Here is a 55,994-nt window from a genome sequence, read left to right as displayed (position 1 = left end):
CGCTGGCTCGAGCACAAGAACTACTACCAGCTGGAGCAGGGCGGTTACACCGACAACCCGGACCAGCGGATCTCCGAAGACCTCAACAGCTTCACCAGCAATACCCTGAGCCTGGGCCTGGGGCTGATTCGCACGGTGGTCAGCCTGGTGTCGTTCTCGATCATCCTGTGGGGTGTGTCCGGCAGTATCGAAGTATTTGGCTACACCATTCCCGGCTATATGTTCTGGTGCGCCCTGGTCTACGCGTTGATAGGCAGTTGGATCACGCACCTGATCGGTCGTCGCCTGATCGGGCTGAACAACCAGCAACAACGCTTTGAAGCCGACCTGCGGTTCTCCATGGTGCGGGTCCGGGAGAATGCCGAGAGCATTGCCCTGTACAACGGTGAGGCGAATGAAAACCAGCGCTTGAGTACGCGGTTCGGCATGGTCTGGCACAACTTCTGGGACATCATGAAAGTGTCCAAGCGCCTGACGTTCTTTACCGCGGGTTATGGTCAGATCGCGATCATCTTCCCGTTCATCGTCGCGGCACCGCGGTATTTTTCCGGCAAGATCGAACTGGGGGAGCTGATGCAGATCAACTCGGCTTTCGGCAACGTCCAGGAGAACTTCAGCTGGTTCATCAGCGCCTACGCCGACCTGGCCGCCTGGCGTGCCACCTGTGACCGGTTGCTGAGTTTCCGCCAGGCCATGAGCGAAAACGAAGAGCGTGCGCCGGCCATCGAGGTACGCCAGGAGGGCGCTGAGCTGCAGGTGCAGCAGGTGGGCCTGGACCTGGCGGATGGTCGTCATCTGCTGACCAGCGCCAATATGACGGTGGAGCAGGGCGACAGGCTGATGCTCAGCGGTCGCTCCGGTAGTGGCAAGAGTACCCTGCTGCGAGCCATGGGCGGGTTATGGCCGGCCGGGCATGGGGCGATTCGCCTGCCAAGTGCGCGCTACCTGTTCCTGCCGCAGAAACCTTATCTGCCCATTGGCACGCTGCGTGAAGCCTTGAGTTATCCACAGTCCGGCGATACCTACCCGCACGAGCGTTACGTGCAGGTGCTGGAGACTTGTCGTTTGCCCCATCTGGTGCCGCGCCTGGACGAAGCCAACCACTGGCAGCGCATGCTGTCGCCGGGTGAGCAGCAGCGCCTGGCATTCGCCCGCGCACTGCTTTATGCACCGCAATGGTTGTACATGGACGAAGCCACTTCCGCGATGGACGAAGAAGACGAGGCCTCGCTGTACCAGGCACTGATCGATCAACTGCCAGGCTTGAGCATTGTCAGCGTTGGGCACCGCAGCAGCCTGAAACGGTTCCATCCGCGCCATGTGCGAATTGACAATGGCCACCTGAAAGAGCAGACCGTGACGGCCTGATCCCATTGGAAATGTAGGTCAACAGTGATCGTACAACCGCCCTGCGCTATGATGTGCGTATCACTGCTTGCCTGAGATTGATCTTGACCATGGAAAACCCGATCGACGTCCCTCGTCTGCCCCGCAAGCGCCGTAGCCTCGCGCAGGAACTGGTGACGGTGCTGTCCGAGCAGATTCGCGACGGCTTGCTCAAGCGTGGCGACAAGTTACCCACCGAGTCGGCGATCATGGAGGCCCATGGCGTCAGCCGGACGGTGGTCCGTGAAGCGATCTCGCGCTTGCAGGCTGCGGGGCAGGTGGAAACCCGCCACGGGATCGGCACCTTTGTGCTCGACACGCCAAGCCCCAGCGGATTTCGCATCGACCCGGCCACCGTGGTCACCCTGCGTGACGTACTGGCGGTACTGGAGTTGCGCATCAGCCTGGAAGTGGAATCTGCCGGGCTGGCCGCGCAACGCCGCAGCCCCGAGCAACTGGCCTTGATGCGAGAGGCGCTGGATGCCCTGAATGAAAGCGCCGCCCATGCCGGTGACGCCGTGGCCTCGGACTTCCAGTTTCACCTGCAGATTGCCCTGGCCACCGGCAACCGCTATTTCACCGACATCATGACCCACCTGGGTACTAGCATCATCCCGCGTACCCGTCTCAACTCGGCGCGCCTGGCCCATGATGATCACCAGCACTACATGAGCCGGCTGGCCCGTGAGCACGATGAAATCTACGACGCCATCGCGCGCCAGGATTCGGATGCCGCCCGCGCCGCCATGCGCCTGCACCTGACCAACAGCCGTGAGCGGCTGCGCCATGCCCACGAAGAGGCCCAGGCCCAGCGCGGCTAGACCGCACCGCGCTACCCGCAGTGGGCGCAAGGCCCACTGTGTGAGGCCAGCATCGGAATTGCCGGTGTTAGCCGTAAGACATCCCATAACAGAAAAAGCCGTCGCGCTGATCAGCGGTGTCCGGGATGTTTTTTGTTTTCGTTTTTATCAGTGTTAAATCAATCATTTAACTATCAATCGAGGTCGTCCTGGGGGCTGGCTGGGTGCGTGGATGATGAAATGCAGTTGACGGTTGTATTTTAAGTTGTACGATGACATACAACATCAGCATGACGCTGAGCGGCTTTCATCACAACGTGCTACTTAGGGTGTTCGAATAATGAATCCACAAGAACTGAAGTCCATCCTCTCTTCCGGCCTGCTGTCTTTCCCGGTGACTGACTTTAATGCCCAGGGCGACTTCAACCGCGCTGGCTACATCAAGCGCCTGGAATGGCTGGCCCCGTATGGCGCCTCGGCCCTGTTCGCCGCCGGTGGCACCGGCGAGTTTTTCTCCCTGGCCGCCAGTGAATACTCGGAAATCATCAAGACCGCCGTCGACACCTGTGAAACCAGCGTGCCGATCCTGGCGGGTGTTGGTGGTTCCACCCGCCAGGCCATCGAATATGCACAAGAAGCCGAGCGCCTGGGCGCCAAGGGCCTGTTGCTGCTGCCGCACTACCTGACGGAAGCCAGCCAGGACGGCGTTGCCGCCCACGTTGAAGCCGTGTGCAAATCGGTGAAGATCGGTGTGGTGGTCTACAACCGTAACGTTTGCCGCCTGACCGCGCCGCTGCTCGAGCGCCTGGCCGAACGTTGCCCGAACCTGATCGGCTACAAGGACGGTCTGGGCGATATCGAGTTGATGGTGTCGATCCGTCGCCGCCTCGGTGATCGTTTCAGCTACCTCGGCGGCCTGCCGACCGCAGAAGTCTACGCCGCCGCCTACAAGGCCCTGGGTGTTCCGGTTTACTCGTCGGCGGTGTTCAACTTCATCCCGAAAACCGCGATGGATTTCTACCGCGCCATTGCCCGTGAAGATCACGCCACCGTCGGCAAGATCATCGATGACTTCTTCCTGCCGTACCTGGATATCCGCAACCGCAAGGCCGGTTACGCCGTGAGCATCGTCAAGGCCGGCGCGAAGATCTCCGGTTACGACGCAGGCCCGGTACGTGCCCCGCTGACCGATCTGCTGCCTGAAGAATACGAAGCACTGGCCGCCTTGATCGACAAGCAAGGTGCGCAGTAACAACCCGATTAAACAAGGCCGCTGAGTAATCAGCGGCCTTTTGCGTAAGGAGATTGCCGTGGCAGACGTAAAACGATTCGACAACTACATCGCTGGCCAATGGGTTGCCGGTGCTGAGTATTCGGCCAACATCAACCCCTCGGACCTGTCCGATGTGGTGGGCGAGTACGCCAAGGCCGACCTGGCCCAGGTAAACGCCGCCATCGATGCTGCACGCGCTGCATTCCCGGCCTGGTCGACCTCCGGTATCCAGGCGCGCAGCGATGCGCTGGACAAAGTCGGTAGCGAAATCCTCGCGCGTCGCGAAGAACTGGGCACCCAGCTGGCGCGTGAAGAGGGCAAGACCCTGCCCGAGGCCATTGGCGAAGTGTCCCGAGCAGGCAACATCTTCAAGTTTTTCGCCGGTGAATGCCTGCGCCTGTCCGGCGACTATCTGCCGTCCGTACGCCCGGGAGTCAACGTTGAAGTCACCCGCGAAGCCCTCGGCGTGGTCGGCCTGATCACCCCATGGAACTTCCCGATTGCCATTCCCGCGTGGAAAATCGCCCCGGCCCTGGCGTATGGCAACTGTGTGGTGCTCAAGCCGGCCGACCTGGTGCCGGGGTGTGCCTGGGCGCTGGCGGAAATCATCTCCCGTGCCGGTTTCCCGGCCGGCGTATTCAACCTGGTGATGGGCAGCGGTCGTGTGGTGGGCGAGGCGCTGGTCAACAGCCCGAAAGTCGACGGCATCAGCTTTACCGGCTCGGTGGGTGTAGGCCGGCAGATCGCGGTCAACTGTGTTTCGCGCCAGGCCAAGGTGCAGTTGGAAATGGGCGGCAAGAACCCGCAGATCATTCTCGACGACGCCGACCTGGAGCAGGCGGTCGAGCTGTCGGTGCAGAGTGCGTTCTACTCCACCGGCCAGCGTTGCACGGCCTCGAGCCGATTGATTGTCACCGCCGGGATTCACGACCGGTTCGTCGCGGCCATGGCCCAACGGATGAAGTCGATCAAGGTTGGCCATGCGTTGCAGGCCGGGACCGACATTGGCCCGGTGGTGTCCCAGGCCCAGCTTGAACAGGACCTCAAGTACATCGACATCGGCCAGTCCGAAGGTGCGCGCCTGGTCAGCGGAGGATCGCTGGTGACCTGCGACACCGAAGGCTACTTCCTTGCCCCGACGTTGTTTGCCGACAGCGAAGCGGGCATGCGCATCAGCCGTGAAGAAATCTTCGGCCCGGTGGCCAATATCGTCCGGGTCGCCGACTACGAGGCGGCGCTGGCCATGGCCAATGACACCGAGTTCGGCTTGTCGGCGGGTATCTGCACCACCTCGCTGAAATACGCCAACCACTTCAAGCGCCACTCCCAGGCGGGAATGGTGATGGTCAACCTGCCGACCGCTGGCGTGGATTACCACGTTCCGTTTGGTGGGCGAAAAGGTTCATCCTATGGATCTCGTGAGCAAGGTCGCTATGCACAAGAGTTTTACACGGTCGTAAAAACTTCTTACATCGGATCGTAACCCGCTGCACCGCGGTATCCGGGTCCACCGGATACCGCACTGACAGATTCACCCGCGCATAAAAATAATCAGTGGGAGTACACGTACATGCAAGCGACCAAGCCGACTCACGTCCGCTATTTGATCCTGCTCATGCTGTTTCTGGTGACCACGATCAACTATGCCGACCGTGCCACTATCGCCATCGCAGGCTCCAGCCTGCAGAAAGACCTCGGTATCGACGCGGTCACCCTCGGTTACATCTTTTCCGCATTCGGTTGGGCCTACGTGGCCGGGCAAATTCCCGGTGGCTGGCTGCTGGACCGATTCGGTTCGAAAAAAATCTACGCCCTGAGCATCTTCACCTGGTCGCTGTTCACCGTGCTGCAAGGCTATGTCGGTGAATTTGGCATGTCGACCGCGGTTGTCGCGCTGTTCATGCTGCGTTTTCTGGTGGGCCTGGCCGAAGCGCCCTCCTTCCCGGGTAACGCCCGCATCGTCGCCGCCTGGTTCCCGACGGCGGAACGTGGCACGGCCTCGGCGATCTTCAACTCCGCGCAATATTTCGCCACGGTGCTGTTTGCACCGCTGATGGGCTGGATCGTCTACAGCTTCGGCTGGCAGCACGTGTTCATCGTCATGGGCGTCATCGGCATCATCTTCTCCGGTATCTGGCTGAAGGTGATCTACAGCCCGCGCCAGCATCCGATGATCAATGAGGCCGAGTTCAAGCACATCGCCGACAACGGCGGCATGGTCGACATGGACCACGACAAGGGCCAGGGCAAGAAAGCCGACGGACCGAAGTGGGACTACATTCGCCAGTTGCTGACCAACCGCATGATGCTTGGCGTGTACCTGGGCCAGTACTGCATCAACGGTATCACTTACTTCTTCCTGACCTGGTTCCCGGTGTACCTGGTGCAGGAGCGTGGCATGACCATCCTCAAGGCCGGTTTCATTGCCTCGTTGCCGGCGATTTGCGGCTTCATCGGTGGCGTGCTTGGCGGGGTGATTTCCGACTACCTGCTGCGCAAGGGCCATTCCCTGACCTTCGCCCGCAAGGCCCCGATCATTGCCGGCCTGCTGGTCTCCAGCAGTATCGTGGCGTGCAACTACGTGGACGTTGAATGGATGGTGGTGGGCTTCATGGCCCTGGCCTTCTTCGGCAAAGGCGTGGGCGCCCTCGGTTGGGCGGTGGTATCCGACACGTCGCCGAAACAGATTGCCGGTCTCAGTGGCGGTCTGTTCAACACCTTCGGCAACATTGCCTCGATCACCACGCCGATTGTCATCGGCTACATCATCAGTTCCACGGGTTCGTTCAAGTGGGCCCTGGTCTTTGTCGGCTGCAACGCGTTGGTCGCCGTATTCAGCTACCTGGTGATCGTAGGTCCGATCAAGCGAGTGGTGCTCAAGGAGCCGCCGGTCAACGGGCCTCAAGCCTCCAGCAAATTATCCCAAGCGCATTCCTGAGGAGCGGCGTCATGCAGTTGATTGAACATTCCGACTCGCCGCGCTACATCCGCTTGCACGAGCGCGACAACGTGGTAGTCGTGGTCAATGACCAGGGCGTACCGGCGGGCACCGAATTCCCCGATGGGTTGCTGACCCTGGATTTCGTGCCGCAAAGCCACAAGGTGACCCTGCAGGACATTCCCGAAGGCGGCCAGGTGATTCGTTACGGCCAGACCATTGGCTATGCGTTGCAGCCGATCCCCCGTGGCAGTTGGGTCAAGGAAGATCAACTGCGCATGCCGACCGCGCCGCCGCTGGACAGCCTACCGCTGTCCACCGAGGTGCCGGCAGCCCAGGCACCGCTGGAAGGCTACACCTTCGAGGGGTTTCGCAACGCCGACGGTACCGTCGGCACCCGCAACATTCTCGGGATCACCACCACAGTGCAGTGCGTCACCGGGGTGCTCGATCACGCGGTCAAGCGGATCAAGGACGAGTTGCTGCCCAAGTACCCGCATGTCGATGACGTGGTGGCGTTGACCCACAGCTACGGCTGCGGCGTGGCGATCACGGCCACTGACGCCTACATCCCGATTCGTACCGTGCGCAACCTGGCGCGCAATCCCAACCTGGGCGGCGAAGCACTGGTGATCAGCCTGGGCTGCGAGAAGCTGCAGGCCGGCCAGGTGATGCACGAGAACGACAGCTCGGTGGACTTGAGCGAGCCATGGCTCTACCGCCTGCAGGACTCCAGTCACGGCTTCACCGAGATGATCGAACAGATCATGGCGCTGGCCGAAACCCGCCTGAAGAAGCTCGATCAACGGCGTCGGGAAACCGTGCCGGCGTCGGAGTTGATCCTCGGCATGCAGTGTGGCGGCAGCGATGCATTTTCCGGGATCACCGCCAACCCGGCCCTGGGTTTCGCCTCGGACTTGTTGTTGCGGGCCGGGGCCACGGTGATGTTTTCCGAAGTGACGGAGGTGCGCGATGCCATCTACCTGCTGACCTCGCGGGCGGAAACCGAAGCGGTGGCACAGGAATTGGTGCGCGAGATGGACTGGTACGACCGGTACCTGGCCAAGGGCGAGGCCGATCGCAGTGCCAACACCACACCGGGCAACAAGAAGGGCGGTCTGTCGAATATTGTCGAGAAATCCCTGGGCTCGATCGTCAAGTCCGGCAACAGCGCAATCAACGGCGTGCTGGGCCCGGGCGAGCGGTTCAAGCGCAAAGGGCTGATTTTCTGCGCCACGCCGGCCAGCGATTTTGTCTGCGGCACCTTGCAGTTGGCGGCTGGGATGAATCTGCACGTGTTCACCACCGGGCGCGGCACCCCCTACGGCCTGGCCATGGCGCCGGTGGTCAAGGTCTCGACCCGCACCGAGCTGGCACAACGCTGGCCGGACCTGATCGACATCGATGCCGGGCGCATCGCCACCGGACGGGCGTCCATTGAGGAGCTGGGCTGGGAGCTGTTCCACTTCTACCTGGACGTGGCCAGCGGCAAACAGCAGACGTGGGCTGAAAAGCACAAGCTGCATAACGACATCACCTTGTTCAACCCGGCGCCGATTACCTGATATCGCGTTATCGTTCGTCGCCAGCAGGCTGGCTCCCACGTGGATCTGCGCCCTACACAAGTTTTCTGTTCGCGCGGATCCATGTGGGAGCGAGCCTGCTCGCGAAGGCGGCCGACCAGACGGCGAAGTCTTCTGTGGCTTATCATTAGCCCCCTAACGACGCCCACCCCAAGGTCTTCCCGGCATGCTGGCAATTTTCCTCGAAACCCTGAACATCACTGCGCCGGTGTTTGCCATGCTGTTTCTGGGGGTGCTGCTCAAGCGTATCCGCTGGATCGACGACAACTTTATCCACGTCGCCTCGTCGCTGGTGTTCAACGTCACCATGCCGGCGCTGTTGTTCCTCGGGATTCTGCATGCCGACCTGCACGCGGCATTAAAGCCGGCGCTGCTGATTTACTTCTCCCTCGCCACGCTGGCCAGCTTTGCCCTTGCCTGGGGCTGGGCGATTTTCAAGTGCCCGCGTGAAGACCGGGGGATCTACACCCAGGGGGCGTTTCGCGGCAACAACGGGGTCATCGGCCTGGCGTTGGCGGCCAGTATGTATGGCGACTACGGCATCTCCCTGGGAGCGATCCTCGCGGCGTTGGTGATTCTGCTCTACAACACCCTGTCGACCATCGTGCTGGCGGTGTACAGCCCGGTGATCAAGTCCGATCCGTGGAGCATCTGCAAAAGCGTGCTCAGCAACCCGCTGATCCTCAGCGTGATCAGCGCGGCCCCGTTTGCCTATTTTCAGATTGGCTTGCCCGGTTGGCTGGAGACGTCCGGCAGTTACCTGGCGCAGATGACCCTGCCGCTGGCCTTGATCTGCATTGGCGGCACGCTCTCGATGGCAGCGCTGCGCAAAAGCGGCAACATGGCCTTGAGCTCAAGCCTGGTGAAGATGATCGGCCTGCCGCTCCTGGCCACGCTGGGTGCCTGGCTGTGGGGCTTTCGCGGCGCGGAGCTGGGGATTCTGTTCCTGTACTTCGGCAGCCCGACCGCCGCCGCCAGCTTTGTCATGGCCCGGGCGGCCAATGGCAATCATGAACTGGCGGCGGCGATCATAGTCATCACCACCTTGATGGCGGCGGTGACGACTAACGTGGGGATCTTCCTGCTGCAGTGGGGCGGCTGGATCTGAAGGGCCGGTTCATTTCAATGCAACTGGGTCACTCGGGCTTCTGGTAGCTGTCGATCACTTCCTGCGCGGCGCGAAAGGCTTCCATCGCCGCTGGCACGCCGGCGTAGACCGCGCAATGCATCAGGGTTTCGCGAATCTCGTCCACCGTGCAGCCGTTGTTCAGTGCCCCGCGCACGTGTCCCTTGAGTTCCTGGGGGCACTTGAGCGAGGTCAGGGCGGCGAGGGTGATCAGGCTGCGGGTCTTCAGTTCCAGGCCGCCACGGTTCCACACCGCGCCCCAGGCGTGTTCATTGACGAACTCCTGGAACGGTCGGGTCAGGTCGGTGGCATTGCCCATGGAGCGGTCGACGAACGCATCGCCCATGACCTGGCGGCGGACTTCGATACCGGTGGGTTTGCTGGAGCTTGCGGAGTCGGTCATGGCGATTCTCTTTTGTTGTGTTGGCGGCGCCAGGCGCGCACTGATGTAAACAGTAAAAATGCCAGCAGGGCCGGCAGGACACAAAGCAGCATCAGCTGTTCCAGCTTGCCGGCCAGGGGCATGCCGGTGGTGAACGACACCACATGCAGCCCGTATGCCAGGTAGAGGGCGAGGAGCAGCACGCCTTCGGCGCGGGTGATGCGGTAGCCGGAATAGAACACGGGCAAGCACAGCAGGGTGACACCGAGCATCACCGGCAGATCGAAGTCCAGGGCATTGGGGGAGACCGACAGTGGCACCGGCGCCAGCAGGGCGGTGATTCCCAGGACCCCCAGCAGGTTGAACAGGTTGCCACCGATCACGTTGCCCACGGCGATGTCACGCTGGCCGCGCAGGGCGGCAATCAGCGAGGTGGCGAGCTGCGGCAGGGACGTGCTGACGGCGACGACCGTCAGGCCGATGATGCGCTCGGAAAGGCCCAGCTCGCTGGCCAGTGCCACCGTCGCGCCAAGCAGCAAGTGGCCGGCGAACACCAGCAGGCCCAGCCCGGCGATCATCAGCAGGACACTGCTCAACCAAGGCGTGCGCGCCGCGTCGGAGGTCGGCCGAGAGGGGCGCGCCGTGGGTCGTGACTGGCGCCACAGCAGGCCCAGGTACAGCGCCAGTGCCGCCAGTAGTACACAACCGTCGAGGGCGGTCAGTTGTTCGTTCCAGGCCAGGACGAGCACCAGAAGGCTGGCGCCGATCAGCAACGGGATATCGAGGCGTACCAGTTGCCGGGCAACCCGCAAGGGGATGATCAGCGCCGACAGGCCGAGGGTCACCAGGAGGTTGAAGATGTTGCTGCCGATCACGCTGCCGACGGCGATGTCGGTGCTTTGCCCGAGGGCGGCTTGCAGGCTCACGGCCATCTGCGGCGCGCTGCTGCCGAAGGCAACCATGCTCAGGCCGATGATCAGCGGTCGAACCCTGAGGTGAGCGGCCAGGCGCACGGCCGCTCGCACCAGCAGTTCGGCACCGGCCACCAGCAGGAGCAGGGCGCAGAGCAGTAGCAGCACGTTGGGCAGGGATAATTGGGCTAGTCCGGAAATGGTCGCGGCTCCCGGTCAGTTGTTCAAGGCTTGCACGCGAACCCGTGCGGTGCCGCTGCGCAGCATGCCCAGCTTGTCGGCGGCCCCGCGTGACAAGTCGATCAGGCGGCCACGGGTATGGGGGCCGCGGTCGTTGATGCGGACCACCACACTCTTGTCGTTTTTCAGGTTGGTGACCTTCACCCGTGTGCCGAAGGGCAACTGGCGGTGGGCGGCGGTCATGGCGTACTGGTCAAACGGTTCGCCGCTGGCGGTGCGTTTGCCATGGTGTTTGGCGCCGTAATAGGAGGCGGTTCCGGTTTCGTCGTAGCCCCGGGGATCGACGTCGTGGCTGGCACAGCCGGCCAGCAGGGAGAGCAGGGCGCAGGCGCTAAGCAGACGTTTCATCAAAAGGAACCCTGCAACAAGTGTGGGAGCGAGCACGCTCGCCCCCACAGGGAGTGGAGCCAGTGTTGACGGCTGGCTCCATGGTCATCAGCCTTCGAGCTTGCTTTTCAGCAGTTCGTTGACCTGTTGCGGGTTGGCCTTGCCTTTGGAGGCTTTCATGGCCTGGCCGACGAAGAAGCCGAACATTTTGCCGCGTTTGGCTTCGTCTGCCGCGCGGTACTGTTCAACCTGCTCGGCATTGGCCGCGAGCATTTCATCGAGCACGGCCGAGATCGCGCCGCTGTCGGTGACTTGCTTGAGACCACGCTTGTCGATGATCTCGTCGCTGCTGCCTTCGCCGTTGGCCATGGCTTCGAACACGGTCTTGGCGATCTTGCCGGAGATGGTGTTGTCCTTGATCCGCAACAGCATGCCGCCCAGTTGCTCAGCCGACACCGGCGCTGCGTCGATTTCCAGGCCTTGCTTGTTCAGCAGGCTGCCCAGTTCAACCATGACCCAGTTGGCCGCCAGTTTGGCGTCGCCGGCAATGCTCACCACTTTTTCGAAGTAGTCGGCTTGTTCGCGGCTCGAAGCCAGGACGCTGGCATCGTAGACCGACAGGCCGAACTGCTCCTGGAAGCGCTCGCGTTTTTGCGGCGGCAGTTCCGGCAGGGTGGCGCGGATATCGTTGAGGAACGAGTCCTCAAGCACCACCGGCAACAGGTCCGGATCGGGGAAGTAACGGTAGTCGTTGGCTTCCTCTTTGCTGCGCATGGCGCGGGTTTCGTCTTTGTTCGGGTCGTACAGGCGCGTCTGCTGGATCACCTTGCCGCCGTCTTCGATCAGTTCGATCTGGCGACGCACTTCGGTGTTGATCGCCTTCTCGATGAAACGGAACGAGTTGACGTTCTTGATCTCGCAGCGGGTGCCGTACTCGACCTGGCCTTTGGGCCGCACCGACACGTTGCAGTCGCAACGCAGCGAGCCTTCGGCCATGTTGCCGTCGCAGATGCCCAGGTAACGTACCAGCGCATGGATCGTCTTGACGTAGGCCACGGCTTCCTTGGCGCTGCGCATGTCCGGCTCGGAAACGATCTCCAGCAGTGGGGTGCCGGCACGGTTCAGGTCGATGCCGGTGGCACCGTTGAATTCTTCGTGCAGGCTCTTGCCAGCATCTTCTTCAAGGTGCGCGCGGGTCACGCCGACACGTTTGATGGTGCCGTCTTCCAGGGGGATATCCAGGTAGCCCTTACCGACGATCGGTAATTCCATCTGGCTGATCTGGTAGCCCTTGGGCAGGTCCGGGTAGAAGTAGTTTTTGCGGGCGAACACGCTGTGCTGGCCGATTTCGGCGTCAATCGCCAGGCCGAACATTACCGCCATGCGCACCGCTTCCTGGTTCAGCACCGGCAGTACGCCGGGCATGCCCAGGTCTACCAGGCTGGCCTGGGTGTTCGGTTCGGAACCGAAGGTGGTGGCGCTGCCGGAGAAAATCTTCGATTGGGTGGCGAGCTGGGTATGAATCTCCAGCCCGATCACAACTTCCCATTGCATGTGTTTCTCCTCAGAAGCCTGTCGGGGTGCGGGTGTGCCAGTCAGTGTTCAACTGATACTGGTGCGCAACGTTGAGCAAGCGGCCTTCCTGGAAATACGGGGCGAGCAGTTGCACGCCGACCGGCAAGCCATCGACAAAACCGGCTGGCATCGACAGGCCAGGCAGGCCCGCGAGGTTGGCGGTGATGGTGTAGACGTCTTCCAGGTACGCAGCGACCGGGTCGCTGTTCTTGGCGCCGAGTTTCCAGGCCGGGTTGGGCGTGGTTGGGCCGAGGATGATGTCGACCTCATTGAAGGCGGCCATGAAGTCGTTCTTGACCAGGCGACGGATCTTTTGCGCCTTCAGGTAGTAGGCGTCGTAGTAACCGGCGGACAGGGCGTAGGCACCGACCATGATCCGGCGCTGGACTTCGGCACCAAAACCTTCGCCGCGCGAGCGCTTGTACAGGTCGGTCAGGTCCTTGGGGTCTTCGCAGCGGTAGCCGAACCGCACGCCGTCGAAACGCGACAGGTTGGACGAGGCTTCGGCCGGGGCGATCACGTAGTACGCTGGAATGGCGTGCTGCATGTTCGGCAGGCTGATTTCCTTGACCACCGCGCCGAGCTTCTGCAGCTCCTTGACGCTGTTGTGGATCAGTTCGGCGATGCGCGGGTCGAGACCTTCGCTGAAGTACTCTTTCGGCACGCCGATGCGCAGGCCCTGCAGCGAGCCGTTGAGGCTGGCGCTGTAGTCCGGCACGGGTTCGTCGATGCTGGTGGAGTCGTTCGCATCGAAGCCAGCCATGCCTTGCAACAAAATTGCGCAGTCTTCAGCGGTGCGGGCCAACGGGCCACCCTGATCGAGGCTGGAGGCGTAGGCGATCATGCCCCAGCGCGAAACACGACCGTACGTCGGTTTCAGCCCGGTGAGGTTGGTGAAGGCTGCCGGCTGTCGGATAGATCCACCGGTGTCGGTGGCAGTCGCCGCTGGCAGCAGGCGCGCGGCAACCGCGGCGGCCGAACCACCGGACGAGCCACCTGGCACGTGCTCCAGGTTCCACGGGTTCTTCACGGCGCCGTAGTAGCTCGACTCGTTGGCCGAGCCCATGGCGAATTCGTCCATGTTGGTCTTGCCCAGGGTCACGGCGCCGGCGGCGGCCAGCTTGGCGACCACCGTGGCGTCGTACGGGGCCTTGAAGTTGTCGAGCATCTTCGAGCCGCAGCTGGTGCGGATACCCTGGGTGCAGAACAGGTCCTTGTGGGCGATCGGCGCGCCCAGCAAGGCCCCGGTCTCACCCTTGGCGCGGCGTGCGTCGGCGGCTTGCGCCTGCTGCAGCGCCAGCTCTTCGGTGAGGCTGATGAAGCTGTTGAGCTGCGGGTCGAGCTGGGTGATACGCGCCAGCAGGACACGGGTCAGCTCTTCGGAGGAAAACTTCTTGTCGGCGAGTCCGCGGGCGATCTCGGCCAGAGTCAATTGATGCATTGCAGGCTCTTTCCCTTTAGTCGATGACTTTCGGAACCAGGTACAGGCCGTTTTCGACCGCTGGTGCGATGGACTGATAGGCCTCGCGGTGATTGGACTCGGTCACAACGTCTGCACGCAGGCGCTGGCTGGCTTCCAGGGGGTGGGCCAGCGGTTCGATACCGTCGGTATCGACCGCCTGCATTTCGTCGACCAGCCCGAGAATGCTGTTCAGGGCCGAAGTGATATGTGGAAGATCGGCTTCATTGAGGCCAAGACAGGCCAAATGAGCGATTTTTTCCACGTCGGAGCGTTCAAGCGCCATGGGATTCTCCAGTGGAAAACAAAACGGAGGTCGTCCGTGTGTTAGATTGTCGGAACACTACCGCATTTCTACGGTCATAAGGCCGCGATTGTGGGGGTTGGTGCACGGAAAAGCTGCCAATTTAACATATTGGCGCCTTGCCCAAAATCCCTGTCGTTGTTAGAGTTTGCCGCACTTTTTTACCCACGCGTTGCCTAGGGTCCCTTTCCCATGTTCAAGAAACTGCGTGGCATGTTTTCCAGCGATCTTTCCATTGACCTGGGCACTGCCAACACCCTTATTTACGTGCGCGAGCGCGGTATCGTCCTGAATGAGCCATCGGTTGTGGCCATTCGGACGCACGGTAACCAGAAAAGTGTTGTTGCTGTCGGCACCGAGGCCAAGCGCATGCTCGGTCGTACGCCGGGCAACATTGCTGCCATTCGTCCGATGAAAGACGGCGTGATCGCCGACTTCAGCGTCTGCGAAAAGATGCTGCAGTACTTTATCAACAAGGTTCACGAAAACAGCTTTTTGCAGCCAAGTCCTCGTGTGTTGATCTGCGTTCCTTGCAAGTCCACCCAGGTTGAGCGTCGTGCTATCCGTGAGTCGGCCCTGGGGGCTGGTGCTCGTGAAGTGTTCCTGATCGAAGAGCCAATGGCCGCGGCCATCGGTGCCGGCCTGCCGGTTGAAGAAGCACGCGGTTCGATGGTGGTCGATATCGGTGGCGGTACCACTGAAATCGCGCTGATCTCCCTCAATGGTGTGGTCTACGCCGAATCCGTACGGGTTGGCGGCGACCGCTTCGACGAAGCGATCATCACCTACGTGCGCCGCAACTACGGCAGCCTGATCGGTGAATCCACCGCCGAGCGCATCAAGCAGGAAATCGGTACTGCCTACCCGGGCGGTGAAGTACGCGAAGTCGATGTTCGTGGCCGTAACCTGGCTGAAGGCGTTCCACGTGCCTTTACCCTGAACTCCAATGAAGTGCTCGAAGCCCTGCAAGAGTCGCTGGCGACTATCGTGCAGGCGGTCAAGAGCGCGCTGGAGCAATCGCCGCCAGAGCTGGCGTCCGATATCGCCGAGCGTGGCCTGGTGCTGACCGGTGGTGGTGCCTTGCTGCGTGACCTCGACAAGCTGCTGGCCCAGGAAACCGGGCTGCCGGTGATCGTTGCCGAAGATCCGCTGACCTGCGTTGCTCGCGGCGGTGGCCGTGCATTGGAAATGATGGATAAGCACACCATGGATCTGCTCTCCAGCGAGTAAGTTCGCCGGACGCCTCTATGCTGTTCACGCACAGGCAGCACTTTGCAGTGCTGCCTGTTGGCGTTTATCTTCTGTCAGTCTGCATCCAGGCCGGTTTGATGCCGTATGAATAAACAGAACATTTGCCTGGGAGGAGCGGCTTATTAAACCGCTTTTTGCCAAAGGCCCCTCATTGGGCGTGCGCTTTCTGGTGCTGGCCGTGCTATCGGTCGCCTTGATGGTGGTGGATGCCCGTTTTGACGTTCTCAAGCCTGCGCGCAGTCAGATGTCGCTGGTCTTGATGGATGCCTATTGGGTCACCGACCTGCCTGAGCGTTTGTGGCAAGGCGTGAGCAGCCAGTTTGGCAGCCGCACCGAGCTGGTCGCCGAAAACGAGAAACTCAAGACCGAAAACCTGCTGTTGCAGGGGCGCATGCAGAAGCTGGCGGCCCTGACCGAGCAGAACGTTCGGCTGCGCGAGTTGCTCAACTCCTCCGCACTGGTCAATGAAAAGGTCGAAGTGGCCGAGTTGATCGGCGTCGATCCCAACCCGTTCACCCATCGCATCATCATCAACAAGGGTGAGCGAGACGGCGTGGTGCTGGGGCAGCCGGTGCTCGATGCCCGGGGCCTGATGGGCCAGGTGGTCGAGCTGATGCCCTACACCTCGCGGGTGCTGCTGCTGACCGACACCACCCACAGCATTCCGGTGCAGGTCAACCGTAACGGCTTGCGCGCCATCGCCAGCGGCACCGGCAACCCGGAGCGCCTGGAGTTGCGCCACGTGGCGGACACCGCCGACATCAAGGAAGGCGACCTGTTGGTCAGCTCCGGCCTGGGCCAGCGATTCCCGGCAGGGTATCCGGTGGCCACGGTCAAGGAAGTGATTCACGACTCGGGCCAGCCGTTCGCTATTGTGCGGGCGGTGCCGACGGCGGCGCTCAATCGCAGCCGCTACATGTTGTTGGTGTTCAGCGACAGCCGCACCCCGGAAGAACGCGCCAACGAAGCCGCACAAGCGCAGGATGTGCAGGATCAGCATGTCGGCAACGCCGTCGTCGTGCCGGCGCCAGCACCTGGCGCTGCTCCATCGGCGGCGGCCCCCGCAGCGCCGGTGGCAGCGCCCGCAACGGCTCCCAAGCCAGTGACGCCGGCCAAGCCCGCAACACCGCCGGCCCAGGCAGCGCCGGTCAAGCCGTCCGCGACGACACCCGCAGCCACGACCCGGGGTAGAGAATAATGGCCAGTACCCGTTCCCGTAATGGCTGGATGATCTGGCTGACATTCGCCATCGGCTTGCTGCTCAGCGTTGTGCCTTTTCCCCATGTCGAGATCTTGCGTCCGATGTTCCTCGCTTTGCCACTGGCCTACTGGGCACTGGAAATGCCGCAGAAAGTCGGGATGCTCACGGCCTTCTGCCTGGGTATTGCCCAGGACGTGCTGTTTGGCACGTTGCTGGGACACAACGCACTGATCCTGACCCTGATCACCTTTCTGATCCTGACCCTGCAACAGCGGGTGCGGATGTTCCCGATGTGGCAGCAAAGCCTGGTGATCATGGTGATCCTGGGGCTCGCGCAGTTGCTGCAGTTGTGGCTCAGCGCCCTGACCGGCAACCGGCAGACGCTGGCTGTGCTTTTGCCTGCGCTGATCAGCGCGCTGCTCTGGCCCTGGGTCAGCTTCGGATTGCGTGGGTTGAGCCGCCGCTACAAAATCAATTAATTCGGTCAGGCATTTGCCCGCACCTCGACAGGGAGATGTCTTGATGATTGCGCTCTACCTCGCCTCAGGTTCGCCACGCCGGCGTGAGCTGCTGACGCAGATCGGCGTGCCATTCACCGCCCTCAGCGCGGACATCGATGAAACCCCTCTGACAGACGAATCCCCTGCGGCCTATGTCGAGCGCCTGGCGCGCGGCAAAGCCCAGGCGGGTTACGCCGCGCTGAGCGCCGAACAATCCGCCGGCCCGGCTTGTGTGCTGGGCGCCGACACGGCCGTGGTGCTCGACGGACGGATTCTCGGTAAACCGCAGGATCAAGCCGAGGCGCAGGCGATGTTGCTGGGCCTGGCCGGGCGCGAACATGAAGTGTTGACCGCCATTGCCCTGCTTGATGGCCAGCGTTGCGAGTCGCGCGTGGTGCGCAGCCTGGTGCGTTTTCGCCCCATCGACCAGGCCGAGGCCAGCGCCTACTGGGCCAGCGGCGAGCCCAATGACAAGGCTGGCGGTTACGGTATTCAAGGGCTCGGTGCGGTGTTCGTCAGCGGGCTCAATGGCAGCTACTCGGCCGTGGTGGGCCTGCCCCTGTGCGAAACCTGCGAGCTGCTCGGCCATTTCGGCATACCCTGTTGGCAAACCCTTATCGCGCGCTCTGCGCCGTACTGACTTGATGCGGCCATAATCGTGAACATGCCTGAACGAGATCCTGCCATGAGTGAAGAGATTCTAATCAACATCACGCCAATGGAATCACGCGTGGCGGTGGTTGAAAACGGTGTCCTGCAAGAGGTGCATGTCGAGCGTACCCAGAAGCGCGGCATCGTCGGCAACATCTATAAAGGCAAGGTAGTCAGAGTGTTGCCGGGCATGCAGGCAGCGTTCGTCGACATCGGCCTGGATCGTGCGGCGTTCATCCACGCCTCGGAAATTTCCCTGCGCGAGGGGCCGGCGGTCGAGAGCATCAGCGCCCTGGTGCACGAAGGCCAGAGCCTGGTGGTGCAGGTCACCAAGGACCCGATCGGCTCCAAAGGCGCACGCCTGACCACCCAGCTGTCGATTCCTTCGCGCTACCTGGTGTACATGCCGCGCACCGCCCATGTCGGAATTTCGCTGAAGATCGAGGACGAAGCCGAGCGCGAGCGCCTCAAGCAGGTGGTCACCGATTGTGTGGCCAAGGAAGGTATCAAGGAAGCGGGCGGCTTCATCCTGCGCACCGCCGCCGAAGGCGCGGGGGGCGATGAGATCCTGATGGACATCCGCTACCTGCGGCGCCTGTGGGACCAGATCGGCGCGCAGATCAAGACCGTTGGTGCGCCCAACGTGATCTACGAAGACCTCGGCCTGGCCCTGCGGACACTGCGCGACCTGGTCAGCCCGAAGATCGAGAAGATCCGCATCGACTCGCGGGAAACCTTCCAGAAAACCACGCAGTTCGTCGCCGAATTGATGCCGGAAATTGCCGATCGCCTGGAGCACTACCCCGGCGAGCGGCCGATCTTCGACCTGTATGGCGTCGAGGACGAAATCCAGAAAGCCCTGGAGCGCAAGGTGCCGCTCAAGTCCGGCGGCTACCTGGTGGTCGACCCGGCTGAGGCGATGAGCACCATCGACGTCAACACCGGTGCATTCGTCGGGCACCGCAACCTCGAAGAGACTATCTTCAAGACTAACCTGGAAGCGGCGACCGCGATTGCCCGGCAACTGCGCCTGCGCAACCTGGGCGGGATCATCATCATCGATTTCATCGACATGGAAGATGAGGAGCACCAGCGCCAGGTGCTGCGCACGCTGGAGAAACAACTGGAGCGTGATCACGCCAAGACCAACATCATCGGGATCACCGAGTTGGGCCTGGTGCAGATGACGCGCAAGCGCACCCGTGAAAGCCTCGAGCAGGTCCTGTGCGAGCCCTGCAGCAGTTGCCAGGGCCGGGGCAAGCTCAAGACGCCGGAAACCGTGTGCTATGAGATCTTCCGCGAGATCCTGCGCGAAGCTCGGGCCTATCAGGCCGAAGGTTATCGGGTGCTGGCCAACCAGAAAGTGGTCGACCGGCTGCTCGACGAAGAGTCGGGCAACGTCGCCGAGCTGGAAGGTTTTATCGGCCGCACCATCCGGTTCCAGGTGGAGACCATGTACTCCCAGGAACAATACGACGTGGTGTTGCTCTGAATCGCTGCGTTGTGCGACTGATGACAGGTCAGCACTCGCGAAACCTGTTTTCCATGGGGACCCACTGACATGGAACGTCTGATCCGCATTCTGGGCGCGCTGACCCGCTGGGGGCTGGGGCTTTGCGCGTTGTTGCTGGTGCTGGTCGCGCTTTACGTCAACCTGGGGCGGGAGTTGTTTCCGCTGGTGGCCGAGTATCGGGCCGAGGTCCAGACCAAGGCCCGTGAAGCGCTTGGCATGCCCCTGCAGATCGGCACCCTGGAAGGACGCTGGAGCGGCATGTCGCCGGTCCTGTTGGCGCACGACGTCACGGTCGGGGAGGGCGCCAACGCCTTGCACCTGGATAAGGTGCGGGTGGTGCCCGACGTCTGGGGCAGTCTGTTGTCACGCGCGGTGCGCGTCCAGCACCTGGAGCTCGATGGCCTGAAGATCAGCCTCAAGGAGGGGGTCGACGGTCAATGGTCGCTCGAAGGCCTGCCGGTGCAGCAGGACAAACCCCTCGACCCCGAGCAACTGCTGAACCAGATGCAGATGCTCGCCCAGCTGTCGGTGCTCGACAGCCAGATCACCCTGCAACCGCTGGACCAGCCGCCGCTGACCCTGACTTACGTGGGCCTGAGTCTCAAGACTGGCAGCAGCCAGCAACGCCTCGACGTGCGGTTGACCCTGCCCGACGGCCAACCGCTGGCCATGAACCTGCGTAGCCGGATTCGCCCCAGCCAATGGAGAGACGCCGAGGCCGACGCCTACCTGAGCCTGCCGCAAAGTGACTGGGCGCGCTGGCTCCCGGCAAGAATCACCCAGCAATGGCAGTTTTCCCAGATCAAGGCCGGAGGGGAGTTGTGGGCAACCTGGGGCAAGGGCACCTTGCAAAGCGCCGCGATCCGCCTCAATGCCCCGCAATTCAAGGGCGCCTACGGCGAGCGCAAGCCGGTGCAGATCAACAATCTGGCGCTCAACGGTTTTTTCCAGCGCAGCGCCGAAGGCTTCAAGCTGAGCCTGGATTCGCTGGCCTTGAACCTGGGTGAGACTCGCTGGGAAACCCGCCTGCAATTGCAGCAGACCTCCAGCACGGAAAAAACCCAGGAGCTCTGGCACCTGCAGGCCGACCGCCTCGACCTGACCCCCATCACCCCGATCCTCAATGCCCTGGGGCCACTGCCTGAAGGGGTGGCCACGACAGTGGAGCGACTCAAGGTCACCGGTACCTTGCGCAATGTACTGCTCGACATCCGCCCCGAAGCCACCGACGACAGCAAATTCAGCTTCGCCGCCAATCTGCAGCAGGTCGGCTTTGATGCCTATCACGGCGCGCCCGCGGCCCGTAACGTGTCCGGGAGCATCAGCGGTGATCTCGGACAGGGCGAACTGCGCATGGACAGCAAGGACTTCTCCCTGCACCTGGACCCGATCTTCGCCAAGCCATGGCAGTACATCCAGGCCAACGCACGGCTGACCTGGAAGCTCGACAAGCAAGGCTTCACCCTGATTGCGCCGTACCTGAAAGTGCTGGGAGAAGAAGGCAAGATTGCCGGTGACTTCCTGATTCGCCTGCACTTCGACCCGACCCAGGAAGACTACATGGACCTGCGGGTCGGCCTGCTGGAGGGGGACGGGCGCTACACCGCCAAGTACCTGCCCACGGTCCTCAGTCCCGCGCTGGACGAATGGTTGCGTACCGCCATTCTCAAGGGGGCGGTCGATGAGGGTTTCTTCCAGTACCAGGGCTCGCTGAATCACGATGCGGTCGAGGCGGCACGCAGCATCAGCCTGTTCTTCAAGGTGCATGACGCGGAGTTGGCATTCCAGCCCGGCTGGCCGCACCTGAGCAAGATCAGCGGCGATGTGTTCGTCGAGGACAGTGGCGTGCGCATCCTGGCCAGCAAAGGGCAATTGCTCGACACCCAGGTGCGCGATGTCTTCGTCAACATTCCCCACGTACCTGCGGGCAAGAACAGTCACATGTACATCGATGGCGCCTTTGCCGGTGGCCTGGGCGATGGCGTGAAGATTCTGCAGGATGCGCCGATCGGCACCGGTCCGACCTTTGCCGGTTGGCAGGGCGAGGGTGACCTGCAAGGCACGCTGAAGCTCGACATCCCGCTGGAGCAGGGTGAGGAGCCGAAGATCCTGGTGGATTTCAAGACTGCCAAGGCGCGCCTCAAACTCAGCGAGCCGGAGCTGGAACTGACCCAGCTCAAGGGCGACTTCCGCTTTGACAGCACCAAGGGCCTCAGTGGCCAGGGCATTACCGCGCGGGCCTTCGACCGGCCGGTGAGCGCGCGGATCTTCGCCGATGGCAAGGGTGGCAAGATCAATACCCGGGTCACCGCGTCCGGCCAGGTCACGGTGAAGAAACTCACCGAGTGGCTGAAGGTCACCCAGCCGCTGCCGGTTTCCGGCGACATCCCCTATCAGTTGCAGCTCAATCTTGATGGCGCCGACAGCCAATTGATGGTCAGCTCCAGCCTCAAGGGCGTCGCCGTTGATTTGCCGGCACCCTTTGGCATGTCGGCGGCACAGGGCCGCGACACGGTGTTTCGCATGACCCTGCAGGGCGCCGAGCGGCGCTACTGGCTCGACTACGGCGACCTGGCAGACTTCACTTTCGCCGCGCCAGCGAGCAATTTCGCCGACGGTCGTGGTGAGTTGTTCCTTGGCAGCGGCAACGCGGTATTGCCGGGCGCCAAGGGCCTGCGCATCCGTGGTGTGCTTTCGGAGCTGGATGTGGAGCCCTGGAATGCCCTGGTCGATCGTTATTCCGGACAGGATCCGGGGGGCAGTGCCAAACAGCTGCTCAGCGGTGCCGACTTCCGGGTCGGCAAGCTCACGGGGTTCGGCACCACCTTGGATCAGGCGCGGCTGCAACTGGATCGCAAGCCGACCGCCTGGGCGCTGCAACTCGATAGCCAGCAGGTCAAGGGCGCGGTCGGGCTGCCTGATGCCAAGGGCGCTCCGATTACTGTGAACCTGCAGTATGTGCGCCTGCCGGCGCCGGACCCAGCGGTGCAGGCCGACGAAAATGCCCCGGATCCACTGGCCTCGGTCGACCCGACCAAAGTGCCGGCCCTGGATATCAATATCGCTCAGCTGTTTCAGGGCAAGGACCTGGTAGGTGCCTGGTCCCTGAAAGTGCGGCCCATTGCCAAGGGGCTGGCGTTCAACAGCATGAACCTGGGGCTCAAGGGTATGCAGCTGCAGGGGGCGGGCGGCTGGGAAGGTGTGCCGGGCGCCACCAGCAGTTGGTACAAGGGCCGACTCGAGGGCAAGAACCTCGCGGATGTGCTCAAGGGCTGGGGGTTCGCACCGACGGTAACCAGTGAGAACTTTCACCTGGATATCGACGGGCGGTGGCCCGGTTCACCGGCCTGGGTCGGCCTGAAACGCTACTCCGGCAGCCTGGATGCCACGCTGAACAAGGGGCAGATGGTTGAAGTCGAAGGGGGCGCGCAGGCGCTGCGGGTATTCGGCCTGCTCAACTTCAACTCGATTGGCCGACGCCTGCGCCTGGACTTCTCCGACCTGTTCGACAAGGGCTTGAGCTACGACCGGGTCAAGGGCTTGCTGGTCGCCAGCAGCGGGGTGTATGTCACCCGCGAGCCGATTACCTTGACCGGCCCCTCGAGTAACCTGGAGCTCAACGGCACCCTGGACATGGTCGCTGACCGGATCGATGCCAAGGTGCTGGTCACCCTGCCGTTGACCAATAACCTGCCGATTGCCGCGCTGATCGTCGGCGCGCCGGCGGTGGGTGGTGCGTTGTTCCTGATCGACAAACTGATCGGTGATCGGGTGGCGCGATTTGCCAGCGTCAAGTACACCGTCAAGGGCCCGGTAAAAGAGCCGAAGATCACCTTTGAAAAACCTTTTTGAGGCGCTTTTTCCGAACGCACGCCAAGGGCCTATGGAGTAGCATGGCCGCTTACCTGAAACGGAGTGCGCCATGTCTCTTGCGGTGATTCAAATGGTCAGCCAGAGCGATGTGCTGGCCAATCTTGCCCAGGCCCGCAAGTTGCTCGAGCAGGCCGCCGAGGCGGGCGCACGCTTGGCCGTGCTGCCGGAAAACTTCGCTGCCATGGGGCGGCGCGACGTCGCTGAACTTGGCCGCGCCGAGGCGCTGGGCGACGGCCCGATCCTGCCATGGTTGAAACAGACCGCCCGTGACCTCAAGTTATGGATAGTGGCCGGCACCCTGCCATTGCCGCCGCGCGATCAACCCCAGGCGAAGGCCAATGCCTGTTCGTTGCTGGTCGACGAGCATGGCGAAACCGTGGCGCGGTACGACAAGCTGCACCTGTTTGATGTCGATGTGGCGGACAATCGGGGGCGCTACCGTGAATCCGATGACTATGCTCATGGCAGTACGGTGGTGGTGGCCCAGACGCCGGTAGGCCGGGTTGGCCTGACGGTGTGTTACGACTTGCGCTTCCCCGAACTGTACAGCGAACTGCGCGCCGCCGGGGCTGAGCTGATTACCGCCCCTGCGGCGTTTACCGCGGTGACCGGTGCGGCCCATTGGGAGGTGCTGATCCGGGCGCGGGCCATCGAGACCCAGTGTTATGTGCTGGCGGCCGCGCAGGGAGGCACACACCCGGGGCCGCGCGAGACCTTTGGTCACGCCGCGATTGTCGACCCCTGGGGGCGCGTGCTGGCCCAGCAGGACCAAGGCGAGGCCGTGCTGCTGGCCGAACGTGATAGCAGCGAACAGGCGTCCATCAGGGCGCGGATGCCGGTGTCCAGTCACCGGCGCTTTTTCTCGCAGGGCGCACAGCGACCTGCCTCAGAACGTTGAATTAAGGCGTAAACCTATGAGCGAGTTGTTGTCCTCAGTCAGTGAACATCTGCTAGCGCCAGGCGGCGTGACCATCGAGAACCTGCAAAGCGTGCTGGGTGACCTGGCGGGGCCGGGCATCGATGCCGCCGACCTGTATTTCCAGGGACAGATCTCCGAGTCCTGGGCGCTGGAAGACGGCATCGTCAAGGAAGGCAGCTTCAATCTGGACCAGGGCGTGGGTGTGCGGGCGCAATCGGGTGAGAAGACCGGTTTTGCCTACAGCAATGCCATCACCCTGGAAGCCCTGGGCCTGGCGGCCCGTGCGGCCCGTTCGATCTCCCGCGCCGGGCAGAACGGCACGGTGCAGGCTTTTACCACCCAGGACGTCGCCCAGCTGTACGCGCCGGATAACCCGCTGGAAGTGTTGAGCCGTGCGGAAAAGGTCGAGCTGCTCAAGCGCATCGACGTCGCCACGCGTGCGCTCGATCCGCGCATCCAGCAAGTCACCGTGAGCATGGCCGGGGTCTGGGAACGGATCCTGGTGGCCTCCACCGACGGTGGCCTGGCGGCGGATGTGCGACCCCTGGTGCGCTTCAACGTCAGTGTGATCGTCGAGCAGAACGGCCGTCGTGAGCGCGGTGGTCACGGCGGTGGCGGGCGGACCGACTACCGCTATTTCCTGGCTGAAGACCGTGCCATGGGTTACGCCCGCGAGGCCCTGCGCCAGGCGCTGGTGAACCTGGAAGCGATCCCGGCGCCGGCCGGCACCTTGCCCGTCGTGCTGGGCTCGGGCTGGTCCGGGGTGTTGCTGCACGAAGCGGTGGGCCACGGCCTGGAAGGCGACTTCAACCGCAAGGGCAGTTCGGCCTATAGCGGCCGCATGGGCGAGATGGTCGCTTCCAAGCTGTGCACCATTGTCGACGACGGCACCCTGGCCGGTCGCCGTGGCTCGTTGAGCGTCGATGACGAAGGCACGCCGACCGAGTGCACCACGCTGATCGAAAACGGCGTGCTCAAGGGCTATATGCAGGACAAGCTCAACGCGCGGCTGATGGGCGTGGCACGTACCGGCAACGGTCGACGCGAATCCTATGCGCACCTGCCGATGCCCCGCATGACCAACACCTACATGCTCGGTGGCGAAAGCGATCCGGCAGAAATCATCGCCTCGGTGAAGAAGGGCATCTATTGCGCAAACCTCGGCGGTGGCCAGGTTGATATCACCAGCGGCAAGTTCGTGTTTTCCACCAGCGAAGCGTACCTGATCGAGGACGGCAAGATTACCGCACCGGTCAAAGGCGCAACCCTGATCGGCAACGGGCCGGAAGCCATGAGTCGGGTGTCGATGGTCGGTAACGACCTGTCGCTGGACAGCGGTGTGGGGACGTGTGGCAAGGATGGGCAGTCTGTGCCGGTGGGTGTCGGCCAGCCAACCTTGAAAATCGACGCGATCACCGTGGGTGGCACGGGCGCGTAAGGGGTGGAGCTGCGGATGGGTTGCCAGGCAACCCATCCGCGACGAGGTTCAACGCAGGCCGCGTTGTGTCTCGTCCAGCTCGCGGATGTATTTGAAGATTTTACGGCTGGAAGCAGGAGGTTTGTTTTGCGCAACCTCGTGCTGAGCCTGACGGATCAAGGAGCGCAATTGCTGGCGGTCCGCGTCCGGGTACTCGATGACGAATTTTTCCAGGACAGCGTCGTCGCCGGCGATCAAGCGATCACGCCAGCGTTCCAGACCGTGGAAACGTTCGTTGTATTGGCGAGTGGAGGCGTCGAGTTGGTCCAGCAGTACCAGAATGGCACTGGTGTCCTGATCGCGCATCAGCTTGCCAATGAACTGCAGGTGCCGTTTACGCGCGATATTCGCGGTGTGCTTGGGCGCATCGGCCAAGGCCCGGCGCAAGGCGTCGGTCAAAGGCAGTTTTGCCAGCAAGTCAGGCTTGAGTGTTGTAAGGCGCTCGCCAAGGTCAACCAGAGCATGTAGCTCACGTTTGACCTGGGATTTGCTTTTTTCTCCCGTATCGAGGGAGTCGTCGTAAGAATCAACCATGGTGGCCGTCCGCAAAGAAACGCCGCCATGATAACCAGTCGGGGGCCGCTTGTCCGGCCCGGTCGCTCGATGGCCTTAACCGAAAGCAGAATTTGAGTGGAGAACAGCATGAGTGCAGTTGAAAGCGTCGGCCCACAAGCGTTGCCGGCACTGCAAGAGCAAGTCGAGCAGATCATTGCCGAAGCCAAGCGCCAGGGTGCCAGTGCCTGCGAAGTGGCTGTGTCTCTTGAGCAGGGCCTGTCGACTTCGGTACGCCAACGAGAAGTCGAAACGGTTGAGTTCAATCGCGACCAGGGCTTTGGCATCACCTTGTATGTTGGCCAGCGCAAAGGCTCGGCCAGCACCTCGGCCAGTGGCGCCGAGGCGATTCGCGAAACCGTTGCCGCGGCACTGGCGATCGCCAAGCACACCTCCGAAGACGAACACTCGGGCCTGGCCGATGCCGCGCTGATGGCCAAGGACCTGGCGGACTTCGATCTGTTCCACGCCTGGGACATCACGCCTGAGCAGGCGATCGAGAAGGCTCTGGCTTGCGAAGCCGCCGCCTTTGCCGCCGACAGCCGGATCAAGAATGCCGATGGCACGACCCTCAGCACCCATCAGGGCTGCCGGGTGTATGGCAACAGTCATGGCTTCATTGGTGGTTATGCGTCGACCCGCCACAGCCTCAGTTGCGTGATGATCGCCGAGGCCGACGGCCAGATGCAGCGCGACTACTGGTATGACGTCAATCGCCAGGGCAACCTGCTGGCCGATCCGTCGAGCATTGGCCAACGCGCAGCGCAGCGCGCCGCCAGCCGCCTGGGCGCGCGGCCGGTGCCAACCTGTGAAGTGCCGGTGCTGTTTTCCGCCGAGCTGGCGGGCGGCCTGTTTGGCAGTTTCCTGGGGGCGATCTCCGGCGGCAATCTGTACCGCAAGTCATCCTTCCTCGAAGGCGCGCTGGGGCAGAAACTGTTTCCTGAGTGGCTGACCATCGATGAGCGCCCGCACTTGATGCGCGCCATGGGCAGTTCGGCGTTCGACGGTGATGGCCTGGCCACCTACGCCAAGCCATTCGTCGAAAACGGCGAGTTGGTCTCGTACGTGCTGGGTACCTATTCCGGCCGCAAGCTCGGCATGCCGAGCACCGCCAACTCGGGCGGCGTGCACAACCTGTTCGTCACCCATGGTGATGAAGACCAGGCAGCGCTGTTGCGGCGCATGGGTCGTGGCCTGCTCGTGACCGAGCTGATGGGCCATGGGCTGAACATGGTGACCGGCGATTACTCCCGGGGCGCGGCAGGGTTCTGGGTCGAGAACGGGGAAATCCAGTTTGCCGTCCAGGAAGTGACGATTGCCGGCAACATGCGCGACATGTTCAAGCAGATCGTGGCCGTCGGTAATGACTTGGAACTGCGCAGCAATATTCGCACCGGCTCGGTGCTGATCGAGCGGATGACGGTGGCGGGCAGCTAAACCTTAACGCTGCAAAAAAGGCGCGCCATCCCATCGGATGGCGCGCCTTTTTTTATGTGCCTTACCCGGCCCCCAGTGGGAGCGAGCCGGGCGGCGCTCCGCTTGCTCGCGATGGCGGTCGAACACTCCCCAGGAACCCAACGGACACTCCCGCAATGAGTCCTCCGTTCGCAGCGGACTTGTTTTGGTTCTCATTATCATCTAATAATAAATCTCATTACCGAATGAGTCTGGGTCATGAGTTCTGCCTTGCACGAGCAGCCTTACCTCGAAAGCTGGCGCTGGATGAGTCGTCAGATCCGCTGTGCGCTGGAGCCTGACGAACCGCGCCTGATCGCACATTACCTGGCCGAAGGCCGGTATCTGTCCTGTTGTACGGCCACTTCGGCCTGGACCGTTGCTGAAACCTCATTTCGTTTGCTGCTCGACACCGCTGCCGATGTCGCCTTGCCCTGGCATTGGCGCAGCCTCTGCCTGGACCAGGCCTGGCGACCACTGCGCGACCTGGAGCGCTTGTCGTTGTGCAAGTGCCGGCTCAAGCGCTGGCAAAGCTACACCTGGCAACTGGCGACCTGCGAGTTGTTGCCCTCCATTCCCCTCATTGAACTGGTGCAAGGATTTCCCGATGAGTAATACCCGTATCGAACGTGACAGCATGGGTGAGTTGCAAGTCCCGTTAAACGCCTTGTACGGCGCACAGACCCAGCGCGCCGTGGACAACTTCCCCATCAGCGGCCAGCGCATGCCGGCGCAGTTCATTCGTGCGCTGATCCTCGCCAAGGCGGCCGCTGCCAAGGCCAACGTGGAGCTCCAGCAGTTGAGCGAAGCCCAGGGCAAGGCCATTGTCGATGCGGCCCAGGGGCTGCTCGAAGGGGATTTCATGCCGCACTTTCCGGTGGATATTTTCCAGACCGGCTCCGGCACCAGTTCCAACATGAACGCCAACGAAGTATTGGCCACCCTGGCCAGTCGCCTGCTGGGCGAGCCGATCAATCCAAACGACCACGTCAATTGTGGCCAGAGCAGCAATGACATCATTCCGACCACCATCCACGTCAGCGCCGCACTGGCGCTGCATGAACAACTGCTGCCGGCGCTTGAGCACCTGGTGCAGGTGATCGAGCGCAAGGCCGAGCAGGTTCACCCGTTCATCAAGACCGGGCGTACCCACCTGATGGACGCCATGCCAGTGCGTATGAGTCAGGTGCTCAACGGTTGGGCGCAGCAGCTCAGGGCCAACATCGGTCATGTGCACAATCTGTTGCCGGCCCTGCAATCCCTGGCCCAGGGAGGCACGGCGGTGGGCACCGGTATCAATGCGCACCCGCAGTTCGCGGCACGTTTCTGCCAGCAACTGAGCGCCCTGACCAAGGTGCCGTTCACTCCAGGCAAGGACCTGTTTGCCCTGATCGGTTCCCAGGATACCGCCGTGGCGGTGTCCGGACAGCTCAAGGCGACTGCCGTATCGCTGATGAAAATCGCCAACGACCTGCGCTGGATGAACTCAGGCCCCTTGGCCGGCCTGGGTGAAATCGAGCTCGAAGGGTTGCAGCCGGGTTCATCGATCATGCCCGGCAAAGTCAATCCGGTAATTCCAGAAGCGACCGCGATGGTGGCCGCGCAGGTGATCGGCAATGACAGCGTGATCACCGTCGCTGGGCAGTCGGGCAACTTCGAGCTGAACGTGATGCTGCCGATCATTGCCCAGAATCTGCTGAGCAGCATCGAGTTGCTGGCCAATTCCAGTCGCCTGCTGGCGGACAAAGCCATCGCTACCTTCAAGGTCAACGAGGCCAAGCTCAAGGAAGCTCTGTCGCGCAACCCGATCCTGGTCACTGCGCTCAACCCGATCATTGGCTATCAGAAGGCCGCCGAAATCGCCAAGACCGCTTACCAGCAAGGTCGCCCGGTGATCGATGTGGCCCTGGAGCACACCGACCTGTCGCGAAGCCAACTGCAAGAGCTGCTCAATCCGGAAAAGCTCACCGCAGGCGGCGTGTAATCACTGTCACCGCTTAGGAGGCTCACCATGGAGCACTGGAAACGCACGATCGAAAGGGCCAACCGCTGCTTCATGCTGGGCGAATTGATCGATGCTCGCGAGGCCTACCTGCAGGCCCTGGCACTGGCCCAGGTGTTGTTCGCCCGCTGGGCGGACGCGGACGAGGCGGTAGCCGCCTGCGTGATCTCCCATCACAACCTCGCCGACCTGCATCTGCGCCTGAACCAGCCGGAGGAGAGCGCTGAATACCTGTGCGCCATCCATCAAATGCTGTTGCAGACCCTGCAGGACCCGCGTCAGGCACCGGCCTTACGTGAGGCGGCACTGCGTCAAAGCAGCAAGACCTATGTCGAGCTGCTCACGTTCATCAGCGAGTACGGCGAGTACCCGCGTACCCAGCGTTTGCTGCACATCGATACCGCTGCGCAGCCCAATGCCGCGCACGCTTTTTATGGAGCTCATTAAAATGGCTTTTACCTTGCCGGCCCTGCCTTACGCCTACGATGCCCTGGAACCGCATATCGATGCGCAGACCATGGAGATCCACTACACCAAGCACCACCAGACGTACATCAACAACCTCAATGCTGCGGTGGAGGGCACCGAGTTTGCCGAGTGGCCGGTGGAGCGCCTGGTGGCCAGTGTCCAGCAATTGCCACAAAAGCTGCGCGCAGCGGTGATCAACCAGGGTGGCGGGCATGCCAACCATTCGTTGTTCTGGGCGGTCATGGTGCCCAACGGTGGTGGTCTGCCAGCAGGCGACTTGGCCAAGGCGATCGATGCTCAACTGGGTGGTTTCGACAGCTTCAAGGAGGCCTTCACCAAGGCCGCGCTGAGCCGTTTTGGCAGTGGCTGGGCGTGGCTGAGTGTGACCCCAGAAAAGACCCTGGTGGTGGAAAGCAGTGGCAACCAGGATAGCCCGTTGATGAATGGCAATACGCCAATCCTTGGTCTGGATGTCTGGGAGCACGCCTATTACCTGCGCTATCAGAACCGTCGCCCGGAATACATCAATGCGTTTTACAACGTTATCCATTGGCCGGAAGTTGCGCAGCGTTATCAGGCTGCGCTGGCTTGAGCCTTCACTGTAAGAAGATCTAAGGCCACTTATGGGCACTGAAACACTGACGATCAGCAGTGGGCGAATGTTTCGTTATGCGCTGGGTTCGCTCCTGCTGCTGGCAGGTACTGCCTTGCTGGTGGCCCATGGCCTGGCGTGGCTCAACCTTGAGCCAAAGTTGATGCGGGCCCTGCAGGGCGGGGCGATCTGCGCGCTGGGCACGGCCCTGGGCGCGGTGCCGGTGCTGGTGATCCGGCGGATGCCGGTGGCGCTCAGCGACACCTTGCTGGGTTTTGGCGCCGGGGTGATGCTGGCAGCAACGGCCTTTTCGCTGATTGTGCCGGGAATCGCCGCCGCTGAAAGTCTGGGGCTGTCCTCCTGGGCTGCCAGCGGCCTGATCTGCTGCGGCATCCTGCTGGGGGCGTTCGGGCTGTTTGTGGTGGATCGTCAGATGTCCGGTGCGACCCCCGAGATGCTGGTGGGCACCCAAGAGCGCCCAGTCATCCCGCCACGCATCTGGCTGTTCGTATTCGCCATCATTGCCCACAACATTCCAGAAGGCATGGCCGTGGGAGTCTCGGCCGGTGGTGGCATGGCGGACGCAGACAGCCTGGCCATGGGCATTGCCTTGCAGGATGTGCCGGAAGGGCTGGTCATCGCGCTGGTGCTGGCCGGGGCCGGGATGTCGCGGGTCAAGGCCTTCCTGATCGGCGCCGCATCAGGGCTGGTCGAGCCGGTGTTTGCACTGCTGTGTGCCTGGCTGGTGAGCCTGGCCGAGGTGATCCTGCCGTTGGGCCTGGCCCTGGCTGCAGGGGCGATGCTGCTGGTGGTGACGCATGAGGTGATCCCCGAGTCGCGCCGCAATGGCCACGAGAAGCTTGCCAGCCTGGGTTTGCTGATCGGGTTTTGCCTGATGATGGTGATGGATACAGCGCTGGGGTAGGGCTGCCTACTCGCCTTCGTCGAAGTAGTTGTTGATCAGTGCTACCAGGGCATCCAGCGCTTCCTGTTCCTGCTCGCCTTCGGTGCTCAGGTGGATGCGAGTGCCTTTGCCTGCGGCCAGCATCATCATGGCCATGATGCTCTTGCCGTCGACCATCGACTGTGGGGTGCGTCCTGCACGAATCTGGCATGGGTACTGGCCTGCAACGCCGACGAACTTGGCTGAAGCGCGGGCGTGCAGGCCCAGTTTGTTGATGATTTCAATTTCCAGAGCAGGCATCGCGGTGTGAATCCTTTAGCTAAGGTCGCGGTGGCGAACCTGGACATTCTTCAGGGATTTTTGCAGGACCTGGCCCAGGCGTTCGGTCAGGTAGACGGAGCGGTGATGCCCGCCCGTGCAGCCAATGGCTATGGTCACGTAGGCCCGATTGCTGGCGGCAAAGCGCGGCAGCCATTTGAGCAGGTAGCTGGAGATGTCTTCAAACATTTCTTCGACATCCGGCTGAGCTGCCAGGTATTCGGCAACCGGCTGGTCTAGCCCGGACTGAGCGCGTAGTTCCGGTTTCCAGTAGGGGTTGGGCAGGCAGCGGACGTCGAACACCAAATCGGCATCCACTGGCATGCCACGCTTGAACCCGAACGACTCGACCAGGAATGCCGTGCCCGGCTCGGGTTGATTGAGCAGGCGCAACTTGATGGTGTCACGCAGTTGGTAGAGGTTCAGGTCGGTGGTGTTGAGCTTGAGGTCGGCCAGGTCGGCGATCGGCTCCAGCAGGCGGGTCTCGTCCTGGATGGCTTCGGCCAGCGAACGCTGCGAGCTGCTCAGCGGGTGGCGGCGACGGGTTTCCGAGAAGCGCTTGAGCAGGGTTTCTTCATCGGCATCGAGGAACAGCACATCACATTGGATGTGCCGGTTGCGCACTTCTTCGAGCAATTCAGGGAAACGCGACAAATGGCTCGGCAGGTTGCGCGCATCGATCGATACGGCCACCAGCGGCTGGGCCAACTCGTCGTGAAGCAACGCGCGTTCGGCCAACTCTGGCAGCAACCCGGCGGGCAGGTTGTCGATGCAGTAGTAGCCGTTGTCCTCCAGAACATTGAGGGCTGTGCTTTTACCGGAGCCGGAGCGGCCGCTGACGATGATCAGGCGCATGATTAGTGACCGTTTTGTTCGTCCAGGACGACCTGGTACAGGGCTTCGCTGGTGCTGGCACTGCGCAGGCGGTCGCGCACTTCCTTGCGGTCCAGCATGCTGGCGATCTGGCGCAGAAGTTCCAGGTGGGCATCGGTGGCGGCTTGCGGGACCAGCAGCACGAACAGCAGGTCGACCGGAGCGCCGTCGATGGCGTCGAAATCAATAGGCGCATCCAGGTGCATCAAGGCGCTGATGGGCGCCTCGCAGCCTTTGAGGCGGCAGTGAGGAATGGCGATGCCGTTGCCAAAACCGGTCGAACCGAGTTTTTCACGGGCAATCAGGCTCTCGAAGACATCTTGCATCTCCAGATCCGGGACTTCCCGGGCGATCAGGTTGGCAATTTGTTCGAGGGCGCGTTTTTTACTGCCGCCCGGCACGTTCACCAAAGAACGGCCGGGGGTCAGGATGCTTTCAAGTCGGATCATGGGATGGGGGTGTTAACGACCGGTTGCGCCCTGGAGGAGGCTCTGGGTCTTTTCCTTATGCTTTTTAAGTTGACGGTCCAGCTTGTCGGTCAGCAGGTCAATGGCGGCATACATGTCCGTATGCTCGGCATTGGCGACCACTTCTCCGCCGGGGATATGCAGCGTGGCTTCGATTTTCTGCAACAGCTTCTCGACATTCATCGTGACTTGCACGTTGGTGATCTTGTCGAAATGCCTCTCCAGTCGGTCGAGTTTTTCGCCGATGTAGGTGCGCAGAGGTTCGGTAACTTCCAGTTGGTGTCCACTGATGTTGACTTGCATACAGCTTCTCCTTCGTTGCCAGTGCATAAGGCGGCAGGCCGAGTTGCCTGCCACTAGGGTGTCTGCGAAAGATTTCGAAAACACCCTGGAACGCGGTGGCGTGGCCCGTTACATCAATCGCTTGCGTTCGCTCGAAGGCGCGATCCCGAGGGATTCACGGTACTTGGCGACGGTACGACGGGCTACCTGAATACCTTGTGCCTCCAGTAAACCAGCGATCTTGCTGTCACTCAACGGCTTTTTCTGATTTTCCGCGGCAACCAGTTTTTTGATGATCGCGCGGATCGCCGTGGACGAGCATTCGCCGCCTTCGGAGGTGCTGACGTGGCTTGAGAAAAAGTATTTCAGCTCATAGATACCGCGCGGGGTATGCATGAATTTTTGCGTGGTGACCCGGGAAATCGTCGACTCGTGCATGCCCACCGCTTCGGCGATGTCATGCAGGACCAGCGGCTTCATCGCCTCGTCGCCATATTCGAGAAAGCCGCGCTGGTGCTCGACGATCTGGGTGGCCACTTTCATCAGGGTTTCGTTGCGGCTTTGCAGGCTCTTGATGAACCAGCGTGCCTCTTGCAACTGATTGCGCATGAAGGTGTTGTCGGCGCTGGTGTCGGCGCGACGCACGAAACCGGCGTACTGAGGGTTGACCCGCAAGCGCGGTACCGACTCCTGGTTCAGTTCCACCAGCCAGCGTTCGTTGTCCTTGCGCACGATCACATCGGGCACCACGTATTCGGCTTCGCTGGACTCGATCTGCGAGCCGGGCCGCGGGTTGAGGCTCTGGACCAGTTCGATGACCTGGCGCAGTTCGTCTTCCTTGAGCTTCATGCGCCGCATCAACTGGCTGTAGTCGCGGCTGCCGAGCAGATCGATGTAATCACTGACCAGGCGCTTGGCCTCTGCCAGCCAAGGGGTCTTGGCGGGCAGCTGGCGCAATTGCAGCAACAGGCACTCACCCAGGTTGCGGGCGCCGATGCCGGCGGGCTCGAATTGCTGGATGCGATGCAGGACGGCTTCGATTTCGTCCAGCTCGATGTCCAGTTCCGGGTCGAATGCCTCGAGAATTTCCTCGAGGGTTTCGTCCAGGTAGCCCTGATTGTTGATGCAGTCGATCAGGGTCACGCCGATCAGGCGATCGGTGTCGGACATCGGGGCCAGGTTCAATTGCCAGAGCAGGTGGCTCTGCAGGCTTTCACCGGCGGAGGTGCGGGTGGTGAAATCCCACTCGTCGTCATCGTTGCTGGGCAGGCTGCTGGCGCTGGTCTGGTAGACGTCTTCCCAGGCGGTGTCGACCGGCAGTTCGTTGGGAATGCGTTCGTTCCATTCACCTTCCTCGAGGTTATCCACCGTGGGGGCGGTTTCCTGGTAGGAGGGTTCCTGGACGTCGGTGTTGGGTTTGTGCTCGATGTTGTCCGCCATAGGGTCGGCGTTATCGAAGTCGTCGCCTTCTTCCTGGCGTTCGAGCATTGGATTTGACTCCAAGGCTTCCTGGATTTCCTGTTGCAGGTCCAGGGTCGACAATTGGAGCAGGCGGATGGCCTGTTGCAGCTGCGGTGTCATCGTCAGCTGCTGGCCCATTCTCAAGACTAGCGATGGTTTCATGGCTGGGGCTTAACACCTTATTCGCCGGCGCACGTGCGCCATCCACTACAGGGCGCCGGAGCGCCAAACTTAAGCAAATTATATGCCTGAAACTGAAGTGTTTGCCTAGAGCGTCATGACAATAAAAATATTCAGGCTTTCATTGACAATGCGCTCTACCGGCAGGCCAGACGCCTCGCTGCTTAAAGGCGGAACTCGTGGCCCAGGTACACTTCCTTGACCAGTTCGTTGGCCAGGATGGTTTCAGCGTCACCTTCTGCGATCAGTTGACCATCGTTCACGATGTAGGCGGTTTCGCAGATGTCCAACGTTTCACGCACGTTGTGGTCCGTGATCAGTACGCCAATGCCCTTGGCCTTGAGGTGATGGATGATCTGCTTGATGTCACCGACCGAAATCGGGTCCACGCCGGCGAAAGGTTCGTCGAGCAGGATGAACTTCGGCGCGGTGGCCAGGGCGCGGGCAATTTCCACGCGGCGTCGTTCGCCACCGGAAAGGCTCATGCCCAGGTTGTCGCGGATATGGTTGATGTGGAACTCCTGCAACAGGCTTTCGAGTTCCTTGCGCCGACCGGCCTTGTCGAGTTCCTTGCGGGTTTCGAGAATGGCCATGATGTTGTCGGCAACCGACAGTTTGCGGAAGATCGACGCCTCCTGTGGAAGATAGCCGATACCTGCCCGTGCGCGACCGTGCATGGGCTGGTGGCTGACATCCAGGTCGTCGATCAGTACGCGACCCTGGTCGGCCTGCACCAGGCCGACGATCATGTAGAAGCAGGTGGTCTTGCCGGCACCGTTGGGGCCAAGCAGGCCGACGATCTGGCCGCTGTCGATGGACAGGCTGACGTCACGCACGACCTGACGGCTCTTGTAGCTCTTGGCCAGGTGCTGGGCTTTCAGAGTTGCCATTACTGGGCCTTTTGCTCGTCAGTTTTCTTTTTCGGCTGGATGACCATGTCGATCCGCGGACGTTGCTCAGTGACCTTGCTGCCCGTGGCGCGACCGGCGCTGGCGAGCTTTTTGTTGGTGTCGTAGACGATTTTCTCGCCCTGGGTAATGTTGCCGTCCTTGTCGACGACTTTGGCCCGATCGATCAGCACGACGCGGTCTTGCGAGGCGTGGTACTGGATGGTCACCCCGTAGCCCTGCACGGGTTTGGAGTCGCCCGCCGTTTGCACTTGCTCGAAGTAGGCCAGGTTGCCAACCGAGGTCACGACGTCGATGTCACCCGCTGCGGTGCGGGTGATGGTCACGGTGTTGCCGGTGACCTTCATCGAGCCCTGGGTGATGATCACGTCGCCCTTGTAGGTGGCGATACCGTTCTTGTCGTCCAGTTGGGCGTCGTCGGCCTGGATGCGGATAGGTTGATCTCTATCGGTCGGCAGGGCCCAGGCGCTCACGCTTCCCAGTGCTGCGCCCAAACTGAGCAAAATAGGGAGGGTTTTAACGAGCCTCATACTGTCCTCTTACGTTCGATAGCAGGTGTATCCTGCTTTCTTTCAAATACGCCTTCATTCCGGTACCAGTCGATACACCGCCAGCGCCGTCGATTCTAACGGCTTGCTGGGTCTGCGCATATTGTTGCTTGGGGAATACCGTCATGCGTGTGGTGGTGATGACCATCGGGCGATTCTTGGCATCGGTGCGTGCAATGCGCACCGAGTCGATGAGTTCGACCTCGGTGCCGTCAGGATTGACCTCGCCACGCTCGCTCTGCACATGCCAGGGGAATTCGCTGCCGCGATACATCTGCAGGTCCGGCTTGGTCAGCAAGGTGACTTCGCTGGCCTTGACGTGTTCGACCTTGTCGGACGTCATGTCGTACTGCAACTTGCCATCTGGCTGGAACTGCACGCTGTGGGCGTTGATGGCGTAGTAGTCGATCTCGCTCTCGTTGACCGCGGCTACCGGCTTGTCGAGAAAGCGCTCAGGGCTGATGTTCCAGTAGCCGACAGCCGCTAACAACGCGGCGATGGCTGCGAAAAACACGATATTGCGAAACTTTTTACTCAGCATAAATGACTCACAGGTACGCAGCGTTGGCGTCTTCCAGATTGCCTTGGGCGCGTAATATCAATTCACAGAATTCTCGAGCAGCACCTTCGCCACCACGGGCCTCGGTGATGCCGTGGGCGTGTTCGCGGACAAAACTCGCGGCATTGGCAACGGCCATGCCGAGGCCGACGCGCCTAATCACCGGCAGGTCGGGTAGGTCGTCGCCCAGATAGGCGACCTGTTCATAGCTTAGGCCCAGTTGCGCGAGAAGCTCGTCGAGCACCGCAAGTTTGTCCTCGCGGCCTTGATACAGGTGGCTTATCCCCAGGTTTTTGGCGCGACGCTCGACCGCCGGGCTTGTTCGACCACTGATAATGGCCATTGTCACACCGCTGGCCAGCAACATTTTCATGCCCTGGCCGTCGAGGGTGCTGAAACTCTTGAATTCGCTGCCATCCTCGAGGAAATTCAGGCGACCGTCGGTGAGTACGCCGTCGACATCGAAGACCGCCAGCTTGACGGGCCTGGCGCGTTCGAGCAGGTCGTCAGCCATTACATCACCCCTGCGCGCAACAGGTCGTGCATGTTCAGGGCGCCGATCGGGCGGTCATCGTTGTCGACCACCACCAGGGCGTTGATCTTGTTGTCTTCCATGATCTTCAGGGCTTGTGCGGCGAGCATGTCGGCCCGGGCGGTCTTGCCATGAAGGGTCATGACCTCTTCGATCCTGGCCTGCTGGAAGTCGATCGAGCGGTCCAGGGTGCGCCGCAGGTCGCCGTCCGTGAAAATCCCGGCCAGGGTGCCATCGGCTTCCAGGACCACGGTCATGCCCAGGCCCTTGCGGGTCATTTCCAGCAAGGCGTCTTTGAGCGATGTACCGCGCACCACCTGTGGCAGTTCGGCACCGATGTGCATGACGTCTTCGACTTTCAGCAGCAGGCGCCGACCCAGCGCGCCGCCCGGGTGGGAGAAGGCGAAGTCCTCGGCGGTAAAGCCCCGGGCTTCCAGCAAGGCCACCGCCAGGGCGTCGCCCATCACCAGCGCTGCCGTGGTCGATGACGTCGGCGCCAGGTTCAGCGGGCAGGCTTCATGCTCGACATGCACGTTCAGATTGACGTCAGCGGCCTTGGCCAGTGTCGAGTCAGGGTTGCCGGTCAGGCTGATCAACTGGATTCCCATGCGCTTGATCAGCGGGAGCAGGGTGATGATTTCGTGGGTCGAGCCGGAATTGGACAAGGCGAGGATGATGTCATCGCGGGTAATCATGCCCATGTCGCCATGGCTGGCTTCGGCGGGGTGCACAAAAAAGGCCGTGGTGCCGGTGCTGGCCAGGGTCGCGGCAATCTTGTTGCCGATGTGCCCGGACTTGCCCATGCCGACCACCACCACTCGGCCTTTGCTGGACAGAATCAACTCGCAAGCGCGTACGAAGTCTGCGTCGATATGGGCCAGCAAGCCTTTGACGGCTTCCAGCTCGAGGCGGATCGTACGTTGTGCCGATTTGATCGGGTCGCTGGACTGGCTCATGTCTGAAGTCGAATAGCCTGGGAAAAGGTGGCGATTATAGCGGTAATGATCAATTCCCTCACGTTAGTTCGTCACGCTTTGTGCGGGCTGCGTCACGGGAACCCTGCGATTAACCGGCTTTCACCTTAATTGAAGCTGAATGCGGCGGTCTTCGGCCTTGGGCGCCATGACTGGGCAGTGATATAGTTCGCCGCCTGTCCGGCCTGCCAAGGATGATATGTGCTCTCGTCGGAGGGTGCGGCGTCCCAGTGTGAGGCTTGCATCGCAAGGAGTTTAGATGAGTGCCGATAACGCCTACGCGGTCGAGCTTAAGGGAGTGTCCTTCAAGCGCGGCGCGCGCAGCATTTTCAATAATGTCGATATTCGCATACCACGCGGTAAGGTCACCGGCATCATGGGGCCTTCCGGTTGCGGGAAAACCACGCTGCTACGCCTGATGGGCGCGCAGTTGCGTCCTTCCAGTGGCGAAGTGTGGGTCAACGGCCAGAATTTGCCCAAGCTGTCGCGCAGCGATCTGTTCGATGCGCGCAAGCATATGGGGGTGCTGTTCCAGAGCGGAGCGCTGTTCACCGACCTCGATGTGTTCGAGAACGTCGCGTTTCCGCTGCGCGTGCATACCCAACTGCCCGAAGAAATGATCCGCGACATCGTCCTGATGAAGCTGCAGGCCGTGGGTTTGCGCGGTGCCACCGATTTGATGCCCGACGAACTGTCCGGCGGCATGAAGCGTCGTGTCGCGCTGGCCCGGGCGATTGCCCTGGACCCGGGCATCCTCATGTACGACGAGCCCTTCGTCGGGCAGGACCCCATCGCCATGGGAGTATTGGTTCGCCTGATCCGCCTGCTCAACGATGCCCTGGGGATCACCAGCATCGTGGTTTCCCACGACCTGGCCGAAACCGCGAGCATCGCTGACTACCTGTATGTGGTCGGTGATGGCCAGGTGCTGGGGCAGGGCACACCCGCCGAACTGATGGATTCCGATAATCCGCGGATCCGCCAATTCATGAAAGGTGATCCGGACGGTCCGGTACCCTTCCATTTTCCCGCGACGGATTACCGCGCAGATCTTCTGGGGAAGCGCTGATGCGCAAGACTTCACTGATAGAGAGAGTGCGTCGATTCGGCCAGGCGGCCATCGACAGCGTCGCGGTGCTTGGCCGTTCGTCATTGTTCCTGTTTCACGCCTTGCTCGGGCGCGGCAGCGTCGGCGGCGGGTTCAGCCTGCTGATCAAGCAACTGCACTCGGTTGGCGTGATGTCCCTGGTGATCATTGTGGTCTCGGGGATCTTCATCGGCATGGTGCTGGCGCTGCAAGGCTTCAACATCCTCTCCAGCTACGGCTCGGAGCAGGCGGTCGGGCAGATGGTGGCGCTGACCCTGCTGCGCGAACTGGGGCCGGTGGTGACTGCGCTGCTGTTTGCCGGGCGCGCCGGTTCGGCGTTGACCGCGGAAATCGGCAACATGAAGTCCACTGAGCAGTTGTCCAGCCTGGAAATGATTGGCGTCGACCCGCTCAAGTACATCATTGCCCCCCGGTTGTGGGCCGGCTTCATTTCCCTGCCGCTGCTGGCGATGATCTTCAGCGTGGTGGGTATCTGGGGTGGTTCCTGGGTGGCTGTCGACTGGCTGGGCGTGTATGAAGGCTCTTACTGGTCGAACATGCAAAACAGCGTGACGTTCAATGGCGATGTGCTTAATGGCATCATTAAAAGCATGGTCTTTGCCTTTGTCGTGACCTGGATCGCCGTATTCCAAGGCTATGACTGTGAGCCCACTTCAGAGGGGATCAGTCGTGCCACCACCAAGACAGTGGTGTATGCCTCGTTGGCCATTCTCGGCCTGGACTTTATTCTGACCGCCTTGATGTTTGGAGATTTCTGATGCAAAACCGCACCCTGGAAATCGGTGTCGGCCTTTTCTTGCTGGCTGGCATCCTGGCTTTACTGTTGCTTGCCCTGCGGGTCAGTGGACTGTCCCCGGTGTCGGGCACCGACACCTATAAACTTTATGCGTATTTCGACAATATCGCCGGTTTGACTGTCAGATCGAAAGTGACCATGGCCGGTGTGACCATCGGCAAGGTCACGGCAATCGATCTGGATCGCGACAGTTTCACCGGGCGTGTGACGCTGCAGCTGGAAAAACGGGTAGATAACCTTCCGTCCGATTCCACTGCATCTATCCTCACCGCTGGCCTGTTGGGCGAGAAGTACATCGGTATCAGCGTGGGCGGCGAAGAGTCGTTGCTCAAGGATGGCGGTACCATCCATGACACGCAGTCCTCGCTGGTACTCGAAGACCTGATCGGTAAATTCCTGCTCAATACTGTGAGTAAAGACGCTAAATGAGGAGTTTTTCCATGATCTCTACCTTGCGACGTGGCCTGTTGGTACTGCTCGCGGCCTTGCCGCTGGTGGCTAACGCTGTGGCTGCGCCTTCTGCGCACGAGCTGGTGCAGGACACGACCAACCGGTTGCTCGCCGATCTGGCGGCCAACAAGGAAAAGTACAAGCAGGACCCGAAAGACTTCTACGCCGCATTGAACAGCATTGTCGGGCCTGTGGTGGATGCCGAGGGCATTTCCAAGAGCATCATGACCGTCAAGTATTCGCGCAAAGCCACGCCAGCGCAGATGAAGGCCTTCGAAGAGAACTTCAAGACCGGCCTGTTCCAGTTCTATGGCAATGCCCTGCTTGAGTACAACAACCAGGGCATCACCGTTGATCCGGCCAAGGACGAGTCGGGCGACCGCACCAGTGTCGGCATGACCGTCAAGGGCAGCAACGGTGCGATCTATCCAGTGTCCTACACCCTGGAAAAGATCAATGGCGAGTGGAAACTGCGCAACGTGATCATCAATGGCATCAACATTGGCAAGCTGTTCCGTGACCAGTTCGCCGACGCCATGCAGCGCAACGGCAACAACCTGGACAAGACCATCAATGGTTGGGCCGGTGAAGTGGCCAAGGCCAAGGAAACCTCCGAGAAGCAAAGCCAATGAGTGACTCGGCCGTGCGTTTGGGTGAAGCCGGTGAGCTGCTGCTCAGCGGAGTCCTCGATTACCGCTCCGGGCCAGTCCTGCGCAAGCAGGGCCAGGCCTTGATCCAGTCGAGCACCGCACCTATCGTGGTGCTCGATTGCGCCGGCGTGGAGAAATCCAGCAGCGTTGGCTTGTCCTTGCTGCTGGCGTTCATGCGCGATGCGGCAGCGGCCGGCAAGGCGGTGAGCATTCGTGCCTTGCCAGACGATATGCGTGAAATTGCTCAGGTCTCAGGTTTGACCGAGCTTTTGGCGCACCCTTAACTAGCATCTATAAAGAAGCCCCCCGTCAGAGTCCTGCTATGCGGGGTTCGCAGGCGCGGGGCTTTTTTGTATGATGTCCGACCCGCGCGCACAGGGCGCCGATTGAGGTTGAGCATGCAGGCCGTAGAAGTGAAGAGCTTCCTTGAGGGAAAGCTTCCCGGAACTCAGGTAGAAGTTGAAGGCGAAGGCTGCAACTTTCAGCTGAACGTGATTAGCGATGAACTGGTGGCTTTGAGCCCGGTCAAGCGTCAGCAGAGCATCTATGCCCATTTGAACCCATGGATCGCCGATGGCAGCATCCACGCGGTCACTATGAAATTTTTCAGCAGCGCGGCCTGGGCCGAGCGCACCTGAGCCCAAGGGCGTCGAGATTCTTATGGATAAATTGATTATTACCGGCGGCGTTCGTCTTGATGGCGAAATCCGCATCTCCGGGGCAAAGAACTCTGCCCTGCCGATCCTGGCGGCAACGCTGCTGTGCGATGGCCCGGTGACGGTTGCCAACCTGCCGCACCTGCACGACATCACCACCATGATCGAGCTGTTCGGTCGCATGGGCATTGAGCCGGTGATCGACGAGAAGCTCAGCGTCGAAATCGACCCGCGTACCATCAAGACCCTGATCGCACCGTACGAGCTGGTGAAAACCATGCGTGCCTCGATCCTGGTATTGGGGCCGATGGTTGCCCGTTTTGGTGAAGCCGAAGTGGCACTGCCTGGCGGTTGCGCCATCGGCTCGCGTCCGGTCGACCTGCACATCCGTGGCCTTGAAGCCATGGGCGCGACCATTGACGTGGAAGGCGGCTACATCAAGGCCAAGGCGCCGGAAGGCGGTTTGCGCGGGGCCAACTTCTTCTTCGATACCGTCAGCGTGACCGGTACCGAGAACATCATGATGGCCGCAGCCCTGGCCAACGGCCGCAGCGTGCTGCAGAACGCCGCTCGTGAGCCAGAAGTCGTCGACCTGGCGAACTTCCTCAACGCCATGGGCGCCAACGTCCAGGGCGCGGGCACCGACACCATCACCATCGATGGCGTGAAGCGCCTGGGCACTGCCACCTACCGCGTGATGCCGGACCGTATCGAAACCGGTACCTACCTGGTAGCGGCAGCCGTGACCGGCGGCCGTGTGAAGGTCAAGGACACCGATCCGACCATCCTCGAGGCGGTGCTGGAAAAACTGCGCGAAGCAGGTGCGGAAATCACCACGGGCGAAGACTGGATCGAGCTGAACATGCACGGCAAGCGGCCCAAGGCGGTCAACGTGCGTACAGCGCCGTACCCGGCGTTCCCGACCGACATGCAGGCGCAGTTCATCTCCCTCAACGCCATTGCCGAAGGCACGGGCGCTGTGATCGAGACGATCTTCGAAAACCGCTTCATGCACGTCTACGAACTGCACCGCATGGGCGCGCATATCCAGGTCGAAGGCAACACGGCCATCGTGACCGGTATCGACAAGCTCAAGGGCGCGCCAGTCATGGCCACCGACCTGCGGGCCTCGGCCAGCCTGGTGATTTCGGCGCTGGTAGCCGAAGGCGACACGCTGATCGATCGCATCTACCACATAGACCGTGGTTACGAGTGCATCGAAGAGAAGCTGCAGATGCTCGGCGCGAAGATCCGCCGCGTACCGGGCTAGTCGTTGCGTCAAGGGCACAGGGAGGTGCCCACAGATTTGTTGAAGTCGAGCCTGTTACGGGCTCGACGTGTGTCCGGCGCCGTTTGCGACCGGGCATCAGTAGCCTGATAAGGACTGACGTTTCCCATGTTGACCATCGCACTGTCCAAGGGCCGCATCCTCGACGACACCCTGCCGCTTCTGGCTGAAGCGGGCATTGTGCCAACCGAGAATCCGGACAAGAGCCGCAAGCTGATCATCCCCACGACCCAGGCCGATGTGCGCTTGCTGATCGTGCGCGCCACCGATGTGCCGACCTACGTCGAGCATGGTGCCGCTGACCTGGGCGTCGCCGGTAAAGATGTGTTGATGGAATACGGCGGCCAGGGCCTCTACGAGCCGCTGGACCTGCAGATTGCCCAATGCAAGCTGATGACCGCCGGCAAGGTCGGTGCCATCGAGCCCAAGGGCCGCCTGCGGATCGCCACCAAATTCGTCAACGTTGCCAAGCGCTACTACGCCGAGCAAGGTCGCCAGGTCGACATCATCAAGCTGTATGGCTCGATGGAGCTGGCGCCGCTGATCGGCCTGGCGGACAAGATCATCGACGTGGTCGATACCGGCAACACGCTGCGGGCCAACGGCCTGGAGCCACAGGAGTTCATTGCGGCCATCAGCTCCCGGCTGATCGTCAACAAGGCTTCGATGAAAATGCAACACGCCAGGATCCAGGCGTTGATCGACACCCTGCGCCAGGCAGTGGAGTCGCGACACCGCGGCTGATTCGCTTGCGCGACGTTAAGTCGCGCCCGTCTATCCGCCTCATAGCCAGAATTCTCAGGTGCCCAAGCGGAACGACTGCTAGTTTAGGGCGCCTGAGTTTTTGCCATTCCTATGAGGCTCTCGCTATGACCGCACCGACTGCAATTCGCCGACTCAACGCTGCTGACCCGGATTTCGCGCATCATCTGGATCATCTGCTGAGCTGGGAAAGTGTGTCTGACGACTCGGTCAATCAGCGGGTGCTGGACATCATCAAGGCTGTGCGTGAGCGTGGCGATGCGGCGCTGGTGGAGTTCACCCAGCAGTTCGACGGCCTGCAAGTGGCCTCGATGGCCGACCTGATCCTGCCGCGCGAGCGCCTGGAGCTGGCCTTGACCCGCATCACCGTGGCCCAGCGCGAAGCCCTGGAGGTCGCCGCGACCCGCGTGCGCAGCTACCACGAAAAGCAGAAGCAGGACTCCTGGAGCTACACCGAAGCCGACGGCACGGTGTTGGGCCAGAAAGTCACGCCGCTGGACCGTGCGGGCCTGTACGTGCCAGGCGGCAAGGCGTCCTACCCGTCCTCGGTACTGATGAACGCGATTCCAGCCAAGGTCGCGGGGGTGACCGAGGTGGTCATGGTGGTGCCGACGCCACGGGGCGAAATCAATGAACTGGTGCTGGCTGCGGCCTGCATCGCCGGCGTCGACCGGGTGTTCACCATCGGCGGCGCCCAAGCGGTTGCCGCGCTGGCCTATGGCACCGAAAGCGTGCCGCGCGTGGACAAAGTAGTCGGCCCTGGCAACATCTACGTCGCCACCGCCAAGCGCCACGTGTTTGGCCAGGTCGGTATCGACATGATTGCCGGGCCTTCGGAAATCCTCGTGGTATGCGATGGCCAGACCGATCCCGACTGGATCGCCATGGACCTGTTCTCCCAGGCCGAGCACGACGAAGACGCCCAGGCCATCCTGGTCAGTCCCGACGCCGAATTCCTCGACCGGGTGGCGGCGAGCATCAACAAGCTGATGCCGACCATGGAGCGGGCCGAGATCATCCAGACCTCGATCAATGGTCGTGGCGCGCTGATCCAGGTGCGTGACATGCAACAGGCCATCGACGTGGCCAACCGCATTGCCCCGGAGCACCTGGAGTTGTCGGTGGCGGACCCGCAAGCCTGGCTGCCGCAGATCCGTCACGCTGGCGCGATCTTCATGGGACGTCACACCTCCGAGGCCTTGGGCGACTATTGCGCAGGCCCCAACCACGTGCTGCCGACTTCCGGCACCGCGCGATTCTCCTCGCCGCTGGGGGTCTACGACTTCCAGAAACGCTCGTCGATCATTTTTTGCTCCGAAGCGGGCGCTTCTGAGCTGGGCAAGACTGCTTCGGTACTGGCCCGTGGCGAGTCGTTGACCGCCCACGCCCGCAGTGCCGAATACCGCATCGTTGCCGATCAGGAAGGGAACTGAACATGAGTAAATTCTGGAGTGCGTTCGTCAAGGACCTGGTGCCCTACGTTCCGGGCGAACAGCCGAAGCTGACCAAGCTGGTCAAGCTCAACACCAACGAAAACCCCTACGGCCCATCGCCCAAGGCGCTGGCCGCCATGCAGGTCGAACTCAACGACAACCTGCGCCTGTACCCGGACCCCAACAGCGACCTGCTCAAGCAGGCGGTGGCCAGCTACTACGGCGTGCAAGGCAATCAGGTGTTCCTCGGCAACGGTTCCGACGAAGTCCTGGCCCACATCTTTCACGGCCTGCTGCAGCACGATAAGCCGCTGTTGTTCCCGGACATCAGCTACAGCTTCTATCCGGTCTACTGCGGCCTGTATGGCATCACGTTCGACGCAGTGCCTCTGGACGAGCAGTTCCAGATCAACCCGGCGCACTACGCGCGGCCGAACGGCGGGATCATTTTCCCCAACCCGAACGCGCCAACCGGCTGCCTGTTGCCCCTGGACGCCGTCGAGCAGATCCTCAAGGCCAGCCCGGATTCCGTGGTGGTGGTGGATGAGGCCTACATCGACTTCGGCGGTGAGACGGCGATCAGCCTGGTGGATCGCTATCCGAACCTGCTGGTGACCCAGACCCTGTCCAAGTCGCGCTCGCTGGCCGGCTTGCGGGTCGGCCTGGCCGTCGGTCATCCGGACCTGATCGAAGCGTTGGAGCGGATCAAGAACAGCTTCAACTCCTACCCGTTGGATCGCCTGGCGATTGTCGGGGCAGCGGCGGCGTTCGAGGATCGGGAGTATTTCACCAGGACTTGCCAGTTGGTCATCGACAGCCGCGAGCAGGTGGTCGCGCAGTTGCAGGAAAAAGGCTTTGAGGTCCTGCCGTCGGCAGCCAACTTCATCTTCGCCCGTCACCCGCAGCACGATGCGGCCGGGTTGGCGGCGAAGTTGCGTGAGCAAGGGGTGATTGTCCGGCACTTCAAGCAGGAACGGATTGCCCAGTTCCTGCGCATCTCCATCGGCACGCCGGAGCAAAACCAGGCGTTGATCGACGGTTTGGGCGACCTCTAAAGCAACGCAGCCCTCGGTGGGAGCGAGCGTTCGCTCCCACCGAGGTTTACATCAGGCGTTACTCTTGCTCTTTGACTATCGGTGCAGGAGGCGGGCGCAGGCCGATCTCTGCGGTCAGCGTGAGCTCCTTGCCATTGCGGATCACCTGGATGCTGACCTTGTCGGTGGGCTTGATGCGCGCCACCTGGTTCATCGAGCGCCGGCCGTCGCCAGCCGGCTCACCGTCGATGCTCAGGATCACATCCCCCAGTTGCAGGCCGGCTTTCTGCGCCGGGCCGTCACGGAAAATCCCCGCCACCACGATGCCCGGACGCCCGGACAGACCAAACGACTCCGCCAGTTCCTGGCTCAAGGGTTGCACTTCAATGCCCAGCCAGCCACGAATCACCTGGCCGTGCTCGATGATCGACTTCATCACCTCCATGGCCAGCTTGATCGGAATGGCGAAGCCGATGCCCTGGGAACCGCCGGACTTGGAGAAGATCGCCGTGTTGATGCCCGTCAGGTTGCCGTTGGCGTCCACCAGTGCGCCACCGGAGTTGCCGGGGTTGATCGCGGCGTCGGTCTGGATGAAGTCTTCGTAGTTGTTCAGGCCCAACTGGTTGCGCCCGGTGGCGCTGATGATGCCCATGGTCACGGTCTGGCCGACGCCAAACGGGTTGCCGATGGCCAGGGCCACGTCACCGACACGAATGCTTTCCGAGCGGCCGACGGTAATCGACGGCAGGTTCTTCAGGTCGATCTTGAGTACCGCCAGGTCGGTTTCCGGGTCACTGCCAATCACCCGGGCCAGGGTTTCGCGACCGTCCTTGAGCGCGACCACGATCTGGTCGGCGCCGGAGGTGACGTGGTTGTTGGTCAGCAAATAGCCTTGCGAACTCATGATCACGCCCGAGCCGAGGCTCGATTCCATTCGCTTCTGCTTGGGCGCGTTATCGCCGAAGAAGCGTCGGAACTGTGGGTCTTCGAACAGCGGGTGGCTGGTCTTGTTGACCACTTTGGTGGTGTAGAGGTTGACCACCGCGGGGGCGGCGATGACGACCGCGTCCGCGTAGGACACCGGGCCCTGTTGCGTCAGAGTGGTTTGCGGGGCCTGCTGCAGGTTCACATCCAGGTTCGGAAGACCGACCCATTGTGGGTAACGCTGGATAATCAGCAACGCAATCAGCACGCCGGCCAATAGCGGCCAGCCAAAAAAACGCAGACCCTTGAGCATTGAACAAATCCTGGGAGGTTACGAGGGGCCAACGACGGCCCATAATGTCGCGCATTATACGAGGCCGCGCGTGCCTCTGAACGGGATATTTAGGAGTCTTTTATGGCCGTTGCCCTGAGCACCCTGGTAGCAGAAGCGGATCGTTACCTTGGCAGTTCGCGGATTGCCGATTATTGCCCCAATGGCCTGCAGGTCGAGGGGCGGCCCCAAGTCATGCGTATCGTCAGCGGCGTCACTGCCAGCCAGGCCTTGCTCGATGCCGCCGTCGAAGCCAGCGCCGACCTGATCCTGGTCCACCATGGCTACTTCTGGAAGGGCGAAAGCCCGTGCATCACCGGCATGAAGCAGCGCCGGCTCAAGACCCTGCTCAAACACGACATCAGCCTGCTGGCCTATCACCTGCCGCTGGACCTGCATCCGGATGTGGGCAACAACGTGCAACTGGCCCGGCAGCTGGAGATTACCGTAGAGGGTCCGCTGGACCCGGACAATGCCAAGGTGGTCGGCCTGGTCGGCTCTCTCGCCGAACCCATGACCGCCCGCGACTTTGCCCGCCACGTGCAGCAGGTCATGGGCCGCGAGCCGCTGTTGATCGAAGGCGAGCAGATGATCCGGCGAGTCGGCTGGTGCACCGGGGGTGGGCAGGGCTATATCGACCAGGCCGTGCAGGCCGGCGTCGACCTGTACCTGAGCGGTGAAGCATCCGAGCAGACTTTCCACAGCGCCCGGGAAAACGGCATCAGCTTCATCGCCGCCGGTCACCACGCCACCGAGCGCTACGGCGTGCAGGCGCTGGGGGAATACCTGGCGCGCCGGTTTGCCCTGGAGCACATCTTCATCGACTGCCCCAACCCCATTTAACAGCCAAACAGGCAGGTATATTGATATACCCTTTCGATCTAGTTGGCGTCCTGATTAGAAGGGGACGCTGTGCTAGGATCCCCGCTCGAACACGGCCCGGTGGCCGTTCATAAGAAAGTTTTCGTGAGTAGCCATGGTCGACAAACTGACGCATCTGAAACAGCTGGAGGCGGAAAGCATCCACATCATCCGCGAGGTGGCCGCCGAGTTCGATAACCCGGTGATGCTGTACTCCATCGGTAAAGACTCCGCCGTGATGCTGCACCTGGCACGCAAGGCGTTCTTCCCGGGCAAGCTGCCGTTTCCGGTGATGCACGTCGACACCCAGTGGAAATTCCAGGAGATGTACAGCTTCCGCGACAAGATGGTCGCCGAACTGGGCCTGGACCTGATCACCCACGTCAACCCGGACGGCGTTGCGCAGGGCATCAACCCGTTCACCCACGGCAGCGCCAAGCACACCGACATCATGAAGACCGAAGGCCTGAAACAGGCGTTGGACAAGCATGGTTTCGACGCCGCCTTCGGTGGTGCGCGCCGCGATGAAGAGAAGTCCCGCGCCAAGGAGCGCGTGTACTCGTTCCGCGACAGCAAGCACCGCTGGGATCCGAAAAACCAGCGCCCCGAGCTGTGGAACGTCTACAACGGCAAGGTCAACAAGGGCGAGTCGATCCGCGTCTTCCCGCTGTCGAACTGGACCGAGCTGGACATCTGGCAGTACATCTACCTCGAAGGCATCCCGATCGTGCCGCTGTACTTCGCCGCCGAGCGCGAAGTGATCGAGAAGAATGGCACGCTGATCATGATCGACGACGAGCGCATCCTCGAACACCTGAGCGATGAAGACAAAGCCCGCATCGTCAAAAAGAAAGTGCGTTTCCGTACCCTTGGTTGCTACCCGTTGACGGGCGCGGTGGAGTCCGAGGCCGAAAGCCTCACGGACATCATTCAGGAAATGCTCCTGACGCGAACTTCCGAGCGCCAGGGCCGTGTCATCGACCACGATGGCGCCGGCTCGATGGAAGACAAAAAACGTCAAGGTTATTTCTAAGGGGCTGTCATGTCGCATCAATCTGATTTGATCAGCGAGGACATCCTCGCCTACCTGGGCCAGCACGAGCGTAAAGAGCTACTGCGCTTTTTGACCTGCGGTAACGTCGACGACGGCAAGAGCACCCTGATCGGGCGCCTGCTGCACGACTCCAAGATGATCTACGAAGACCATCTGGAAGCCATTACCCGCGACTCGAAAAAAGTCGGCACCACCGGCGACGATATCGACCTGGCACTGCTGGTCGACGGCCTGCAGGCCGAGCGTGAACAGGGCATCACCATCGATGTCGCGTATCGCTATTTCTCCACCGCCAAACGCAAATTCATCATTGCCGATACCCCGGGCCATGAGCAGTACACCCGCAACATGGCCACCGGTGCGTCCACCTGTGACCTGGCGATCATCCTGGTCGATGCCCGCTACGGCGTGCAGACTCAGACCCGTCGCCACAGCTTCATCGCCTCGTTGCTGGGCATCAAGCACATCGTCGTGGCCATCAACAAGATGGACCTCAAGGACTTCGACCAGGGCGTGTTCGAGTCGATCAAGGCCGACTACCTGCAGTTCGCCGAAGGCTTGAAGATGAAGCCCACCAGCATGCACTTCGTGCCGATGTCGGCCCTCAAGGGCGACAACGTGGTGAACAAGTCCGAGCGCTCGCCGTGGTACACCGGTCAGTCGCTGATGGAAATCCTCGAGACCGTGGAAGTGGCGGGCGACCGCAACTTCACCGACCTGCGTTTCCCGGTGCAGTACGTCAACCGTCCCAACCTGAACTTCCGCGGTTTCGCCGGCACCCTGGCCAGCGGCATCGTCAAGAAAGGCGACGAAATCGTGGTCCTGCCTTCGGGCAAGAGCAGCCGCGTCAAATCCATCGTCACCTTCGAAGGTGAGCTGGAGCACGCCGGTCCTGGCCAGGCAGTGACCCTGACCATGGAAGACGAGATCGACATCTCCCGTGGCGACCTGTTGGTACATGCCGACAACGTGCCGCCGGTGACCGACAGCTTCGAAGCCATGCTGGTGTGGATGGCTGAAGAGCCGATGCTGCCGGGCAAGAAGTACGACATCAAGCGCGCCACCAGCTACGTGCCGGGCTCCATTGCCAGTATCGTCAACAAGGTCGACGTCAACACTCTGGAAGAAGGCCCGGCCAGTGCGTTGCAGTTGAACGAAATCGGCAAGGTCAGGATCGCGCTCGATGCGCCGATCGCCCTCGACGGTTACGAAAGCAACCGCACCACCGGCGCCTTCATCATCATCGACCGCCTGACCAATGGCACCGTCGGCGCCGGCATGATCGTCGCCCAGCCTTTGGCGCATGGCACCAGTACCCATCACGGCAAACTGGCGCACGTCGCTACCGAAGAGCGCGCTCAGCGCTTCGGCCAGCAACCGGCCACCGTGTTGTTCAGCGGCCTGTCGGGCGCCGGCAAGAGCACCCTGGCCTATGCGGTCGAGCGCAAGCTGTTCGACATGGGGCGTGCGGTGTTTGTCCTCGACGGCCAGAACCTGCGTCACGACCTCAACAAAGGTCTGCCACAGGATCGCGCCGGACGTACCGAGAACTGGCGTCGTGCCGCGCATGTGGCGCGTCAGTTCAACGAAGCCGGTCTGCTGACCCTGGCAGCGTTCGTTGCGCCGAGTTCCGAAGGTCGCGAGCAGGCCAAGGACCTGATTGGCAAGGACCGCCTGTTGACGGTCTACGTCCAGGCCTCGCCGGCAGTCTGTGCCGAACGTGACCCGCAAGGCCTGTACGCGGCGGCCGGGGACAACATCCCGGGCGAGTCCTTCCCGTACGACGTGCCGCTGGACGCCGACCTGGTGGTCGACACCCAGGCGCTGTCGCTGGAAGACAGCGTCAAGCAGGTGCTGGATCTGCTGCGTAGCCGCGGTGCGATCTAAGCGTTAGCCAGTAAAAAGAAACCCGCCGATGAGTGATCATCGGCGGGTTTTTTTGTGTCTTCAAAATCGCCTTCGCTGGCAAGCCAGCTCCCACAGGTTTCGCGCTCGTACACAACACCTGTACCCACTGAAAATCACCGTGGGAGCTGGCTTGCCAGCGATGAGGTCGGAACAGACGCCTTTTTACTTCGCTGGATACGCCCGATGCATCTGCTCCAGCAACGCATCCTTGTCTTCCCACAGCTGATTGATCCAGCCCTGGAACTGCAGGCGGTACTCGCCATCCTGCTCGTAGTTCTTGCCGATGAATTGCGGCGGGATCGGCAGCTCCTGGAAGTGCACCACCACCTCCTTCACATTGCCACACAGCAGGTCCCAGAAACCCGGGCGCCCGGCGGGGTAGTGAATGGTCACATTGACGATCGACTGCAGTTGTTCGCCCATGGCATCCAGCACAAAGGCAATCCCGCCGGCCTTGGGCTTGAGCAGGTAGCGGAACGGCGACTGCTGCTGTTTGTGCTTGGCCTCGGTGAAGCGTGTGCCCTCGGCGAAGTTGAACATGCCCACCGGATTGTTGCGAAACTTCGCACAGGTCTTGCGGGTGGTTTCCAGGTCCTTGCCTTTCTTCTCCGGGTGCTTTTCCAGGTAGGCCTTGGAATAGCGCTTCATGAACGGGAAGCCCAGGGCCCACCAGGCCAGACCAATCACCGGGACCCAGATCAGCTCCTGCTTGAGGAAAAACTTCAGCGGGCGGATTTTCCGGTTCAACAGGTACTGCAGGACCATGATGTCGACCCAGCTCTGGTGGTTGCTGGTGATCAGGTACGAGTGCTGGTAGTCCAGGCCTTCAAGGCCACTGAGGTGCCAGCGGGTACGGCAGACCAAGCGCATCCAGGCCTTGTTGTTGCTGATCCAGGCCTCATGGGTGTGGTTCATCAGCCAGGCGGTGAAGCGCTGGGTGAGGGCGAACGGCAAGACCTTGAAGATCGCCACGCAGAACAGGAACGAACACAACAACAGGGTGTTGAGTGCCAGTAGCAGCGCGGCGATCACGCCACGCACGGCGCCAGGGAGAAAATCCAGCATTTAGAGATCCATCGGTCGGTTGGCGGCCTGAATCGCGGTCAGGGCAATGGTGTAGACGATGTCGTCGACCTGCGCACCGCGCGGCAAATCGTTCACCGGTTTGCGCAGGCCTTGCAGCATCGGCCCGAGGCTGACGCAATCGGCACTGCGCTGCACGGCCTTGTGGGTGGTGTTGCCACTGTTGAGGTCGGGGAAAATGAACACCGTGGCACGCCCGGCCACCTGGCTGTTGGGTGCCAGTTGCCGGGCGACCGCTTCGTTGGCGGCGGCGTCATACTGCAGCGGTCCGTCGATCAGCAGCGAGTTTTGCGCTTCGTGGGCCAGGAGCGTGGCCTCGCGCACCTTCTCCACTTCTTCACCGCTGGCCGAGTCGCCGCTGGAGTAGCTGAGCATCGCCACCCGTGGCGTGATGCCGAAGGCGGCGGCGGAGTCGGCGCTTTGCAGGGCGATTTCCGCCAGCTCGCTGGCGCTGGGGTGCGGGTTCATGATGCAGTCGCCGTAGACCAGCACTTCCTCTGGAAACAGCATGAAGAACACCGAGGACACCAGGGTGCAGCCCGGTGCGGTTTTAATCAGTTGCAGGGCGGGGCGAATGGTATTGGCGGTGGAGTGAATGACCCCGGACACCAGCCCGTCGACCTCGTCCAGTGCCAGCATCATGGTGCCAATCACCACGGTGTCTTCCAGTTGCTGCTCGGCCATCGGCGCATTGAGGCTCTTGGTCTTGCGCAGGGCAACCATCGGTTCGACATAGCGGTCGCGGATCAGGTCCGGGTCGAGAATCTCCAGGCCTGGGGGCAACTCGATGCCCTGGGCACGCGCCACCGCCTCGACGTCCGCCGGTTTGGCCAGCAACACGCAACGGGCAATGCCGCGCGCCTGACAGATGGCCGCCGCTTGCACGGTCAAGGGCTCGCTGCCCTCGGGCAGGACGATGCGCTTGTTGGCCGCCTGGGCGCGCTGGATCAACTGGTAGCGGAACACCGCGGGCGACAGGCGCATTTCTCGCGGCGTACCGCAGCGCTGGTGCAGCCAGTTGGCGTCCAGGTGGCTGGCGACGAAGTCTGTGATGATTTCCGCGCGTTCGCGGTCGTCGATCGGGATTTCCTTGTTCAGGCCGTTCAACTGGTTGGCGGTGTCGTAGGAGCCGGTGCTCACCGACAGCACCGGCAAGCCGGCCTGCAACGCCCCGCGGCACAGGTCCATGATGCGCGGGTCGGGCAGGGTGTCACTGGTCAGCAGCAGGCCGGCCAGGGGGACGCCGTTCATCGCCGCCAGGCTGACGGCCAGGATGATGTCGTCGCGATCTCCCGGGGTCACCACCAGCACGCCGGGCTTGAGCAGCTCCACGGTGTTGCGCATGGTCCGTGCGCAAATGATGATCTTGGTCATGCGCCGGGTTTCGAAGTCGCCGGCATTGAGCACTTGCGCACCCATCAGGTCAGCCACATCGCGGGTGCGCGGGGCATTGAGTTCCGGCTGGAACGGGATGCAGCCAAGCAGCCTGAAGTCACCGCTGCGCAGCAACGGCGAGTGTTCTTTCAGGCGCGCGGCGAAGGCCTCCATGCTTTCCTCGGTCTTGACCTTGTTGAGGATCACACCGAGGACTTTCGGGTCTTTCGGGCCGCCGAACAGTTGTGCCTGCAACTCGACGCGCCCGGACAGTTCGGTGAGCACTTCGTTTTCCGGCGCCGAGACCAGGATCACCTCGGCGTCCAGGCTTTTGGCCAGGTGCAGGTTGACCCGGGCGGCATAGCTGGCACTGCGGGTCGGCACCATGCCTTCGACGATCAGCACGTCCTTGCCGATGGCGGCTTGCTGGTACAGGGTGATGATTTCTTCCAGCAACTCGTCCAGTTGGCCGTCGCCGAGCATCCGCTCGACATGGGCCAGGCCCAGTGGCTGGGGTGGTTTCAGGCCATGGGTGCGGGCCACCAGTTCGGTGGAGCGTTCCGGTCCGGTATCACCGGGGTGCGGTTGGGCAATCGGTTTGAAGAAGCCGACTTTCAACCCTGCACGTTCCAGGGTGCGCACCAGCCCGAGGCTGATGGAAGTCAGGCCCACACCAAAATCGGTGGGTGCGATAAAAAAAGTTTGCATGCGGATTCTCTAGAGGTGCATGGCAAGGTGAAGGCCTATGACTGGCCTCCTACCGAAATTTCAGACGCCAAGGTTATCGCTAACCGGGCCTTGAGCGCACCAACCGCAATCAAAGGGCTGGCCTATTTTTTCCTGGCGCTGCAATGGGTCCAGGACCCAGGCCCGGGATTGCCAGGGAGGCTGGTGGCGCAGGTGCTGGGTATGGCCACAGGACAGCTCGGCCACCCAGTGCCCATCCTGGTCCTGATGGAAACCGGTGATGATCGAAGCCTTCGAAGCGGGCCGTTGGTCCGGGTTCCGTTCGCTTTCGGGCGTTTGCTTCGCTAAACTTGTCCATTCTTTATTCTTCTGCAAAAGGTCTCGCCCCATGCTGATCGCCGCCAATAAGGCTGTCTCCATCGACTATACCCTGACCAACGACGCTGGTGAGGTCATCGACAGCTCCGCCGGCGGCGCGCCGCTGGTCTACCTGCAAGGCGCAGGTAACATCATTCCAGGCCTGGAAAAAGCCCTGGAAGGTAAAGCTGTCGGCGACGAACTGACCGTAGCTGTTGAACCTGAAGACGCTTACGGCGAATACGCCGCCGAGCTGGTCAGCACCCTGAGCCGCAGCATGTTCGAAGGCGTCGACGAACTGGAAGTGGGCATGCAGTTCCACGCTTCCGCGCCAGACGGCCAAATGCAGATCGTGACCATCCGTGACCTGGACGGCGACGACGTGACCGTTGACGGCAACCACCCGTTGGCTGGCCAGCGCCTGAACTTCCAGGTGAAGATCATCGCCATCCGTGACGCCAGCGAGGAAGAAGT

General features: G+C 61.6%; 56 protein-coding genes (2 of these 56 cut by a window edge). 35 read left to right on the top strand and 21 right to left on the bottom strand.

Features of this window, described 5'->3' with window-relative positions:
* From Q1W70_RS06100 to Q1W70_RS06070, 7 genes are all read left to right on the top strand, one after another.
* Positions 1-1,368, top strand: the 3' portion of a protein-coding gene (locus tag Q1W70_RS06100; protein WP_302098679.1) for an ABC transporter ATP-binding protein/permease. It extends 360 nt beyond the left edge of the window; only the last 1,368 of its 1,728 coding nucleotides appear in the window; its start codon lies beyond the left edge, outside the window; its stop codon occupies positions 1,366-1,368.
* Between the two features lie 89 nt (positions 1,369-1,457).
* Positions 1,458-2,207: a FadR/GntR family transcriptional regulator gene (locus tag Q1W70_RS06095; RefSeq protein ID WP_166588784.1), complete on the top strand. Its 750-nt coding sequence runs from the start codon at positions 1,458-1,460 to the stop codon at positions 2,205-2,207.
* Positions 2,208-2,526: 319 nt separating this feature from the next.
* Positions 2,527-3,438, top strand: a complete 912-nt coding sequence (kdgD, locus tag Q1W70_RS06090) for a 5-dehydro-4-deoxyglucarate dehydratase (protein ID WP_095169323.1) — start codon at positions 2,527-2,529, stop codon at positions 3,436-3,438.
* 58 nt (positions 3,439-3,496) lie between these two features.
* The gene (locus Q1W70_RS06085) at positions 3,497-4,942 is read left to right on the top strand and encodes an aldehyde dehydrogenase family protein (RefSeq protein WP_302098678.1); all 1,446 of its coding nucleotides are present in this window, start codon (positions 3,497-3,499) and stop codon (positions 4,940-4,942) included.
* An 87-nt stretch (positions 4,943-5,029) separates the two neighbouring features.
* Positions 5,030-6,397 (top strand): MFS transporter, encoded by a 1,368-nt coding sequence (locus Q1W70_RS06080; RefSeq protein ID WP_166588782.1) that lies wholly within the window; start codon positions 5,030-5,032, stop codon positions 6,395-6,397.
* Between the two features lie 11 nt (positions 6,398-6,408).
* The gene (gene garD / locus Q1W70_RS06075) at positions 6,409-7,962 is read left to right on the top strand and encodes a galactarate dehydratase (RefSeq protein ID WP_166588781.1); all 1,554 of its coding nucleotides are present in this window, start codon (positions 6,409-6,411) and stop codon (positions 7,960-7,962) included.
* 184 nt (positions 7,963-8,146) lie between these two features.
* Positions 8,147-9,088, top strand: a complete 942-nt coding sequence (locus tag Q1W70_RS06070) for an AEC family transporter (RefSeq protein WP_166588780.1) — start codon at positions 8,147-8,149, stop codon at positions 9,086-9,088.
* A gap of 28 nt (positions 9,089-9,116) precedes the next feature.
* Here the strand turns inward: Q1W70_RS06070 and Q1W70_RS06065 are convergent, their stop codons facing one another.
* From Q1W70_RS06065 to gatC, 6 genes are all read right to left on the bottom strand, one after another.
* Positions 9,117-9,509 carry a carboxymuconolactone decarboxylase family protein gene (locus tag Q1W70_RS06065; protein WP_166588779.1) on the bottom strand — a complete coding sequence of 131 codons (393 nt, stop codon included), beginning with the start codon at positions 9,507-9,509 and terminating at the stop codon, positions 9,117-9,119.
* Positions 9,506-10,558, bottom strand: a complete 1,053-nt coding sequence (locus tag Q1W70_RS06060; protein WP_371927744.1) for a calcium/sodium antiporter — start codon at positions 10,556-10,558, stop codon at positions 9,506-9,508. The genes Q1W70_RS06065 and Q1W70_RS06060 overlap by 4 nt, the downstream gene beginning before the upstream one ends.
* A gap of 57 nt (positions 10,559-10,615) precedes the next feature.
* Positions 10,616-10,987, bottom strand: a complete 372-nt coding sequence (locus Q1W70_RS06055) for a septal ring lytic transglycosylase RlpA family protein (protein WP_095169330.1) — start codon at positions 10,985-10,987, stop codon at positions 10,616-10,618.
* Between the two features lie 87 nt (positions 10,988-11,074).
* Positions 11,075-12,520, bottom strand: coding sequence for an Asp-tRNA(Asn)/Glu-tRNA(Gln) amidotransferase subunit GatB (gene gatB, locus Q1W70_RS06050; RefSeq protein WP_166588777.1), 1,446 nt, complete (start codon positions 12,518-12,520; stop codon positions 11,075-11,077).
* Positions 12,521-12,530: 10 nt separating this feature from the next.
* Entirely contained in the window at positions 12,531-13,982 is a 1,452-nt protein-coding gene (gene gatA / locus Q1W70_RS06045) for an Asp-tRNA(Asn)/Glu-tRNA(Gln) amidotransferase subunit GatA (RefSeq protein ID WP_185818591.1), read from the bottom strand.
* Between the two features lie 16 nt (positions 13,983-13,998).
* Positions 13,999-14,286: an Asp-tRNA(Asn)/Glu-tRNA(Gln) amidotransferase subunit GatC gene (gene gatC, locus Q1W70_RS06040; protein ID WP_020297123.1), complete on the bottom strand. Its 288-nt coding sequence runs from the start codon at positions 14,284-14,286 to the stop codon at positions 13,999-14,001.
* Positions 14,287-14,496: 210 nt separating this feature from the next.
* Here gatC and mreB point away from each other — a divergent pair, with 210 nt between their 5' ends.
* The 8 genes from mreB to tldD all read left to right on the top strand — a co-directional run bounded on the left by mreB (position 14,497) and on the right by tldD (position 25,650).
* Positions 14,497-15,534: a rod shape-determining protein MreB gene (mreB, locus tag Q1W70_RS06035; RefSeq protein WP_002555108.1), complete on the top strand. Its 1,038-nt coding sequence runs from the start codon at positions 14,497-14,499 to the stop codon at positions 15,532-15,534.
* Positions 15,535-15,676: 142 nt separating this feature from the next.
* Positions 15,677-16,753: a rod shape-determining protein MreC gene (gene mreC, locus Q1W70_RS06030; RefSeq protein ID WP_166588800.1), complete on the top strand. Its 1,077-nt coding sequence runs from the start codon at positions 15,677-15,679 to the stop codon at positions 16,751-16,753.
* Positions 16,753-17,235, top strand: a complete 483-nt coding sequence (gene mreD, locus Q1W70_RS06025; RefSeq protein WP_095169335.1) for a rod shape-determining protein MreD — start codon at positions 16,753-16,755, stop codon at positions 17,233-17,235. Before mreC ends, mreD begins: the two co-directional genes overlap by 1 nt.
* A 43-nt stretch (positions 17,236-17,278) precedes the next feature.
* Positions 17,279-17,896, top strand: a complete 618-nt coding sequence (locus Q1W70_RS06020) for a Maf family protein (RefSeq protein ID WP_182343519.1) — start codon at positions 17,279-17,281, stop codon at positions 17,894-17,896.
* Positions 17,897-17,941: 45 nt separating this feature from the next.
* Positions 17,942-19,399: a ribonuclease G gene (gene rng, locus Q1W70_RS06015; RefSeq protein WP_095169337.1), complete on the top strand. Its 1,458-nt coding sequence runs from the start codon at positions 17,942-17,944 to the stop codon at positions 19,397-19,399.
* Positions 19,400-19,468: 69 nt separating this feature from the next.
* Entirely contained in the window at positions 19,469-23,272 is a 3,804-nt protein-coding gene (locus Q1W70_RS06010) for a YhdP family protein (RefSeq protein WP_166588773.1), read from the top strand.
* Between the two features lie 70 nt (positions 23,273-23,342).
* Complete coding sequence (locus Q1W70_RS06005; RefSeq protein WP_166588772.1) at positions 23,343-24,191, top strand: carbon-nitrogen hydrolase family protein; 849 nt, start codon at positions 23,343-23,345, stop codon at positions 24,189-24,191.
* A 16-nt stretch (positions 24,192-24,207) separates the two neighbouring features.
* Positions 24,208-25,650: a metalloprotease TldD gene (gene tldD, locus Q1W70_RS06000; protein ID WP_095169340.1), complete on the top strand. Its 1,443-nt coding sequence runs from the start codon at positions 24,208-24,210 to the stop codon at positions 25,648-25,650.
* A 48-nt stretch (positions 25,651-25,698) separates the two neighbouring features.
* On the opposite strand, the gene yjgA is transcribed toward tldD, so the two are convergent.
* A complete protein-coding gene (yjgA, locus tag Q1W70_RS05995; RefSeq protein WP_095169341.1) occupies positions 25,699-26,223 on the bottom strand; it encodes a ribosome biogenesis factor YjgA in 525 nt (174 codons plus the stop codon).
* 108 nt (positions 26,224-26,331) lie between these two features.
* Here yjgA and pmbA point away from each other — a divergent pair, with 108 nt between their 5' ends.
* The 6 genes from pmbA to Q1W70_RS05965 all read left to right on the top strand — a co-directional run bounded on the left by pmbA (position 26,332) and on the right by Q1W70_RS05965 (position 31,683).
* Positions 26,332-27,678, top strand: coding sequence for a metalloprotease PmbA (gene pmbA / locus Q1W70_RS05990; RefSeq protein ID WP_166588770.1), 1,347 nt, complete (start codon positions 26,332-26,334; stop codon positions 27,676-27,678).
* A gap of 237 nt (positions 27,679-27,915) precedes the next feature.
* On the top strand, positions 27,916-28,311 hold the full coding sequence (locus tag Q1W70_RS05985) for a FagA protein (RefSeq protein ID WP_166588769.1): 396 nt from the start codon (positions 27,916-27,918) through the stop codon (positions 28,309-28,311).
* Entirely contained in the window at positions 28,304-29,680 is a 1,377-nt protein-coding gene (locus tag Q1W70_RS05980) for a class II fumarate hydratase (protein WP_185818587.1), read from the top strand. The genes Q1W70_RS05985 and Q1W70_RS05980 overlap by 8 nt, the downstream gene beginning before the upstream one ends.
* Before the next feature lie 27 nt (positions 29,681-29,707).
* Positions 29,708-30,145, top strand: coding sequence for a DUF2753 family protein (locus tag Q1W70_RS05975; RefSeq protein WP_166588767.1), 438 nt, complete (start codon positions 29,708-29,710; stop codon positions 30,143-30,145).
* A gap of 1 nt (position 30,146) precedes the next feature.
* Positions 30,147-30,758: a superoxide dismutase gene (locus Q1W70_RS05970; protein ID WP_166588766.1), complete on the top strand. Its 612-nt coding sequence runs from the start codon at positions 30,147-30,149 to the stop codon at positions 30,756-30,758.
* Between the two features lie 31 nt (positions 30,759-30,789).
* The gene (locus Q1W70_RS05965; protein ID WP_166588765.1) at positions 30,790-31,683 is read left to right on the top strand and encodes a ZIP family metal transporter; all 894 of its coding nucleotides are present in this window, start codon (positions 30,790-30,792) and stop codon (positions 31,681-31,683) included.
* Positions 31,684-31,689: 6 nt separating this feature from the next.
* Here Q1W70_RS05965 and Q1W70_RS05960 read toward each other — a convergent pair whose 3' ends face one another.
* The 10 genes from Q1W70_RS05960 to Q1W70_RS05915 all read right to left on the bottom strand — a co-directional run bounded on the left by Q1W70_RS05960 (position 31,690) and on the right by Q1W70_RS05915 (position 38,746).
* The gene (locus Q1W70_RS05960; protein ID WP_166588764.1) at positions 31,690-31,962 is read right to left on the bottom strand and encodes an HPr family phosphocarrier protein; all 273 of its coding nucleotides are present in this window, start codon (positions 31,960-31,962) and stop codon (positions 31,690-31,692) included.
* 15 nt (positions 31,963-31,977) lie between these two features.
* On the bottom strand, positions 31,978-32,835 hold the full coding sequence (gene rapZ, locus Q1W70_RS05955) for an RNase adapter RapZ (protein ID WP_166588763.1): 858 nt from the start codon (positions 32,833-32,835) through the stop codon (positions 31,978-31,980).
* Between the two features lie 2 nt (positions 32,836-32,837).
* Positions 32,838-33,302: a PTS IIA-like nitrogen regulatory protein PtsN gene (gene ptsN, locus Q1W70_RS05950; protein ID WP_095169350.1), complete on the bottom strand. Its 465-nt coding sequence runs from the start codon at positions 33,300-33,302 to the stop codon at positions 32,838-32,840.
* 12 nt (positions 33,303-33,314) lie between these two features.
* A complete protein-coding gene (gene hpf, locus Q1W70_RS05945; RefSeq protein ID WP_003178005.1) occupies positions 33,315-33,623 on the bottom strand; it encodes a ribosome hibernation-promoting factor, HPF/YfiA family in 309 nt (102 codons plus the stop codon).
* A gap of 108 nt (positions 33,624-33,731) precedes the next feature.
* Positions 33,732-35,225, bottom strand: a complete 1,494-nt coding sequence (locus tag Q1W70_RS05940) for an RNA polymerase factor sigma-54 (RefSeq protein ID WP_166588762.1) — start codon at positions 35,223-35,225, stop codon at positions 33,732-33,734.
* A 182-nt stretch (positions 35,226-35,407) separates the two neighbouring features.
* Positions 35,408-36,133: an LPS export ABC transporter ATP-binding protein gene (gene lptB / locus Q1W70_RS05935; protein WP_095169352.1), complete on the bottom strand. Its 726-nt coding sequence runs from the start codon at positions 36,131-36,133 to the stop codon at positions 35,408-35,410.
* On the bottom strand, positions 36,133-36,681 hold the full coding sequence (gene lptA / locus Q1W70_RS05930; protein WP_166588761.1) for a lipopolysaccharide transport periplasmic protein LptA: 549 nt from the start codon (positions 36,679-36,681) through the stop codon (positions 36,133-36,135). The genes lptB and lptA overlap by 1 nt, the downstream gene beginning before the upstream one ends.
* Complete coding sequence (lptC, locus tag Q1W70_RS05925; RefSeq protein WP_166588760.1) at positions 36,668-37,240, bottom strand: LPS export ABC transporter periplasmic protein LptC; 573 nt, start codon at positions 37,238-37,240, stop codon at positions 36,668-36,670. The genes lptA and lptC overlap by 14 nt, the downstream gene beginning before the upstream one ends.
* Before the next feature lie 7 nt (positions 37,241-37,247).
* Positions 37,248-37,772: a KdsC family phosphatase gene (locus tag Q1W70_RS05920; RefSeq protein WP_182343527.1), complete on the bottom strand. Its 525-nt coding sequence runs from the start codon at positions 37,770-37,772 to the stop codon at positions 37,248-37,250.
* Positions 37,772-38,746: a KpsF/GutQ family sugar-phosphate isomerase gene (locus Q1W70_RS05915; protein ID WP_182343529.1), complete on the bottom strand. Its 975-nt coding sequence runs from the start codon at positions 38,744-38,746 to the stop codon at positions 37,772-37,774. Before Q1W70_RS05915 ends, Q1W70_RS05920 begins: the two co-directional genes overlap by 1 nt.
* A gap of 277 nt (positions 38,747-39,023) precedes the next feature.
* Here Q1W70_RS05915 and Q1W70_RS05910 point away from each other — a divergent pair, with 277 nt between their 5' ends.
* From Q1W70_RS05910 to hisC, 10 genes are all read left to right on the top strand, one after another.
* Positions 39,024-39,833 (top strand): ATP-binding cassette domain-containing protein, encoded by an 810-nt coding sequence (locus Q1W70_RS05910; protein ID WP_166588757.1) that lies wholly within the window; start codon positions 39,024-39,026, stop codon positions 39,831-39,833.
* A complete protein-coding gene (gene mlaE / locus Q1W70_RS05905; protein ID WP_166588756.1) occupies positions 39,833-40,630 on the top strand; it encodes a lipid asymmetry maintenance ABC transporter permease subunit MlaE in 798 nt (265 codons plus the stop codon). The genes Q1W70_RS05910 and mlaE overlap by 1 nt, the downstream gene beginning before the upstream one ends.
* Positions 40,630-41,097 carry an outer membrane lipid asymmetry maintenance protein MlaD gene (mlaD, locus tag Q1W70_RS05900; RefSeq protein WP_166588755.1) on the top strand — a complete coding sequence of 156 codons (468 nt, stop codon included), beginning with the start codon at positions 40,630-40,632 and terminating at the stop codon, positions 41,095-41,097. The genes mlaE and mlaD overlap by 1 nt, the downstream gene beginning before the upstream one ends.
* Positions 41,098-41,108: 11 nt before the next feature.
* A complete protein-coding gene (locus Q1W70_RS05895) occupies positions 41,109-41,750 on the top strand; it encodes an MlaC/ttg2D family ABC transporter substrate-binding protein (RefSeq protein ID WP_166588754.1) in 642 nt (213 codons plus the stop codon).
* Positions 41,747-42,052 carry an STAS domain-containing protein gene (locus Q1W70_RS05890; RefSeq protein WP_166588753.1) on the top strand — a complete coding sequence of 102 codons (306 nt, stop codon included), beginning with the start codon at positions 41,747-41,749 and terminating at the stop codon, positions 42,050-42,052. Before Q1W70_RS05895 ends, Q1W70_RS05890 begins: the two co-directional genes overlap by 4 nt.
* A 114-nt stretch (positions 42,053-42,166) precedes the next feature.
* A complete protein-coding gene (locus Q1W70_RS05885) occupies positions 42,167-42,406 on the top strand; it encodes a BolA family protein (protein ID WP_003439919.1) in 240 nt (79 codons plus the stop codon).
* A 22-nt stretch (positions 42,407-42,428) separates the two neighbouring features.
* Positions 42,429-43,694, top strand: a complete 1,266-nt coding sequence (gene murA, locus Q1W70_RS05880; protein ID WP_166588752.1) for a UDP-N-acetylglucosamine 1-carboxyvinyltransferase — start codon at positions 42,429-42,431, stop codon at positions 43,692-43,694.
* A gap of 126 nt (positions 43,695-43,820) precedes the next feature.
* Positions 43,821-44,456: an ATP phosphoribosyltransferase gene (hisG, locus tag Q1W70_RS05875; RefSeq protein ID WP_095169362.1), complete on the top strand. Its 636-nt coding sequence runs from the start codon at positions 43,821-43,823 to the stop codon at positions 44,454-44,456.
* Positions 44,457-44,581: 125 nt separating this feature from the next.
* The gene (gene hisD, locus Q1W70_RS05870; protein WP_166588751.1) at positions 44,582-45,907 is read left to right on the top strand and encodes a histidinol dehydrogenase; all 1,326 of its coding nucleotides are present in this window, start codon (positions 44,582-44,584) and stop codon (positions 45,905-45,907) included.
* A gap of 2 nt (positions 45,908-45,909) precedes the next feature.
* The gene (gene hisC / locus Q1W70_RS05865; protein WP_166588750.1) at positions 45,910-46,962 is read left to right on the top strand and encodes a histidinol-phosphate transaminase; all 1,053 of its coding nucleotides are present in this window, start codon (positions 45,910-45,912) and stop codon (positions 46,960-46,962) included.
* Between the two features lie 58 nt (positions 46,963-47,020).
* Here the strand turns inward: hisC and algW are convergent, their stop codons facing one another.
* A complete protein-coding gene (algW, locus tag Q1W70_RS05860) occupies positions 47,021-48,178 on the bottom strand; it encodes a Do family serine endopeptidase AlgW (protein WP_182343536.1) in 1,158 nt (385 codons plus the stop codon).
* Positions 48,179-48,280: 102 nt separating this feature from the next.
* On the opposite strand from algW, the gene Q1W70_RS05855 reads away from it, so the two are divergent.
* The 3 genes from Q1W70_RS05855 (at position 48,281) to cysN (ending at position 51,998) form a co-directional block, all read left to right on the top strand.
* Positions 48,281-49,039, top strand: a complete 759-nt coding sequence (locus tag Q1W70_RS05855; RefSeq protein WP_166588748.1) for a Nif3-like dinuclear metal center hexameric protein — start codon at positions 48,281-48,283, stop codon at positions 49,037-49,039.
* Positions 49,040-49,172: 133 nt separating this feature from the next.
* On the top strand, positions 49,173-50,090 hold the full coding sequence (gene cysD, locus Q1W70_RS05850; protein ID WP_060542996.1) for a sulfate adenylyltransferase subunit CysD: 918 nt from the start codon (positions 49,173-49,175) through the stop codon (positions 50,088-50,090).
* 9 nt (positions 50,091-50,099) lie between these two features.
* Positions 50,100-51,998 (top strand): sulfate adenylyltransferase subunit CysN, encoded by a 1,899-nt coding sequence (gene cysN / locus Q1W70_RS05845; protein ID WP_166588747.1) that lies wholly within the window; start codon positions 50,100-50,102, stop codon positions 51,996-51,998.
* A gap of 183 nt (positions 51,999-52,181) precedes the next feature.
* On the opposite strand, the gene yihG is transcribed toward cysN, so the two are convergent.
* The 3 genes from yihG to Q1W70_RS05830 are packed head-to-tail and all read right to left on the bottom strand — an operon-like array spanning position 52,182 to position 55,583.
* A complete protein-coding gene (gene yihG / locus Q1W70_RS05840) occupies positions 52,182-53,084 on the bottom strand; it encodes a 1-acylglycerol-3-phosphate O-acyltransferase, YihG family (protein ID WP_265537180.1) in 903 nt (300 codons plus the stop codon).
* Complete coding sequence (gene pta, locus Q1W70_RS05835; RefSeq protein WP_166588746.1) at positions 53,085-55,184, bottom strand: phosphate acetyltransferase; 2,100 nt, start codon at positions 55,182-55,184, stop codon at positions 53,085-53,087.
* 60 nt (positions 55,185-55,244) lie between these two features.
* Complete coding sequence (locus Q1W70_RS05830) at positions 55,245-55,583, bottom strand: DUF3565 domain-containing protein (RefSeq protein ID WP_166588745.1); 339 nt, start codon at positions 55,581-55,583, stop codon at positions 55,245-55,247.
* Here Q1W70_RS05830 and Q1W70_RS05825 point away from each other — a divergent pair.
* Positions 55,552-55,994: the 5' portion of an FKBP-type peptidyl-prolyl cis-trans isomerase gene (locus Q1W70_RS05825; RefSeq protein WP_166588744.1), read on the top strand. It continues 43 nt past the right edge of the window; only the first 443 of its 486 coding nucleotides appear in the window; its start codon is at positions 55,552-55,554; its stop codon lies beyond the right edge, outside the window. The genes Q1W70_RS05830 and Q1W70_RS05825 overlap by 32 nt on opposite strands.

Origin of the sequence: Pseudomonas kielensis (genome assembly GCF_030505375.1) — a bacterium.
GTDB classification, from domain to species: domain Bacteria; phylum Pseudomonadota; class Gammaproteobacteria; order Pseudomonadales; family Pseudomonadaceae; genus Aquipseudomonas; species Aquipseudomonas kielensis.
This window is presented reverse-complemented; position numbering and strand designations above follow the sequence as displayed.

Coding starts and splice junctions, on each gene's coding strand:
- Q1W70_RS06095 (WP_166588784.1), top strand. CDS start 1,458: ATGGAAAACCCGATCGACGTCCCTCGTCTGCCCCGCAAGCGCCGTAGC.
- kdgD (WP_095169323.1), top strand. CDS start 2,527: ATGAATCCACAAGAACTGAAGTCCATCCTCTCTTCCGGCCTGCTGTCT.
- Q1W70_RS06080 (WP_166588782.1), top strand. CDS start 5,030: ATGCAAGCGACCAAGCCGACTCACGTCCGCTATTTGATCCTGCTCATG.
- garD (WP_166588781.1), top strand. CDS start 6,409: ATGCAGTTGATTGAACATTCCGACTCGCCGCGCTACATCCGCTTGCAC.
- Q1W70_RS06070 (WP_166588780.1), top strand. CDS start 8,147: ATGCTGGCAATTTTCCTCGAAACCCTGAACATCACTGCGCCGGTGTTT.
- Q1W70_RS06065 (WP_166588779.1), bottom strand. CDS start 9,509: ATGACCGACTCCGCAAGCTCCAGCAAACCCACCGGTATCGAAGTCCGC.
- Q1W70_RS06055 (WP_095169330.1), bottom strand. CDS start 10,987: ATGAAACGTCTGCTTAGCGCCTGCGCCCTGCTCTCCCTGCTGGCCGGC.
- gatB (WP_166588777.1), bottom strand. CDS start 12,520: ATGCAATGGGAAGTTGTGATCGGGCTGGAGATTCATACCCAGCTCGCC.
- gatA (WP_185818591.1), bottom strand. CDS start 13,982: ATGCATCAATTGACTCTGGCCGAGATCGCCCGCGGACTCGCCGACAAG.
- gatC (WP_020297123.1), bottom strand. CDS start 14,286: ATGGCGCTTGAACGCTCCGACGTGGAAAAAATCGCTCATTTGGCCTGT.
- mreB (WP_002555108.1), top strand. CDS start 14,497: ATGTTCAAGAAACTGCGTGGCATGTTTTCCAGCGATCTTTCCATTGAC.
- mreD (WP_095169335.1), top strand. CDS start 16,753: ATGGCCAGTACCCGTTCCCGTAATGGCTGGATGATCTGGCTGACATTC.
- Q1W70_RS06020 (WP_182343519.1), top strand. CDS start 17,279: ATGATTGCGCTCTACCTCGCCTCAGGTTCGCCACGCCGGCGTGAGCTG.
- rng (WP_095169337.1), top strand. CDS start 17,942: ATGAGTGAAGAGATTCTAATCAACATCACGCCAATGGAATCACGCGTG.
- Q1W70_RS06010 (WP_166588773.1), top strand. CDS start 19,469: ATGGAACGTCTGATCCGCATTCTGGGCGCGCTGACCCGCTGGGGGCTG.
- Q1W70_RS06005 (WP_166588772.1), top strand. CDS start 23,343: ATGTCTCTTGCGGTGATTCAAATGGTCAGCCAGAGCGATGTGCTGGCC.
- tldD (WP_095169340.1), top strand. CDS start 24,208: ATGAGCGAGTTGTTGTCCTCAGTCAGTGAACATCTGCTAGCGCCAGGC.
- yjgA (WP_095169341.1), bottom strand. CDS start 26,223: ATGGTTGATTCTTACGACGACTCCCTCGATACGGGAGAAAAAAGCAAA.
- pmbA (WP_166588770.1), top strand. CDS start 26,332: ATGAGTGCAGTTGAAAGCGTCGGCCCACAAGCGTTGCCGGCACTGCAA.
- Q1W70_RS05985 (WP_166588769.1), top strand. CDS start 27,916: ATGAGTTCTGCCTTGCACGAGCAGCCTTACCTCGAAAGCTGGCGCTGG.
- Q1W70_RS05980 (WP_185818587.1), top strand. CDS start 28,304: ATGAGTAATACCCGTATCGAACGTGACAGCATGGGTGAGTTGCAAGTC.
- Q1W70_RS05975 (WP_166588767.1), top strand. CDS start 29,708: ATGGAGCACTGGAAACGCACGATCGAAAGGGCCAACCGCTGCTTCATG.
- Q1W70_RS05970 (WP_166588766.1), top strand. CDS start 30,147: ATGGCTTTTACCTTGCCGGCCCTGCCTTACGCCTACGATGCCCTGGAA.
- Q1W70_RS05965 (WP_166588765.1), top strand. CDS start 30,790: ATGGGCACTGAAACACTGACGATCAGCAGTGGGCGAATGTTTCGTTAT.
- Q1W70_RS05960 (WP_166588764.1), bottom strand. CDS start 31,962: ATGCCTGCTCTGGAAATTGAAATCATCAACAAACTGGGCCTGCACGCC.
- rapZ (WP_166588763.1), bottom strand. CDS start 32,835: ATGCGCCTGATCATCGTCAGCGGCCGCTCCGGCTCCGGTAAAAGCACA.
- ptsN (WP_095169350.1), bottom strand. CDS start 33,302: ATGATCCGACTTGAAAGCATCCTGACCCCCGGCCGTTCTTTGGTGAAC.
- hpf (WP_003178005.1), bottom strand. CDS start 33,623: ATGCAAGTCAACATCAGTGGACACCAACTGGAAGTTACCGAACCTCTG.
- Q1W70_RS05940 (WP_166588762.1), bottom strand. CDS start 35,225: ATGAAACCATCGCTAGTCTTGAGAATGGGCCAGCAGCTGACGATGACA.
- lptB (WP_095169352.1), bottom strand. CDS start 36,133: ATGGCAACTCTGAAAGCCCAGCACCTGGCCAAGAGCTACAAGAGCCGT.
- lptA (WP_166588761.1), bottom strand. CDS start 36,681: ATGAGGCTCGTTAAAACCCTCCCTATTTTGCTCAGTTTGGGCGCAGCA.
- lptC (WP_166588760.1), bottom strand. CDS start 37,240: ATGCTGAGTAAAAAGTTTCGCAATATCGTGTTTTTCGCAGCCATCGCC.
- Q1W70_RS05920 (WP_182343527.1), bottom strand. CDS start 37,772: ATGGCTGACGACCTGCTCGAACGCGCCAGGCCCGTCAAGCTGGCGGTC.
- Q1W70_RS05915 (WP_182343529.1), bottom strand. CDS start 38,746: ATGAGCCAGTCCAGCGACCCGATCAAATCGGCACAACGTACGATCCGC.
- Q1W70_RS05910 (WP_166588757.1), top strand. CDS start 39,024: ATGAGTGCCGATAACGCCTACGCGGTCGAGCTTAAGGGAGTGTCCTTC.
- mlaE (WP_166588756.1), top strand. CDS start 39,833: ATGCGCAAGACTTCACTGATAGAGAGAGTGCGTCGATTCGGCCAGGCG.
- mlaD (WP_166588755.1), top strand. CDS start 40,630: ATGCAAAACCGCACCCTGGAAATCGGTGTCGGCCTTTTCTTGCTGGCT.
- Q1W70_RS05895 (WP_166588754.1), top strand. CDS start 41,109: ATGATCTCTACCTTGCGACGTGGCCTGTTGGTACTGCTCGCGGCCTTG.
- Q1W70_RS05890 (WP_166588753.1), top strand. CDS start 41,747: ATGAGTGACTCGGCCGTGCGTTTGGGTGAAGCCGGTGAGCTGCTGCTC.
- Q1W70_RS05885 (WP_003439919.1), top strand. CDS start 42,167: ATGCAGGCCGTAGAAGTGAAGAGCTTCCTTGAGGGAAAGCTTCCCGGA.
- murA (WP_166588752.1), top strand. CDS start 42,429: ATGGATAAATTGATTATTACCGGCGGCGTTCGTCTTGATGGCGAAATC.
- hisG (WP_095169362.1), top strand. CDS start 43,821: ATGTTGACCATCGCACTGTCCAAGGGCCGCATCCTCGACGACACCCTG.
- hisD (WP_166588751.1), top strand. CDS start 44,582: ATGACCGCACCGACTGCAATTCGCCGACTCAACGCTGCTGACCCGGAT.
- hisC (WP_166588750.1), top strand. CDS start 45,910: ATGAGTAAATTCTGGAGTGCGTTCGTCAAGGACCTGGTGCCCTACGTT.
- algW (WP_182343536.1), bottom strand. CDS start 48,178: ATGCTCAAGGGTCTGCGTTTTTTTGGCTGGCCGCTATTGGCCGGCGTG.
- Q1W70_RS05855 (WP_166588748.1), top strand. CDS start 48,281: ATGGCCGTTGCCCTGAGCACCCTGGTAGCAGAAGCGGATCGTTACCTT.
- cysD (WP_060542996.1), top strand. CDS start 49,173: ATGGTCGACAAACTGACGCATCTGAAACAGCTGGAGGCGGAAAGCATC.
- cysN (WP_166588747.1), top strand. CDS start 50,100: ATGTCGCATCAATCTGATTTGATCAGCGAGGACATCCTCGCCTACCTG.
- yihG (WP_265537180.1), bottom strand. CDS start 53,084: ATGCTGGATTTTCTCCCTGGCGCCGTGCGTGGCGTGATCGCCGCGCTG.
- pta (WP_166588746.1), bottom strand. CDS start 55,184: ATGCAAACTTTTTTTATCGCACCCACCGATTTTGGTGTGGGCCTGACT.
- Q1W70_RS05830 (WP_166588745.1), bottom strand. CDS start 55,583: ATGGAGACAGCCTTATTGGCGGCGATCAGCATGGGGCGAGACCTTTTG.